Genomic DNA, 56,365 nt, shown 5'->3' on the forward strand with positions numbered 1-56,365 from the left:
TCCACCCCTCGGCCAACCGTCGGGTGAGGGCCTTGACCCGGGTCCAGTGCTGCTTCGGAACCTCGGGGTTGTGGTCGAGGCCGAGGACTCCTCGCCAGCGGGCGTGGAAGGCTTTGGCGGCCTCCATGACAGCCAAGGACAGGTTCATGCGGTTGAAGACGGGGCGGCTCGCGCCCGTCTGCGCGATGTGCTCGGGGTGGGCGAGCAGCGTCAGCAAGTCGTCGAGCTGCTTGATCGATCGCCGGCCGGACGCCTTCCCCTCGCTGAGCTGGTCCTGGATTCCGCCGACAAAGAACCGGGCCTGCTCGATGCGCCGGTGCAGCACCCGTTCCGCAGCGGGGCCGAGCTCATCACCGATCGCCTTCAGTACGTTGTCCACGGATGCGAGGACGTGCTGCTCGCGGTCGCCGAACGTCGGCAGGTTGTCACCCTTGACCTGGTCGAAGTGGGTGAAGACGATGTGCAGCTTCGCGGCGTTGCCGGAGACTGCGATGCCCTTGAGCGCTGCGACCGGCGCCGCCTGCATTGGCTGGGCGGCGTTGTCCACCAGCACGACGGCGTCAGCATCCTGCAGTTGGGTGGTTACGTGAGTCGACAGCGCCGCGACGGACTTTGGCGTGTGTCCCAACCCCTCGCCGTCGACCAGCACCAGACGGACCGGCTCCGACGTCCAGGTCGGCTGGAAGGGGCCGCTGACGCGGATACCGTTGACCAGGGGTGTGAGTAGGCGCCCGAACAGCGGGGCGAAGTTGCTGGTGAATCGGGTCACCGTCTTGACGAACGCCGCACGGTCGTCGGACTCCCACGACCATGTGGTCGGCCAGCCCTGCCTGTTGCGCCGCAGTTCGCCGACATCCAGCGTCGAGAAACGCTTCTCGATCTCGTCGATCAGGGAGTCTACGATCTCGTGGAACTCGTCGGACTGCCGCAGGTCGCTGTCGAGGCTCTCCTCGATGAGCTCATCCACGACGCGCTCGTCGTCCTCGATCTCCTTGAACTCCTCAATGGTGGCGCTCGCGTGCCGGTTAACAACTGACTTCAGCGCCTGGACCGCCGAGACGACGACGGCGTTCGTGGCCGTCATGTCAACGGCGCCGTAATCGGCGGGGTCGATGTCCCCGAAGTCCTCCTCGTCCTCGTCGGCCAAATCGAGGTCGTCGTCCGAGGCCACCCCCCGGCCAAGGATGTAGCTGAAGCGGAAGCGCTGGTTGACGTGGTCGAGCAGCCGGCGACGGATCTCCTCATCGGACCGCTTGCGGAGGGCAGCAAGGGCTGCTTCGGAGACGTTCTCCGTCAGGTAATCGATGACCTCATCCCGGGGGACGAAGGTGACGACGGCGCGGTACGGGCCGTGCTCAGTCGCGATCAGTTCGGTGTCGGCGACGGTGGTCTTCGCTGTCGAAGTGGAGGGGAAGCGCTCGGTCGTCGGGTCGGTGCCGAGGATCTGGCGAACGACAGTGGTCTTCCCCGCGCCCGTGGTGCCGAGCAGGAGGACCTTGCGGTATCCGTCGTCGCCGCTCGGCAGCGGCAGCAGCTCTTGGCGCAGCTGGGCGAAGTCGACCTGGGAGGACTCGAGGCCCTCGTAGAAGATGTCGACGACGCGGTCGTCGAACCGGCCCTGCGCGTTCGGCCGTGCGGTCACTTCCCACAGCTCCGGATTGCTGAGGATGGTGTTCAGCTGTTCGACCAGCATCGTGGCTTCCGTCTCGTCGCTAGTGCCGAGACCTCGGCGCACGCGGCGGCCGGTTCTGCCGGTCGCGAGGTCGAGGCGAGCAGGATGCCGGAAGATGACCGACCACGACTCCCGCCCCTGGTTGCGACTCTTGCTGGCGGTGTAGTACTTCACAAGACCCCCACTGTTGTTCCTCCGGTGTACCGGCATGGTGCTCCTGATCTCCAAATTTCGTCAAGGCCCACTCGGTACAACGCCGGAACAACGAACCATGAGCCGGGAGACCAGCCAGTGGTAGGCCCGCGACCGAACAGGAGAGCGAAGAGGTGGAAGTGCAGCGTTCGTGGACACCGCCGGCAGCGTGGTCAAGCACAACCGTTGGTAAGAACGGCAGGTGCCATGTACGGCCGCGGCCGCAGCTTGATGTCCGTAGTGTCGGCTCTAGCTTGATCTTTAACCTGTGGGTCCGAACGAGGCGTCGTACTTGATCACTCGGACTGGGATCTGCCGTGTGTGGGGACGACCTTCGGCTGAGCATGTGATCCGACCAAGGAACACACAAGCTCAGCACGAAGGCCGTGGGGATGAGTCTGTCGCATGATGCTGCCGGGCAGGATCCGTTCGCGGAACTGTCACGCTTCCGGGGCGAGTTCTACTCCTGCCTGACCAGGCGTGCGGATGCACTGTTCGAGCTGGCGGACGCGGTGTTGTGTGCCGATGGCCCGGTCCGCTCGCTGGTCGAGCTGTCGCTGGTGGGTGAGCATCGCCGTGGGCACGGTGGTCTCTACGTCGCTCTGGCCGCGGGCAGGGTCGACATCGCCCGGCTGCGATGGGCACTGGCGGCGGTGCCTTTGCCGCGGGCGGCCGACGGCCGGCTGGTCCTGGCCGCTGACATCACCTGCTGGCTGCGGCCGGATGCCCATACCTCGCCGCAGCGGATCTTGTGCCACACCTACGGGCGGGGCAAGGATCAGCACATTCCCGTCCCCGGGTGGCCCTACTCGGTGATCTGCGCGCTGGAGACCGGCCGCAGTTCCTGGACCGCACCTTTGGACGCACTGCGGCTGGCACCGGGCGACGACGCCGCCACCGTCACCGCCGGGCAGATGCGTGGACTCGTCGAACGGCTGATGACGGCCGGGCAGTGGAAGGACAACGACCCGCACATCTGGATCGTGGTGGACGCCGGCTACGACGTGCCGCGCCTGGCGTTCCTGCTGCAGGACCTGCCGGTGCAGGTGCTGGGGCGGATGCGCTCGGACCGTGTCCTGCGCCGGACCGCCCCGCCCCGCCAGGCCGGCATCCGGGGCCGCCCGCCCCGCCACGGAGGCGAGTTCGTCTTCGGTGATTCCTCGACCTGGGGCGCCCCGGACGAGCAGACAGTGACCCAGACCCGCCTCTACGGCACCGCTGTGGCACGGGCGTGGGACCGGCTCCATCCCAGGCTGACTCACCGCTCGGCCTGGACGGACCGGCTGGGCGCCCTGCCGGTGATCGAGGGCACCGTGATCCTGTTGCGGGTCGACCATCTGCCCAGTGGCGCGATCCCGAAGCCGGTCTGGCTGTGGTGGTCGGGCACCGACGCCACCGCGGCCCAGGTCGACTCTCTCTGGCGGGCGTTCCTGCGGCGCTTCGACATCGAGCACACCTTTCGCCTGTTCAAGCAGACGCTGGGCTGGACCTGCCCGAAGGTTCGTACCCCCGAGGCGGCCGACCGCTGGACCTGGCTGATCATCATCGCTTTCACCCAGCTCCGGCTCGCCCGCCCACTGGCGGCCGACCTCCGCCGGCCGTGGGAGAAACCGAGCCCGCCCGACAGGCTCACTCCCGCCCGTGTCCGCCGAGCTTTTCGGCACCTCCGCCCGATGGTCACCTGTCCCGCCCAAGCACCGAAACCCTCCCTCCCCGGACCGGGACGGCCACCGGGCCGCAAGAACACCCGACCAACCCCACGCCACGACGTGCACACCACCGGCAAATCAAGCACGAGACCGAAGAAGTCAACGACCCCGCGACCACGCCGCACAGGTTAAAGATCAAGCTAGAGGTTGTCCCGTAACTGCTGGCCAGCGGTGAGATGATCTTGCCGTGGCTGGTGTGATCACGGCGTCGGAGCCCTCCTGGATTGGTCCGTTCACCGGGCTGAGCCCTCGGCAGTTCAACAAGCTGATCACCGCGCTGCGGCGTGAGGGAGCCGATCCGGTCCGCAAGGGCCGGCCGTGGTCGCTGCCGCTGGAGGACCGGGTGCTGCTGGTGGCCGCGTACTGGCGCACCAACCTCACCCTGCGTCAACTCGGCCCGTTGTTCGGCGTCTCGAAGTCGACGGCCGACCGGATCGTCGCCCACCTCGGGTCGGCGCTCGCCCTCCAGCCCCGGCGGCGGTTCCGCAGGGAGGCCGTGCTCATCGTGGACGGCACGCTGCTCCCGACCCGTGACCGGACCGTGGCCGCCTCCAGCAAGAACTACCGCTACTCCACCAACCACCAGGTCGTCATCGACGCCGACACCCGCCTCGTGGCCACCATCGGCAGGCCGCTGCCCGGCAACCGCAACGACTGCCGGGCCTGGCAGGACTCCGGCGCGAAGGCCGCCGTCGGCACCACCCCCACGGTGATTGCCGACGGCGGCTATCGGGGCACCGGGCTGACCATCCCGCACTACCGCCGGCACAAGAACGAAGAACTCCCGGCCTGGAAGAAGGAGCACAACGCCTCCCACCGCACGGTCCGGACCCGCGTCGAGCACACCTTCGCCCACATGAAGAGCTGGAAGATCCTCCGCGACTGCCGACTCAAAGGCGACGGCGTCCACCACGCCATGCTCGGCTTCGCCCGCCTGCACAACCTCGCCCTCACCGGATGACCAGGAAGCAATGCTGGTCAACCAGCACGCCATAGATCATTTACGGGACAACCTCAGTGGTGAGAAGTTGCCCGCCCCACAACCAGCGGCGTGTCCTGCCAGGGTAACCACCGCTGGAGCACGATGCGTTACCTCAAACGCATGGCGAATGGTCGGCGTAAGCCGCAGAATCGAAGCCCCGCAGCTCCCGTGCCGGCAGCCCCCACCACTAGAAGGGATTCCTGAGTCTTGACTGAAGTAGACGATCGAGCGTCTGGGGTCGATGCATCTCACCGGCTTCGCAGAATGAGAACATTTTTTCGCAAAGCACAGACGTCTCTCATCACGTCTCTCGGGATCTTCGTCTCAATCGCATTATCTTTTGCAATGTGGGCGTGGCTCAAGTCCAACGAGCCGACGTACGAAGAACATCACCCAGGGAAAGCCGACCTATATGCAACGGCAGCTACTACCACATCCATACTCATCGGCGTATCGGGAATCATCTTTTCCGTACTCTGGGCGGCAAGTCGCTCATTCGCTAAAGAGGCAGAAAGCACTCGACGGCAGGTGGAAAACGGCAGCCTAATTCCCGAGATCCACATCGCCCGGGGCGACGCCAACATCACAGTCCACGCCGCCGAATTGGGGCGATCTGGCACCGAAGCGCTCCTTGATCGCGACGCCCAGGAGTCCATGCTGACACAGATCTACTCACATGGCCTGGCGCAAGCTAAAGTCAGCTTCTTCGTGAGTATCATTTTTGGCATGTTTGGGTCTGCCGTTCTGCTGGCCGGAGTCGGCCTCGCAATCATGCACGCAGAGAATGACGGAAATCGCTACGCGGCGATCGTGACACAAACCTCAGGAGCCGTCATTGACCTCCTTGCGGGAGTCTTCTTCCTACAGTCGAATCGCACGAGGCGAGACATGGGGAGGCAAGGGGTAATGCTTCGCGAAGACAGTCAGTTTGATCGCAGACTAAGAGCTGCCGGCATCCTTTCCGACAACATCTCCGACGTCCCACTCCGTGATCAAGTGCGAGCTCAAATGGCGCTGCGTCTCGTTGACGGGCAGCAGGACATATCCGAGTCGGTTGCCGATTCAAGTGGGCGCGACAGGGACACGGGCGATGCGATGTCAGACGAAGAGGAGCCGTCAAGAGAGAACTGACCTCAGGGCCCTCAGGAAGCAAGGGCGTGAGCGTGCACAACGACCCCGGCGGCAGGTGCGCCCACGGCTTAGGGCCATGACTTACGGGTGATCACCGCTCCGTCGGCACTGCGCACCACCATGCCGCCCGCATGGACCTCAATCAGCGCGCCTTGCTCGTACGCGGACTGTCCGGGTGATTCACAAGGGACGTCACTGATCAACTCAGTTGCCCGGGGGCGTCGAGGGCGATGCGTTCCAAGGTGGCCCGGTCGTAGGCGAAGTCCGAGTCGGGGATGGGCCAGTGCACGACGATCTCGGTGATGCCGGCTTCGGCATGGCGGCCGGCGAAGTCGACGAAGGCGTCCACGGACTGGAAGGGGTCAGTGCGGTCGGGGGTGAAGCCGGTCAGCAGGATGCGGGGCACGCTGCCGGGGTCGCGGGAGGCGTCGGTGAGGGCGGCGGCAAGGCGCTCGATCTGACCGCGGATGGCGGCAAGCGACTCCTCGGCGGTACCGGTCTCGTACAGGGCGGGATCGCCGGTGGTCACCCAGGCTTGGCCGTACTTCGCGGCGAGGCGCATGCCACGCGGGCCGGTGGCGGCGACGGCGAAGGGCAGACGCGGGGTCTGTACGCTCCCAGGGATGTTGCGGGCCTCGACAGCGGAGTAGGAGCGGCCGTCGAAGCTGGTCGCAGGCTGGGACAGCAGCAAGTCGAGAGCCTCCACGAACTCGGCGAAGCGGTCAGCCCGCTCCCTCGGGGTCCAGGGCTGCTGGCCAAGTACGGTGGCGTCGAACCCGGTGCCGCCAGCCCCGACGCCGAGCGTCACTCGGCCGCCGCTAATGTCGTCGAGGGTCATCAGCTCCTTGGCCAGCGGAACGGGATGCCGAAAGTTAGGCGACGTAACGAGGGTTCCCAGCCGAATGCTCTCCGTCACCCCGGCCGCAGCGGTGAGCGTCGGGAGAGCTCCGAACCATGTCCGGTCCCGGAAGGGGACTCGCCACGACAGGTGGTCGTAGGTGTAGGCCGTGTGGAAGCCCAACTCCTCCGCTCCTTTCCACACCTTCCGCCCTTCTGCCCAACGGTAGATCGGCAGGATCGCGATGCTCAGGCGCAGACTCATGCTGGGGAGCTTACGGCTGTCAGAATCCGCAGTTGCACTTTGCCTTGCGGCGTGGGCCCCAAAGTGGAAGCAGGACTCACCCTCACCGTGTTGCCCCAGCACTCGTGCGTCGAGCAACGCCTCGTCGGCCTCGGGTCGAAAGGCCGGTGCAGGGCGGGTACTCAGCGCGGTGGACCAACTGACGGTGGCGTGGTTGCCCACGCTGAAAGCGACCGGCATTCTACCTACGGTAGCTGGAGACCCTCGGACGGGCGTCACTCGTTCAGCCGCTGCGCCGATGCCTCCATCCGACACCTCAACTATGGAAGAGGCGCCAGCGTGCCGAAGGACACCACCTTCCGACGAATGCTTCGGCAGCGGCACATAACTGTCTATGAGGCGTTCGTCGCGCAGTTTCAGCGGGCTGCCAGGGAACTGGCAGACCGGGAGGGGGACCCGCGGCTGGGCTTGCTTACCGTCTCCGCGCGGCAGTTTGATCGGTGGGTGGGCGGGGAGTTGAGGGGGCTGCCGCATCCGGGGGCTTGTCGGGTGCTGGAATACATGTTCGGGTGTTCCGCCGAGGAGTTGTTCGCTGAGCTGGTCAGCGAGGACGTGGCTGTCCGGCCTGCGCCTGTCGTGGTTCCCACGGCGACGATGGCGCCGGCTGTTCACTATGACGAGGACAGCGTCGTGGAGATCATCGCGCGCGCCCGGCAGCTCACTGCGAGCAACGCCGATGACCGCACGATCGCGTTCCTCGGCTCGTCGTTGGACGGCATCGTCGCCCGGTACGACCGCGAGGGGCCGAAGCCACTCCGGGGTCAGGCTCGGTCGCTACGGCAGTTGATCCATACGTTGCTGGACGGGCACCAGCCGCCGCGGGTGCGGCACGAGCTGTTCCGGCTGGCAGCCGGGGCGGGTGGGTTACTCGGGTACATGGCCGTCAACGTGGGTGACTTCGTGCTGGCGGAGGCGTACGCCACGGAGGCCCTGGACCTCAGTCGGGCGATCGAGGACGTCGAGACGGAGCTGTGGGCGCGGGGGACGTTGTCGTTCGGCTACTACTACGCCGGCCGCTACCGGGACGCCGACGCCTGTGCCGCGGCGGCGGTGGAAACGGCGCCAGGCAGCGCGCAGGCCATCCGGCTGCTGGCCAACGGGCGGGCTCGCGCGCTCGGGAAGATGGGTGACAGGAAGGGCGTCGAGCGGGTCGTCGGCCGGGCCCTGGAGTTGTCGGCCGCGCACGACGTCGCGGCCGGCCTCACGCCGTGCATCTCCTTCGAGCCCTACGGGTACGCGCGCACCCTCGCCAACGCCGTGACAGCGTACGTATCGGCGGGGCAGGTGGGCCAGGTGCTTGGGACGGCGGAGCGCATCGACGGCCTCGTCGAGGACTCCGATCCGTGGAGCCGCTCGCTCGTCCGACTCGATGTCGCCAGCGCACTGTTGCAGCAGGCCAGGCCGGATGTCGAGCGGGCCATGCAATTGGGCCGGGAGGCGTTGGCGTTCTGCGGCGATGTACCGATCAGGTCGGTGTGGCAGCGCTCACGTGACCTGTACGCCCAGGCCCGCGGATGGCAGGGCCTCGCGGCCGTAGGGGAGTATGGCGAGGAACTCCGCTTGTGGAGCTCGCAGCCTGCCGCCCTGGCGATGTCCCGCGCCGGGGCCCTGTGACGCCGAAGGAGAACGCCGGGTGCCCCTGCTCTCGCCCGACCCCGCCGCTTTTCCGGTGGAGCCTCCCGGTGACCTGACCGACCACAAGGGCATCGCAGCGCACGACCAGAGCGCCTTCGACGCACTCGACGAGATGGTTGACCACTGGTCGCGGCCCGGCTGGTCGGACGGAGCGCGTGCCTACTACTGGATGCTCGCCTTCCGCGATGTGCCGGAGCTCAAGGAGCTCGCGCAACAGTGTCAGGAAGCGCTGTCGCCGCTACGGCTCGACCCGGTGCCTACCGAGTGGCTGCACGTGACGCTGGTGAGAGTCGGGGCTCCTGGTTCCGTCGACACGGCACAGTTGCGCGGACTGGCGGATCGGGCTCGGGCCCTGCTACCGGAGACGTTCACCGTGCGCGCCACGCCGTTGGCGGGGTCTCGGGGAGCCGTTCGGCTGACGCTCACACCGTGGGAGCCGCTCATCAGCCTGCACGCGGCCCTTGTCGCGGCGAACGCCTCAGCCGGCTTGCCGGCCAAGAAGCCGACCACCGCCTTCCGGCCGCACCTCAGCCTCGCGTACAACAACCGTCCGCGTCCGGCGGGGCCCGTCATCGAGACGGTTGCCGGGTTGCGCTCGCTGCCGTCGGTGGAGCTGAGCGTCGCCGATGTCCAGCTCGTGGAGCTGCGCAGGTGCGGGGCCGAATACCGCTGGGACGTGTTGGAGAGCCTTCCCCTCACGCTGTCCGAGTTGGCCGACCACCGCCCACGGGCATGACGGCCACGACCGCCTTCCCCGGGCGGGCGGGCCAGACGAACCACCTCGCGGTCAGGGCTTCGACGAGGTAGAGCCCACGCCCGCCCTCCAGCAGCTCGTCGGCGGACGACGGGACTTCCGCGGACAGCGGATCGGCATGCGGCTCACCGTCGTACACCCAGAGGACCGCGGTGTCCTCGTAGACATCCAGGTCCATCCGTACGGGCCCGCTCGCCGTGTGACGGAGAGCGTTGGTGACCAGCTCGGAGGCGACGACCGCCGCGTCGTCGATCTGTTCCGTCGAGGCGCGGTTCTCAAGGGCGCGGTGGACGAGGTTGCGGGCGACACGCTGCGGCTCGGCGCAGCCCAGTAGGCCCAGGCGGTGGTGCTGCACGAGCCCTCCGCCCAGGTCGTCGGTCGCCACTCCTTCAACATCTGATCGGGGCACGGGCTCGCCTCGCTTCCGAAAGCCATCAAGGGGCGTTCAAGCGTGGAAGCCCAGCTGTGGCATGCCCACGTCGCGAGTACGCCGTCTCTCCGCCGTCTCGTGACGGTGGAAACGGCGGAGAGACGGCGGCTCAACGGCGTACTGCCGCGCGGCGCCCGCCACGACTGTGTTCAGGGACCGGCTTCGCGAGGACCGGCCGAGGGCTCGCCCACCGAGGCGACCCGGGAATGGCTCAGCCCAGAACGCAGGAGGACATGGTGGCGTTACGTGACCCACGGCCGGACCGGCACATCCCGGCCGTCGTGCCTGGGACCACCCCCGAGTTGGTGCTCTTCGACCTGGACGGGGTCCTGTTCGACACCCTGCCGGTGATGCGTACCGCGTGGGAGGAGGTCCGCGTCCGGCACGGGATCGACGTTCCGTTCAGCTCGTACGCGCAGCTCTTGGGACGCCCGTTCGCCGACATCATGGCGAGGCTCGGCGTTCCGCACGGCGAGGACGTGGCGGAGACGTACGAGCGCGCTTCGGTCCGGGAGTCCCATCGCGCCCGCCCCTTCTCCGGGGTCGAAGGCGCCGTGCGCGTCCTCAAGGCCGGCGGATACCGGACCGGTGTCGTGACCTCGAAGCCGCAGACACGCGTCCTTCCCCTCCTGGAGCGCCTCGGCTGCACGTTCGACGTCGTTCGCACCCCGGGGCGCGAACGCGGCAAGCCCGCTCCCGACACTCTGCTGGCCGCCTTGGTGGAGACCGGGACGGATCCCGCCGCAGCGTTGTACGTGGGCGACATGGCAGTGGACCAGGAGGCCGCGCGGAGGGCGGGGACCGGGTACGTGCACGCCGGCTGGGGCTACGGACGACCGGCCGAGCCGGAGCCTCGGGTCGCTCGCGATGCGGCGGACCTGGTGCGGCTGCTGCCCGCCCGCGTCGAAGGGGCGGTGGCGTGAGCACGGCAGCAAAGGTCGACGCGCTGATGGCGGCCTTGGAATCGGAGTACGGCGCGGTGGTGCGGACGCCCGGGGGCGTGAGCTGGCTGCACAGCCACCACGTGCCGGTGCGCCGACTGCTGACTCGCCTGGTCAGGCGTCTGACGGACGAGGTCCCGTTCCACAGCGGCGAGGATGAGCGGGACTTGATCGTCGCGCGTCACCAGCCCTCCCTGGGCTACGTGACCTACGACGTCTCCCGAGAGGGAATGGCGTACCTCCTCGGCACCGCCGCCATCGAAATGCCGGGCGACGAGCGTCACGTCGGCGAGGACGTGGCCGATCTTGCGCTGTCGCGTACGGTGCCCACGCCTGTCTGCGCGGTGTCCTGGTCTTCTCGCCATGTTCAGACGCTGCTGCCCGTCCTGGCCGAACTCGCCCGTCGCGGTGTCGCGAGCACGGTGCTGGACATCGCAACCGAATCCCGTCACGCCGTTCCGACCCCGCCGGACGACGCGATCTCCGTTCTACGGCTGCCGAAGGAACTCCTTGCCCATGGTGGAGGGCCGCCCGTACGTGCCCTCAGCGGCACCCGCGATGGCCGTACCTTGCACGTCGGCGAGTACGCCGTCCCCATCGGCAGGCTGGCCGCGCTCGTCCTCGGCGTGCTGCGGCACAGCGCTGACGTCACGCAACCGTCGTGGGCAGCGGCGGTCGGCATCGAGAGATGGCTCGACGACGTGCTCTCGCGTCTGGCCTCTTCAGTCTTCCTGTGCAGCAACGACACCAGCCCGCCCGGTGTCCTCGCGGTACGTGCGGCCGAGCGAGCCGGTGCCGACACGGTCTATGTCCAGCACGGCGCCTGGGTGGAGGGGCAGGTCGCCTGGCGGGCTCAGCACTGCCGGCACATCGCGGTCATGGGTGCGCGCGACGTGCTCACAGCGCGTACGTGGTCCAAGCGGGCCGACGCCCACGTCCACGTGGTGGGCCAACCGCGCTTCGACGTGCTCACCGAGGTCGACCGGGCAGCCCAGCGCCGCTACTTGGAGAAGATCCTCGCGGCTCAGGCGGGTGCGGTTCCTCCGAGGATCGCGGTGTGGGCGTGCCAGCCCTTCCGCGAGGAGAAGCTGCGAAGCCACTTCGAGGTAGTGGCGGAGGGGGTGAGAAGGGCAGGCAGTACGTGGGGCCTCGTCGTCGCTCCTCACCCTGCGCAGGGTGCTGACGCGTACAGCGCGCTGCTCGAGGATGTCGGCACCATCAGCGTGGCCCTGGCAGATCCCGCAGTCGGAGCCCGGGGGTGCCTGGCCGGGGCCGATGCGCTGATCTCCGCCTCCTCCACCTGCGGCATCGAGGCCATGTTGCTGGACGTACCCGTGCTGGAGCTCGTCCTGCCCGCAACGCGCACTCTCGGCCTTGCCGACCAGCGCGCCGCGCAACGCTGTGCCGCCAGCCCGGAGATCACGGCCGCCCTGGAGCGCATCGCGGAGGCACCGCACGCATGCCGTGTATCGGCAGCGGCCAAACGGGCGATTTGCCTCGACGTCGGCGCGAGCAGCGCAGCCGTCGCCGATGTCGTCGTCACGGCGCTCGCCAACGCCACCGCCCGAGGTTCGGCCCCGCCCTTGGGACTCGCAGCAGCCGACACGAAGCACGGAGGTGCAAACCGGTGATCACGTTGACCGCGGACAGCGTCGCCGAGGTGTTCGCCGGCGCGCTCGGCGTCGCCCGCAACGGAGAGCGCGTCAGCCCCCGGGGGATGGCGACCCGCGAGGTCCTGGACGTCGGAATCCGGCTGGCCAGGCCCCGCGCCCGCCTGCTGCTCGCCCATCCGACGCGCATCCCGAACCCGGCCTTCGCAGTCGCCGAGACGGTCTGGATCCTCTCCGGCTCGGACGCGCCCTGGATCTTCGACTTCAACGGGCAGCTCGCGCAGTACGCCGACGACGGAGTCCTGCGCGGCGCGTACGGACCGCGGCTGCGCCGCTGGGGCGGGACGGTCGACCAGCTGCGGCGCGTCGTCGAGATCCTCACGGCGGACCGGGACTCCCGACGTGCGCTGATCCAGCTCTACGACCCGGCGCGGGACGCCGCCGGCCACCGGGACGTGCCGTGCACCCTCGGGTTCCAGTTCCACCTGCGGAACGGCCGGCTGGACATGGCCACCTCAATGCGCGGTCAGGACGTATGGATCGGCATGCCGTACGACCTGTTCTTCTACACCACGCTGCACGAGCTGGTGGCCGGGTGGCTCGGGGCAGAGCTGGGCACGTACCGGCACCACGTCGGCTCGCTGCACATCTACGAGCGCGACATGGAGAGCGCGGCAGCGGTCACGTCCGTCACGGCCCTCCCGGAGATGCCCGAGCTGGTAACCGGCTGGGACGGTTTCGACGACCTCCTGTCCCACGTGCAGGCCGGGAAGGCGACCGGGCACGCCGGTTGGGACGCGATGGGCACGGCCATGCAGAGCTACCGGCTCTGGAAGCAGGGTGATCGGAACGAGGCCCGGCGTACGGCCGACGGCATCACGGGGCCGCTCAACGAGTCCTTGGCGGCCTGGTACGCGAAGCTCTCTCCCGCCCCGCACGAGGCCACGTCGGCCCCTTCGACGATGGGACCGAGGTGATGGCGGCCGTGCGTAGACCACCGTCCGTGGTGCTGGGGCTGTGCGCCTTCACCCACGACTCCGCTGCCGCGCTGCTGGTGGACGGCAAGCTCGTCGGCTTCGTCGAGGAGGAGCGTCTCTCCGGGGTCAAGCACACGAAGGCGTACCCCGAACTCGCCGTCGCGTGGCTGCTGCACGAGGCGGGGCTGAGGCCCGCCGACGTCGGTGCCGTGGCGTACAACTTCCAGGCTCTGCGGTACTTCGCGGCCCTCGCCGAAACGCCCCGCTGGGCACTGTCCCCCGCCACCCGAGCGCGGGCGCTCCCGCGAGCCGCCGGGTTCGCCAAGGTCGGCCTGCGTTCGGCGCGTCGGCTGCGGTCCCTCGGCCACCGGTTTCCGCAGACGGACGTGCATCCGGTGCTGCACCACCGGGCTCACCAGCTGACCGCGTTCACCGCGTCGGGCTGGGAGGACGCTGCGGTCCTCGTCGTGGACAGCCTCGGCGAGACCCAGACCACCACCATCGGCCTCGGCCGTCTGAGCCCGGACGGCAGGCCGCATGTCGCCACGCTCCAGTCGCTGCGTGATCCCGCGTCGCTCGGATACGCCTACGGGGCTGTCACCGAACACCTGGGCTGGCGACGCGGTGACGAGGAGGGGACGGTCATGGCGCTCGCCGCTCTCGGGGATCCGTCGCGCTTCCGGGACCTCTTCGCCGGGGCGATCCGGACCACCGACGCGGGCTTCGCGCTCGACCCGACGCTCTTCCCGCTGCGCGTGCTCAGCTCGGGGTACGCGCGGACGTCTCCGCGGTTCGCCGCCCTGAGCTGCCTGCCGCGTCTCGCGGACGAGCCTGTCGAGGCCGTTCACCAAGACCTCGCCGCGGCCCTTCAAGAGCGCACCGACGAGGTGATGCTGCACCTAGCCCACCGTGCCCGAGCGCTGACGGGTTCCCGGCGGCTGTGCCTCGGCGGCGGAGTGGCCACCAACTGCGTGAGCGTCGGTCGGATCATCGACGCGGGGCTCTTCGACGAGGTCTTCGTCCCACCGGCGCCGGGCGACGCAGGGACCGCTCTGGGCGCGGCGATCGCCGCTCACGTGGACGGCGGCACCGTCGGCCCGCTGTCCGGGATCGCCGACGAGTGCTACCTCGGCCCGCGCTTTTCGGGTGCGGACCTCGACCTCAGTCCATGGCCGCAGTTGCGCGAGCACAAGCTTCCCGGCGATCCCGCCCAGTTCCTGGCGGAGCAGCTTGCGGACGGCGCGATCGTCGGCCTCTTCCGTGGTCGGGTCGAGGCAGGCCCGCGCGCGTTGGGCAACCGTTCCATCCTCGCCTCGCCCTTGCTGCCGGGTGTGGTGGAGCGGTTGAACGCCACCGTGAAGTTCCGGGAGCCGTTCCGCCCGTTCGCCCCGATGGTCACCGCGGAACGGGCCGGCGAGTTCTTCACGCTCGGCCAGCAGGCGCCGTTCATGTCGATGGCGTCCGGAGTCACCGAGGCGGCCAGGCAGCGCGTACCCGCGATCGTGCACGCCAACGGCACCGCCCGGCTCCAGACGGTCTCCTCCGCGCAGAACCCGTTCATGCACGACGTCCTGGAGGCGTTCGCACGACGGACCGGCGTGCCGGTGCTCATCAACACGTCCCTCAACGTCAAGGGCCGTCCCATGTGCGGCACACCCGCGATGGCGCTGGACTGCCTGGCCAGTTCGGGCCTGGACGCTCTCCTGCTGGAAGGGCGGTGGGTCACCGCATGAGGATCGGTTACAGCTTCTGGGGTTTCCTCGGCCCTGGCGTCACCGACACCCCCGACGGAGGTCGCAGCCACCGCCGTCCCCTGGTCGACGGGCTGCTCGGCCGTGGCCACGAGATCGTCTTCCTCCAAGCCGACCGGGATCGTACGGAGGCCGGGGACGATCTCGGCGGTGCGTACGTCTTCGACGCCGGCTTCCCGGACGTGGAAGTGCTCTTCCTCGAATGGCGCTGGGCCATCGAGGGCCGGAACACCACCCCGTGCGGCAGTCCGGGCCACACCTGCGACCTCCACCGCCAGGCCGACCTGCTCATGCACTACGCCCAGCGAGCTGTCCCCGTGGTCATCTGGGACAAGGACCGCCAGTTGAGCGGCGACGACCCGTGGCGCCGCACTCCCGGTGTCACCGTTTGCGAGGCCGCACTCGGCCCGACCGCCGGGGCTCACCGGCTGCTTTTCCCGGTCGACGACGCGTTGCTCGACGCGGCCGCCCCGGCTGCCCTGGCCGCGCAGCCTCGTCCGGTCGGGCTCGGCTATGTGGGTAACCAGTACGACCGGGACGAGGCGTTCGACGCCTTCTTCGCGCCGGCGGCCCGGACGGTCCCCCATGTGGTCGGTGGGAAGTGGCCGCGCACGTCCGCCTGGCCGCACGTCACCTTCCTCGGCCGCGTCCCGTTCGCCGAGGTGCACCACATCTACGGCCGGTCGCTCGCGACGGTCCTGCTGCTGCCCGAGCGATACGCGGCGGCCGGACAGATGACCCAGCGGATCTTCGAGGCCGTCCTGGCCGGATGCCTGCCTCTGGCGCCTGCCGACATCCGCGGAGTCGAGACGTTCGTTCCGCGATCGCTGATCGTGCGGGATGGCGACGACGTCGCCCGTCACGTCGAAACACTCCGCGCCCTCGCTGGTAGCAGGGAGCACGTCGAACTGCTCGCCGCGTGCCTCGAACGGCTGGACGTCTTCCGGCTGAGCCGTCAGGTCGAGGCGCTCGACTCGATCTTCGCCCAGGTCACGACGCACCCGGAAGGGGCCACGTCGTGAGGCCCTTCAGGAGCTGGAGGCGGCTCGCGGCTCACGCCAGACCGACCTGCGGCGAGAACTCCCGTCCGTCCACCCCCTCTACAGTGGAGCACCATGCAGAAGGTCGCCATCGTCGGCTGCGGCGGCAGCGGCAAGTCCCATGTGGCCCGTCAGCTCGGAGCCGCGCTGGCCGCCCCAGTCACGCACCTGGACGCGGTCTACTTCGACGACGAGTGGAACGCGCTGCCGATGGAGAAGTTCGCCGCCGCCCAGCGCGCCCTCGTCTCCGAGCCGCGCTGGGTGATCGACGGCAACTACAACTCCACCCTGGCCATCCGGCTCGAAGCCTGCGACACCGTGGTGTTCATGGACGTGTCCACAGCCGCGGCACTCTGGGGGATCCTCTCGCGACAGCTCCGGCACGGCGTCGGCCACAAGGGCAACGGCGTCCACAACCGGATCACCTGGAGCGTCGTCAAGTACGTCGCGACGTACCGCCGCAAGATGCGGCCCCGGGTGCTGGCCAAGATCGAGGAGTACGCCGCCGGCCACGCCGATGTGGTGCTCCTGACCAGCCGCCGACGTACCCGACGCTGGCTGCGCGAGGTCACTGCAGACCGCTCGGGCTGAGGGGTCCACTCGCTGGCGGCCTTCCATCGGGGGGGCGGTGCCGGTGAAGCCCAATCCCTTCCTGGCTTCGTCGCTGGCACCGCTGTACGGGGACGCGAGCCGCCTGGCCTCACGTACGTCGGCGCTGGGACAGGCGAAGGTCTCCGGTCGCCCGGTGCCGGTCACCATCGCGCGTCTGGCCCTGGAACACGCGCACCCGGACCTTCCGCTCCGCACGGTGGCCGACATCGGCTGCGGCCGGGGGACGAGCAGCCGCGTGCTGGCCGAACAGCTCACGCCACGGCGGCTCACGGCGATCGACGCCTCCGGTGCCATGCTCTCCGCAGCGCGTGTGCGCGTTGGTGCGCCGCCTGGGACCGAGACCGGATACGTCCAAGCTGACTTCCACCGCCTTCCGCTGGCGACCGGCACGTACGACCTGGTCGTCGCGGCCTTCTGCCTGTACCACTCGCCCCGGCCCGGACAGGTGATTGCCGAGTTCGCCCGCGTGCTGCATCCCCAAGGCGTGGCAGTGCTGGTAACGAAGAGCGCTGACAGCTACAGCGAGCTCGACGCGCTGCTGGCCTCCTCCGGGCTCGATCCGGAAGCCCCGTACCGCGAAAGCCTGTACGCGGCGGCCCACAGCGGAAACGTCGCCGCGATCGTGGCCAGCGGCCTCGAGGTGCTGCACGTGGAACACGAGGATCACGGCTTCCGGTTCACCGACCTGGCACACGTGGCCGCCTACGTGGCGACCAACCCGAAGTACCACCTTGCGCCGGGCCTGCGCGGGGACCCCACGTCGATCGCTGAAGCCCTCCGAGCGCGTCTTCCCGAAGCACCGGTCACGGCGAGCTCCACCATCACCTACGTCGTCGCCCGTCCACCTGGAGTCCGCCGATGACCACCGCCCATTACGTCAAGCACTACCTCACGGCCGAGCGCTGCCAGACCGCGGTACGCAACTACATGTGGCTGCTGCAGCACGCCGCCCCGGTCCGCCTGCCGGCGCTCCAGGCGATCAGACCCACCAGCGTCACTTTCGAATTCGTCCAGGGCCGCCACGCCCAGCCGTCGGACCTGCCGCGCCTCGCCACCCACCTCGGGGACGTGCACGGTGCCTCCTGGGTGGCCGACCTGCACCGCGCTCAACTCGGCGCCGTGCACGTGCCGAACGAGGGGTTGGAGGTGCCGGACTACCCCTCGTCGCGGCGGAAGGCCCTTGCCGCGCGGCACGCCGCCGGGTTCCTTCCGACGACCGCCGATCTGGACGCCTCGCTGGCGCTCCTGGCGCAGACGGACAGCGGCCCGGCCGCCTTCTACAAGGACACCAACCCGCGGAACGTCCTCATCACCGCGGACGCCGTCGTCACGATCGACGTCGACGACCTCACCCTCGCCCCCTTCGGCTACGACCTGGCCAAGCTGATCGTGACGCTGACCATGACCTACGGGCCGCTTCCTGCCAACGCCGTCCGTGACGCGCTCGACCGGTACAACCAGGCCGCCGCCCACCACCACGAACCGCTGGGCCACACGGACATGGGGCAGCTCACCGCATTCATGAGCCTGCACGACATCCTCACCGCTCCCTACCTCGGCAGGAACGGGTACCGGTACCGCGCTCCGGGTCCGAGCGCCTACACCGGCCGCGGCGACGCCACCACGGACATCGCATGATCACCACGGAAATCGTCCTCGTCCGGCACGGCCAGGCCCGCTGCAACGCCGCGGGCATCGTGGGCGGCCCTCGTACGTGCACGGGCCTGACCGACCTGGGCCGCGTCCAAGTCCTCGCCACAGCAGAACACCTCGCGCCCGAGCACGCGACGAAGCCCTTCACCGCGCTCTACACCGGACCACGCCTGCGGCTCCGGGAGACCGCCGACATCCTGGGGCCCGCCCTCGGGCTGCGGGCCAAGGTCACCGCCGGTCTGGACGGCCCCGCACACGGCGACGCCGACGGCAGGCCCTGGTACGACGTGAAGACGTCGGCCGACGGCGGTCCGCACGCCCATCCCGACAGGCCGTGGGCCACGGGCTCGGACACGTGGAACGGCTACCTGGAGCGCGCCGGCGCCTTCCTTCGGGACCTCATCGAACAACATGAGGGGCAGCGGCTGCTCTTCGCCGCGCACGGCGAGACGATCCTGGCGTTGCACACCCTCCTGCTGGAGCTGCGGCCGGGTCTCCAGACCGGATTCACCGTCGACCACGGCTCGATCACCCGGTGGCAACACCACGTCAACCGCCTCGGCCAGCACCGCTGGCTCCTCGACCGCCACAACGACAGAGCTCATCTGGACCCCGTGCGGGAACAGCGGGGTCGGGGATGAGCGGGATCGAGGACCCTCGGCTTCGTCTCGTGGCGGAGACGGTCGGCGAGGTCCGGATAATCAGCGAGCCGGGCCTTCCCCGTCGACTGCTACTCGTCGCCGACTCGTCCGGCCGGCGCTACGTCGTCAAGCAGCACCGCAGCGCTGAGCGCTTCGCCCAGGAGGTCCGCGCCTACGCCACGTACCTCACGTCGTTACGTGATCTGACGGCGGAGCTTGTCGCTCACGATCCGTCCAACCGGACGCTGCTGCTCTCGTACGTCCCAGGCGACGACTGCGACAGCCCAGCTCTCACGTCCTCCGAGCGCTCCTTGAGCCACCACCGCGCTGGAGTCGCGCTGCGGAGGCTCCACGACGCCACACCCGAAGAGCAGGCCGAACTCTCCGGTTGCGGTCTGGCCGACCGAATGCACCAGTGGACCCGGCGTGCCGACGACGCCGGGATCGTCTCCCGCGACGAACGGCGTCTGCTGCACGCTTACGCGCTCCGGCTGTCCTCCACAACGTTAGAAGGCAGTGTCTGCCACCTCGACTATCAGCCCCGCAACTGGCGGCTCCACCGCGACGCGCTCTTCGTCGTCGACTTCGAGCACTGCCGTCCGGACGCCCGCGTCCGCGACGTCGGACGCCTCGAACACCGGCACTGGGTGGGTCAGCCGCACCTACGCGACGCCTTCTTCTCCGGCTACGGCCGGCTTCTTTCCGATGCCGAGCAGCAGCTCCTGCATCTCTTCGGCGCGATCGAGGCCGTCACCGCGCTGGTGCGCGGCCACGAGACCGGCGACGCCGAGCTGTCCGCCCACGGGCGCGCCCTTCTGGCCCGCCTTCCCTGACCACCCCGCTACCGGAGGACACCGTGTCCACCTCAGCTCTCCCCCCATCACGACCGCATATCCGCCGTGCCGTGATCACCGGATCGGCCGGCTTCATCGGCTCCCATCTCGCCCAGGCGCTGCTCCAGGACGGCACCACCGTCATCGGCCTCGACCGCCGCGACGCCGCCACCGACCGGTCGGCCGCCGCCAACCTCGCGCCGCTAATCGGGCAGCCCGGCTACGTGCCGGTGACGGCGGACCTGCTGACGTGCGCCGTCGAGCCGGTGCTGCTCGACGCCGAAGTGGTCTTCCACCTCGCCGGCGTGCCCGGTGTCCGGCCCTCGTGGGGGCCGCGGTTCAGCTCCTACGTGCAGTGCAACATCCTCGCCACCCAGCGCGTTATGGACGCCGCCGCGAGGCTCGGCGTCCCCCGCGTCGTGGTGGCCTCGTCCTCCAGCGTCTACGGGCCGACGGACGGCCGACCGAGCCGAGAGACCGACCACCCGCACCCCGCCTCGCCCTACGCGGTGACGAAGCTTGCCGAGGAACAGCTCTGCCTGGCACACGCCGCCCGGTCCGACTGCCGCACCAGCGTGGTCGCCCTCCGCTACTTCACCGTCTACGGCCCCCGGCAGCGCGCGGACATGTTCACCCACCGGGCACTGCTCGCCGCCATCGCGGGCACCTCGCTCCGCATCTACGGCGACGGACACCAACGGCGCGACTTCACGTACATCGACGACACCGTGACCGCCACCCTGGCCGCTGCCTCCGCCCCGGAGGACACCGGAGTGGTGAACGTCGGCGGCGGTGGCAGCGCCTCTCTCGCCGAGGTGATGCAGCTCGTGGAGCAGCTGACCGGCCGCCAGTTGGCCGTCGAGTACCTCACCAGCCGCAGCGGAGACGTGCCGGTGACCAAGGCGGACTGCTCGCGCGCCCGTACCCACCTCGGCTGGGAGCCCACCGTCGACCTCGCCGCCGGCATCCGCGCGCAGCTGCGGCACCTCACCGACCACGCGGCGCGGCAGGCTGCCTGAGCGAAGGGCTGAAGCACCCCCATGACCACAACCGACAGGGCCCGTCTGGACGGCTATTTCCGCCGCGTCGTCGAGCGCTTCCCGTCCCGTGTGCCCGCGGCCTCGCTGGTGATCACGCACCTGCTGCCTGAGCGTCCCGCATTCCTGGACGCTCTGACGCAGCTGGCCCGCGTGGCGGCCGTCCTGCCCAAGCCCAAGTCGCAGGTGCCGGAGGTCGTCGACGAAGTACGGCGGCAGTACCGGGTCGACCAGCTCGACCGGGACCAGTTCGCCGACCCGGGCCAAGCCCTCGACTATCTGGAGGGCACCGTCCCCGGCGAGGACCTGGTGCTCCTGGACATCGGCGGCTACTTCGCGCCCAGCCTCGACGTCCTCGCCGGGAAGTTCTCCGGCCGCATCCTCGGTGTCGTGGAGGACACCGAGAACGGACACCGGCGGTACCAGTCGCTGGCGACGCTGCCGTGCCCGGTCTACTCCGTGGCCCGGTCCCCGCTCAAGGAGTGCGAGGACCACCTCGTCGGCCACTCCGTCGTCTTCTCCACCGAGGCGCTGCTGCGCGCCCACGGCTCCGTCCTGACCAACCGGGACGCCTGCGTCATCGGCTACGGCAAGATCGGCCGATCCATCGCCCGTGCACTCCACCACCGCGACGTCCGAGTCACCGTCTACGACAACGACCCCGTGAAGCAGGTGCAGGCTCACGCCCACGGGTTCCGCGTCTCGGCCCGCTGCAGCGATGCCCTCCGAGGCGCCGACCTCGTGATGTGCGCGACCGGCAATCTCGCGTTACGCCGGGCCGTCTTCGGGGCGCTCCACAACGGTGCCTACGTCGCATCGGTGACCTCGTCCGACGACGAGCTGGAGCTTGCCTCCCTCGAAGGTGCGTACCGCCGAACGCCCCTGCCCCACGGCACCACCCGGTTCGCCACGGCGGACCACCACTTCGACGTGCTCAACGACGGCAACGCCGTGAACTTCCTCCACGGTGCCGAAGTCGGCAGCTACATCCACCTCGTCCAGGCGGAAATCCTGGCCGCGGTCTCCTTGATCGCCGCCGAGCAGCCTCCCGGGCTCCACGAAGTCTCCGCCGAAGCCCGCCACACCATCGCCAGCATCTGGCTCGACCGCTTCTCGAGGTGACCCATGTCCATCGCCCGCGGCCCTATTGAAGCCGCCGTCGCCACGTACCTCGCCCGCCACCCCGACGAGCACGCCCGCCTTCAGCCACTCCGGAACGCCCTGGCCGCTGAGGCTGATCCGACCAGCCACAGGACGCTCACCGGCCACGTCACCTGCGGAGCAGTGGTCCTTGACCGCGACGGGCGGGTACTTCACGTCCACCATCGAGTGCTGAACCGCTATCTGCTCCCCGGCGGCCACATCGAGGAGTCCGACACGAATCTGGTCGGCGCCGCTCTCCGCGAACTCCACGAAGAGGCCGGTCTGCCGGCAACGGCCGTCGAGCCGCTGCCGCACCTCGCCGGGGTCCCTCTCGACATCGACGTGCACCCGATCCCCGCAAACGCCGCCAAGGGCGAACCGGCCCACCAGCACTTCGACTTCCGGTTCGCGTTCGTCGCCTCGGCGAAGCACGAGGTCCGAGTCCAAGACGCGGAGGTCACCGGGTATCGCTGGATCAGCCGACAGCAGATGCCCCAGCTCGGTGTGGCAGCGAAGTTGAACGCCCTTATGCCATCCGCCCCGTCAGCCCAGCAGTAGGAGCCGCGCCCCATGGCCAAGGAACAACGAGCTCCTTCGCGACCGCGCCACATCGCCGTGATCCCCTGCCGCTGGGGCGCTTCCAGATTCCCCGGGAAGCCTCTCGCGCTCCTGGGCGAGAAGCCTCTGTTCTGGCACGTGTACCAACGCTGCCTCGAAGCCAGCACCCTCGCCGAGGTCGTCGTGGCAACGGACGACGATCGCATTCGCGCGGCCTGTGACGACCTCGGCATCCGCAGCGTGATGACCGGCGAACACCCAACTGGGACAGACCGGGTGGCAGAGTGCGCCCGGCACCTCGACGCGGACGCCTTCATCAACGTCCAGGGCGACGAGCCCTTCATCAGCCCCGCCGCCATCGACGCGGTGTCCTCGGCCCTGACCGAATCCCCCTCGGACGTGGTCGCCGTCAACGCCTGCACCGAGCTGCGTAATCCGGCAGCCGTCCTCGACCACAACGTCGTCAAGGCAGTCACCGCCGCATCTGGCAACGCCCTGATGCCCTCCCGCCAGCCGATCCCGTACCCGCGCGGCGCCTACCCGACGTACCTCCGCCAGCTCGGCCTTTACGGCTTCACGCCAGCCGCCCTGCGCGCCTTCCGGACGCTCAAACAGGGTCCGTTGGAGCAGGCTGAGGGTGTGGAGATGATGCGCTTCATCGAGCATGGCTACGCGGTCCGAGCGGTGCTCGTCGACGACCACGGCGTGGCGGTGGACACCCCCGAGGACCTGCGCAGGGCCGCAGCTCGTATGAAAGGGGCGCGACGATCAGCCGCGCCCCTTCCGTAGGTCTCCCTCCTTCCGGTTAGACCTCGATCTCCGCCAGCCCGGTCGCATCACAGCGGTCGTCGTAGGCGTCGAGCAGGTTGGCCTGGACTGCCGACGGATACCCCTCGAAAGCGGCGACGTACCGGAGGAAGTCCTCGCCGAGCGGGTCGACGGTCTCGCCGTACTCCGCCTGCCACTGGGCCGCGAAGGCGGCTGCTCGTGCCTGGATCAGTGGGGCGAAGACGCGGTCCAGCTTGAGGCCGTCGCAGGTCGAGTCGGCGAGGGAGTCGAGGGCCTCAAGGAGGGTCACCTCGTCCTGGACTGCCCAGTAGGTCACGGCGACGAGCTCCCCCACTGCGGCGTGTATGCGGGCGCGCGTCTCGGGGTCGGTGAGCCAGAACGGCGAGCGTGCCTTGGTCGCGGAGCTCGCTTCGTGCGCGGCAGCGGTCTCAACGGAGTTGTTCATGCTGATCTTTTCCTTTGCTGGGTGGTGAACGGGGGACTCTCGAATCAGAGACGGCGGGGGCCGCCCCTGGTCTGTGGGGTGGTTGTGCTGGGCGGTGGCGTGAGCAGCGCGGGGCTGGCGGCGGTCTGGTGGCCGACGCTGCGCATGCGGGCGGCATCCGCGCGGCGGTTGGGGACGGGCTGGTAGCCCAGACGCTGCACGCGTAGCGCAAGGACAGTGGCGGGGCTGCGGGCGCTGTCGAGTTCGCGCTGCCGGGCCGCTTGGCGTAGGAGCTGGTGCGGGTCGTGCCCGCGCTGGGCGGCCTCCGTCAGAGCGCCGGCCAGCGCGGGCCACCGCGGGTCCGCGACGATCCGCCTGGCGTGATCGGGCACCGCGGTGGCCAGGTCGCGGGCGAAGCCCACTTCTGCTCCGGATGCCGGTGCGTGCTGTGCCATGGCGGCGAGGGGGCGAAGTGCGGCTTGGTCGGCTGCTTGCTGGAGCTGGGCGACGGTCTGACGGGCGGCTTCTGCCTGCTGCTGGTGTTGGTGGCGGGCGTGCCACCGTTCGATGAGCTGCACGGCGAAGACCGTTGCGGCCAAGGCGACGGCGATGACGCCCTCGCCGGGTGCGGTTCCGCTGGTGGCCAGGTAGATCAGCTCGCGGGTCGCACCGCGGAACTGCCGGGTGGCCTGGTGCTCTGCCTTGGCCTGGGAGACGGTGGCTCGCGCGAGAGCTTGCTCGGCCTGCCGGAGCTGCTGGCGGAGCTCGGGAGGGACTTGCTGGGTGAGGACGGTGATGCTCTCGTGGAAGGCGACGATGTGTGCCTGTGCAGCACCGTCGTCTCCCCCGTCGTCGGTGAGTGCGGCAACCAGGTGGGTGTCGATGGCCTCCGCGTAGGCGAACAGCGGGTGCTCGGGGCGGGTGCGGCGTGCGGTCGGGTGGTCCTCCCGGGGCGGGTTCGCGGCCAGGCGCTCGCTCACCTGGGGCCAGGAGAGGTCCTTGCCCAGGTCCGAGGCGGCGAACCACACGGGCTTGCCGTCCTTGTTCACGTCGCCGGGCCGGTTGACTTTGTAACCCGCGATGTCGCCCGACGCGGCGAACCGGCGGATCTGGACGTTGACGCCGAGGCCGGTCTGCAGCAGGTCCAGGAACTCGTCGGCCGCGGTGGCGTGCGCGAGGGCGGAGCGGATCTGCTGCCGGAGCCATTCGCGTGAGGACTGCTCCCAGCCCTGCCTCTCCGCCTTGTGCTGCTCCGCACTCGAAGGCCGGCGGGGGGCTGTCCGGTCGCCGGACTTGAGCCGCCGCAGGCCCAGTTCGCGCTCCAGCTTGCGGCACTCGTCCTGCGCGCGCCGGGCGGCGCTGTGGTCCCGCGGGGCCCGGCCGTCCTCACGTACGTACGTCGCCACGATGTGGATGTGGTCGGCGGCGTGCCGTACGGCGATCCACCGGCACGCCGTCTCGTCGCCGTCGGGGGCAATGCCCGTGGCGTGCACGACCCGCCGCGCGACCTCGCCCCACTCCGCGTCCGACAGCTCGCGGTCCTCGGGCGCGGTCCGTACCGGGCAGTGCCATACGTGGCCGCCCTTGCGGGGGCGGCCTTCCGCGCGCAGCCGGTTCACCGGTACGTCGAGCAGGTCCGCCAGCCTGGTCAGCGTCACGCGTTCGTCGCGGCCGGGATCTGGCACTCCGCGGTCGAGCCACGCGCCCACTACATGCGGGTCGAAGTGCTCGTCGTGCCTGCCGGGGCCGTAGAGGTAGCCGAGCAGGCCGCGGGTGTCCAAGCCGAGTTTCCGTTGGATGTCGGGCACCATCAGGCCGCCTCGTTGAGGCGCAGCGTCACGTCGTGGATGTCCGCCAGGACGTCGTCCAAGCGGGAGAGCGTGGACTCGACCCGTGACGGCTCCACGGGGACACTTATGTGGAGTTGCCGGACGAGCTGGTTGAGGTTGTTGCCCACCTTCCCGAGGGCGTAAAGGCCCCTGCCGAGTTCTTCGCCGAGGGCGCGCAGGGCACGCTCATGAGGGAGGACGGCCGTAATGCGGTTGGTAGCGACGGCCACGGCGGCGTCGGCCACGAAGCCGGAGAACGACGGGCCGCGTTCGGCGACCGCCTGTTCGATCAAGGCGATTTCGGACGGTGCGAAGCGCATCGTGCGGTGCTGGTCGCGGGGTTCGGCTCCGCGCGGGCGCAGGCGCTTCGGCTTCATCGGCCGACTGTCGGGGTGATCGGCCGCGAGCCGTGGCCGGTCCATGGCGGCGATGCCGTCGTGGATGAAGGCGGCGAGGTCCTTGCGGCCAGCGCGTTCGTCCGGCTCTGCGGGGCCTTGGCCGTACGCGGCGGTCTGCTGCACGCGCGAGGGCTTCTCCAGGTCGCTGCCGCCCTCGGCCGCGGCTTCCAGGTCCGGCGCCCCCGCCGGGCCCGCCTCCGCCACCCCTGGGGCGGAGGCATCCGCGTCCGGGCCGCCAACGGTGGCACGGATGCCCAAGCTTGCTCCCCCGCAAGGCTGGGGGTCTGCGTCTCCGTTGCTGGTCGGCGCCCTGCGTGTCCTCTTCCCGTCGCCGGGGTAATCGTCGGCAGTGTGGTGGCGGAACATGCGATTCTCCGGCGTCTATGGGCTGCTGCGAGGGCGGAGGGACGGGTCAGCTGGGGCTGACGACTGCGGCGGCCCGTCTCGGGAGGCTGCGTCGAACGTGTGGGGTGGCCGGGCGGGCCACCCCACACGGCTTGTTCAGTCGGTGCTGGGGTGGGGCCTGGCTGCCTCCGCGTCCTGGAGGGACTTGAGCGCTTCGGCTATGCGGTCGTTGCCTGCGGAGACCCCGTGCGCCTCGATGGCCTCGCGGGCCATCGCGCGGGTGACCTGGCCGGAATCGGAGTGGGCGCGGCGGATGATGTCGGCGAGCTGGTCGATCGACGCCTCGGCCTTGCGTCCGCCCTTCCCGGCCTTCGGATTCCGGCCGGACGTGCCGTTCGCTTTCCGGCGGCGTCGTTCACCAGCCGCCGGAACGGGCGCGCCTTCCGGAGCCGCCGGTCCGGTTCCGGCCGCGACACGGGCCTCGGCTCGGGGCTTCGTCGCCGGAATTTCGGCCGGAGCCCCGGTGGCTATGACAGGAGTTCCGGCGGCCGAGCCGTGTCCTCCGCTGTGGCGGCCGACGATGATGTACATGTGGGTCGCTCCGGCCAACGCCAGCGGTGCGATCGCGGAGAGCACGGCGACGGTGTTGTCGCCGAGGGTTAGCGTGTGGATGCCGGGCTGGTTGAGGCGGATGGCGTGCACGGCGTTGGCCCACAGGCTCGCGGTGGAGGCCGTTCCGAAGAGCGCCCAGGCGTACGCGCGGGCGGCCCACGGCGCGTCGCGCAGGACGAGCAGCGCGCGGACGCCGTACGCGATGAAGCCGTCGACGACCAGCGGGAACAGGTACGCGAGGTGCGGGCGGATGTGGACGGCGACAGCCATCTGCCGCAGCGCGTCGTACGACAGCGCGCCGCCGGCCAAGCCGAGCAGGATCAGCGCGAAGGGATCCCACCACGACGTGCGTCGGTGGCTCTCGGGCTCCGCCGGGGTGCGGCGGGCAGGGCGGGGTTGAGCGGTGGCGGACATGGAGGCTCCAGTCAGGACGTGCAGGTGGTGGTGTTCCGGGCATGCCGGAGGAAGGCGGGGGCGCCAGGGGAGGGCGTACGAGGGCGCGTCCGGGCACGTGTCAGGCCAGGACGGCTACGGGCGCGGGCAACCCTTGCCTGGGCCCGAGGCTGCCGTGTCGGCCGAGGTGAGCGAGGTCAGGCTCTGGAAACGGCCGGGGCGGAACCCGCGTTGAGGGCGGCGCGGACCTTGGCGCGGCCTCGGGCGGCGATGCTTGCGCGCGCGGCGGTGTCGTCGGGCTCGTTCGCCAGGCCCGCGCAGGCGCGGCAGATCCCCTCGTGCGGGATCGGGCGAGCGCACTGCCCGCACTCGTGCGGGCGCGGCCTCGCGGGAGGAGCGGCTGCTTCCCGCGCGGGCGGGAGCTTGCGGGTGAGGCGGTCGCGGAGGAGCGCCGTGGCGCTGTGCACGGGCTCGGGCAGGCCGTCGAGCAGGGCCGTGGTGAGGTCGCGCTCGCTGTACCCGCGCTCCAGCCACGCGCTGACCAGCGGCGCGAGCGCCAGGGCCTCCGCCGTGCCGAGGCGCAGGCACGGCTCGGTGCGGATGACCTGGAAGAGCGTCTCCACCGCCTCGCCCATCGGGCCGGTCGGAGCGGGCTGCGTCGATGGGGGCTTCTCCCGCCCCTCCTCCCCCGTGGCGGCGCTCGGCCGCCGGTCGGGGAGGGTGGGTTCTTTCCTGCGGTCCTTTACGGGGTTGGCGCCACGGTCTTCGGACTCCGCCGCACCGGGTCCCGGACGGGTGGCGTCCGGAGCGGCCTGCGGCGTATCGAAGACGTGGACCTCGCTGATGAAGGTGCCGTCCGCGCGGCGGACCCGCTCGACGCGGTAGTAACCGAAGGCGGTCAGCTCCCGGAGCGCCTTGGCGACCGTGTGACGGCCCTGCGGACTGGTAGCCGCCATCCTGCGGCCGTCCTCCGACCAGCCGTCCGGGCGGGAGAGGAGGTCGACGAGCACGCCGCGAGCGGTGTACGAAAGCCGCCGGTCCTGGAGCAACGTGTTGGGCAGGACCGTAAAGCCGCGCGTATGGCGGCTACGATGAATCTGCATGAGGAGCGCTATCTCCTTGTGCCGGACCCCGGAGCGTTGGCGCGCTGCCGGGGTCACCTTATTGACTTGGTCTGCGACCGAACGTACCACGCAAAGCAGAACCAATCGACCTGTTCGCGACGGCAATTGATCGCACATCAGGCGTTGCTCGTCGGCCGACGCAGACGTCCTCACGCGCCCGGACAACGCCGACGGACGAAGCGTCCGCCGTGCGGGCGCGCCACGTGTCGGTCGGGACGTAGGCTGAAACACAGTGCTTCCTCACTCGGGCGCCGCACCGGCTGGCAGGCCAGCGGCGCCCGATAGATCGTTTGGGCGGTCGTCCGGGAGTTCTCACGGCCCTTGGCGCTCCAACGCCAAGGGCCGCTCCCGTGCCCAGGCGCGGTCAGGCGGCCTGGACGTACGTCGTACTGGAGAGCAGGTCCGCGAGCCGGGCGGCGCTGCGCGGACTGATCGTCGTGACGAAGCCGGCGCAGACGCGTTGCAGCGCGGCCTCCCGATCCTCGTCCGCAGGCGGGCGGCGGTCGGGGGCAGGCGGCAGTAGCGCGGCAGGCCGCTGCTGGGGTTCGGGCATAGGTGCGTCCTCGGAACGGCACGAGGCTGGCAGGCCATGTGCCGCGGGGTAGAGCGAGCGGGCGGTCGTCATGCACCCCAGCGGGTGGTGCTCCAACACCACTGCGCCGGGCAGCCGTCGGCCGGAGGTCTGGCGCCCTCCGTGCGGCGGGTGACAACAACGATCCGCAGGAAACGCGTTTTGCCTGACGGCACTTTCCGGGCTATAGAGCGGGCCGGGACACCGCGCCCGCGCTCCGCGCTCTCCATGGCTCCACCGTCTCCCGCATCGATTTCACGCTCCCTCGCTCACCACCGGACAGGGCTCTGCTCAGCGCACGAACCCCAGGACCGGGCTCTTGCACCGGAGCCGACAGTGCCACGCGACGGTGGGCTGGGTCAGGCCGGAAAACCGTGATAGAAGCCGACTGCCGCCCTACAGCTTGTTCTGCTCGATGCTGATCCGGTCTCAGTCGAAGACGCCACTGGGCTTGGTCGACGCGTCGATCACGATCCCGGCGAAGAGGAAGCGCATCACCGCGTTGCGGCGCTCGTCCGTCATGTCGTCGGCCTCCCATGCCTTCCTGGCACCGGGACCAGTGAGTCCTTCCAGCAGCTTCATCGGTCGGACGACCAGGCGTCGCTGGGCCTTGGCAATGCGGTCGGTGATCTCCTTCCGCATACCGCGGTATTCGGCGGTGGTGATCTCCTTCGCCGTCCACATCTGGTTCAGCTCGTCGAGCTGCTGCTGGTCGGCTTCCACTGATCGAGAGGCGGCGTCAGGCAAGGATGTGGAGGCGAGCTGCCCGGTGACGGTGAGCCTGCGTAGGAGGTCGATGGCGGCATCCGTGACAAAGCCTTCCAGCTTCACAGCGGCGATCCGTCGGACGCACTTCTTGTCGCCGTTCCGGCTCTTGCGGGTGCACAGGTACGACGGCACGGCGCCCACCTTCGTGCCGGACATGAGGGTGCCGCAGCGGGCGCACATCACCAGGCCGCGGAGCAGGTAGAAGCGGCGCAGCTCCAGGTTGGTCTGGTGGATGGCGGACCGGTACTCGCGGCGGGTTCGGGTCTCCTGCCAGATGCCGGGCTCGATGATCGCGGGCCATTTGCCTGGACCGAGCTCTTCTCCCTGATGCATGCGTATGCCAGCCACGTGCCGCGAGTCGAGGAGGGCGCGGACGGTGCCCTGAGACCACTCCTTGCCGTACACCGTCTTGATGCCGCGCTTGTGGAGGAGGAGCGCGATGGCGCTCGGGCTCTGGCCCTTGAGGTAGCGGTCGAAGACCTCGCGGACGATCTCGGCCTCGTCGTCGCGGATGGTCATGCCGTCGGGCTCGTATCCGAAGCGGCGCTTGCCGGAGTGCGGGAAGCCGGTCTCGGCCCGCTCCTTCAGCGCCGACTTCAAGCGGCGGGAGGTGTCGTCCGAGGAACGGCAGGCGTGGGCGACCTCGATGCGCAGGATGAAGCGGTCGTCGGGGTCGGAGAGGTTCCGACGGTTCGCCTCTCCGTGCAGCAGGATCTGGTGGTCGTCCGAAACCTGGAGCAGTTCTTCGAGGTCGCGCGGCTGCCGCATCAGGCGGTCCGGGTGATAGGCGATGATGTGCCGGAACTCCCGTCGCTGTGCGCCCTCGAGAAGCTGGTCCCAGCCCGGCCGCTTGCGGTTGCGGCGCCACGCCGAGCGGCTGTTGTCCACGAAGACGTGGCTGGGGTCGATGACCAGCCCCCGGCGCTCAGCGATCTCCCGGCAGATGCGCTCCTGGCGGTCGACGCCGGTCTGGTCGTCGTCGTCCGCCTGGGATATCCGGCAGTACAGGGCCGCTGGCTCACCTGGGGTTATTGTCGTCTCCTGCGCCTCGCGTCGTCGCATGGACCGATTGTATGAACGAGGTTTGACCTCGCCGAACTTCCGGCATCCGGTCACGCTCGCCAAGGACCTGATGTCGCTGGACGACGTCTCCGGCGGGCGGGTGGTGCTGGGGATCGGTTCCGGCGGCACCGGCTTCGATGCGACGGTGCTCGGGCAGGAGGCGTGGACGCCGCGGGAGCGGGCCGGGCGGTTCGGGGAGTTCGTCGCGCTGCTCGACAAGCTGCTGACGCAGGGCGCGGTCACCGAGCGGGGCACGTACTACGCGGCCGAGGAGGCGCGCAACATCCCCGGGTGCGTGCAGCAGCCGCGGTTGCCCTTCGCGGTGGCGGCGACCGGGCCGCGCGGGCTGGCGCTGGCGGCGCGTTACGGGCAGGCCTGGGTGACCACCGGGGACCCGGCGCTGTTCGAGACGGGGACGCCCGAGCAGTCGCGGGCGGCGATCCGCGGGCAGATCGAGCGGCTGGGCGAGGCGTGCGCGGCGGCCGGGCGGGACCCGGGCGAGCTGGAGCGGATCATGCTCACCGGTTTCACGCCCGACAGGAACACCCCGCTGGACTCCGTCGACGCCTTCGTGGACTTCGCCGGGCGGCACGCCGAGCTGGGCATCACCGAGATCGTGCTCCACCACCCGATCCCGGACTCGGACTTCGCCGCCGACCCGGCGGTCTTCGAGCGCATCGCGACGGAGGGCCTGGCGCAGCTCGCCGGCTGAGCGCCGCCGACCAAGCCAATACTATCCTCTAGGTACCTACTATCCCCACGATGTTAGCTTCATCGAGTCAGCGGAAAGCGGACAGCTGACAGCGGACTCGGGAGTGATCATGATCGTGGTGACCGGAGCAACCGGAAACGTCGGGCGGCAGGTCGTGGCGGCCCTCGCCGCGCCGACTGTGGCGGAGAGCGGCGGGGCAGCAGCCCCGCAGGTGGTCGCGGTGTCCCGCCGGCCGGTCGAACCGGCGGGACCGGGACAAGGGCAGGAACCAGCGCAGGGGCAGGGGCAAAGCCCGGCGCAGGGCCAGGAGCAGAACCCGGAGTTGAGGCGCCCCCACGTCATCCACCGGCAGGCCGACCTCGCCTCGCCCGACACCCTGAGGCCCGCCTTCGAAGGAGCCGACACCCTCTTCCTGCTGGTCGCGGGCGACGACCCGCACGCCGTACTGGACGCGGCGAAAACCGCGGGGATACGCCGGGTGGTGCTGCTCTCCTCGCAGGGCGCGGGCACCCGCCCGCAGGCCTACGCGCACGCCGCCGCCTTCGAGGCCGCGGTACGGGGCTCGGGCCTGGAGTGGACGGTGCTGCGCCCCGGCGGTTTCGCTTCCAACGCCTTCGCCTGGGCCGAGGCCGTACGCACCCGGCGCACGGTCTTCGCACCCTTCGGGGATGTCGCGCTGCCGGTGGTCGACCCGGCCGACGTCGCCCAGGTCGCGGCCGCCGTCCTGCGCGAGCAGGGCCACGCGGGGCGTACGTACGAGCTGACGGGGCCGGCCGCGATGTCCCCGCGCGAGCGCGCCGGCGCGATCGGTGCCGCGATCGGCGAGCCGGTGGACTTCGTGGAGCAGAGCAGAGCCGAGGCCAGGGAGCAGATGCTGGGCTTCATGCCGGAGCCGGTCGCCGACGCGACCCTGGGCATCCTGGGTGAGCCGCTGCCCGCGGAGCAGTCGGTGACTCCGGACGTCGAGCGGGTGCTGGGGCGGCCTGCCGGGAGCTTCGCGGCCTGGGCGGCCGGCCACCGCGCCGCCTTCGCGTAGTTCGCCCGGCGGGCGGGCGGCCTCCTCGGGTAGCGGGAGTGCCGGGCGGCGGGGAGGGTGGTCTTTCGGGGGCGAGGCCACCCGGCCGTCCGGCCGGGGTGGCGGCACATTCCGCACCCGGGACGGCCCCCGCGGCACCCCGGACCACTCATGGAGGCGCCAGATGTCCGAAGTCACCGGCCCCTACGAGCCCGGCACACCGTGCTGGATCGACCTCATGGTCCCCGACCAGCAAGCCGGGCTGGACTTCTACAAGGACCTGTTCGGCTGGCAGGGCGAGGTCGGACCTGACGAGTACGGCGGGTACTCCGTCTGTACGCAGAAGGGCAAGCCGGTCGCCGGTCTGATGAAAGCCATGGCGATGGGCGACCAGCCGGCCCCGCCGACCGCCTGGACCACGTACTTCTCGGTGCAGGACGCGGACGCGACCGAGGCTGCGGTCAAGGCCAACGGCGGCACGGTGATCATGCCGACCTCCGACGTCATGACGCTGGGGCGGATGTTCGTCGCCGCCGACCCCTACGGTGCGGTCTTCGGCGTGTGGCAGCCGCGGGACTTCAAGGGCGCCGAGATCGTCAACGAGCACGGGGCGCTGGTCTGGAACCAGCTGCACAGCCCGGACGTCGCCGGCGCCGGCGCCTTCTACTCCGCCGTGCTCGGTGTGACGGCGGGACCGATGCCGGAGATGCCGGAGTTCACCGGCTTCCAGGTCAAGGGCCGCACCGTCGGTGGCGTCATGGGCATGGATAACCTGCCCGAGGGCACCCCGCCGCACTGGCTGGTCAACTTCGCCGTGGACGACGCCGACAGCGTCGTCGACGCCCTCGTACGGCGGAACGGTTCCGTGCTGGTGCCGCCGTTCGACATGGACAAGATCGGCAGGATGGCCGTGGTCCAGGACCCGCAGGGCGCGGTCTTCGCCATCGTCGCCAGCACCGACCAGAGCTGACCCGCACCGACACGAGCTGACCTGCACAGACCAGGCTGACCCGGGACCGACCAGCACCGGTCAGCTCAGTTGCGGCGGGCCGCGACGATCCGCTCGATCACCCGCGCCACCCCGTCGTCCTCGTTCGCCGCCGTCCTGCGGGTGGTGGCCGCCAGGACGGCGGGGTGCGCGTTGGCGACGGCGTAGGACGTACCGGCCCAGCCGAGCATCGCCAGGTCGTTGGGCATGTCGCCGAACGCGACGACCTCGTCCGCCATCACCCCGCGCTCCGCGCAGCAGCGCGCCAGCGTGCTGGCCTTGCTGACGCCCCGGCCGCTGACCTCCAGCAGCGCGGTCTCGCTCGACCGGGTGATCTCGCCGTGTCCGCCCGCGACGGCGAGCGCGGTCGCCAGGAATTCGTCGGGGTCCATCGAGGGGTGCTTGGCCAGCAGTTTCAGCAGCGGTTGCGCGCGGTCCTCGGCGAGCAGCGCCTCGACGGGCGCAAGCGGCCCGACGTCGGGCTCGATGGCCTCGTACGCGGGCTCGCGCCGGAAGCTCGCGGCGCGCTCGACCGCGAAGGCGGCACCGGGCAGCGCGGCACGCAGCGCGTGTGCGACCGCGAGGGCGTCGTCCTCGGGCAGTGGAAAGGCCTCGATCAGCCGGTGCGCCCGCAGGTCGTAGACCGCGGCACCGTTGGCGAGGATCGCCAATCCGTGTCCTGCGAGGTGTTCGGCGACGACGCCCATCCACCGGGCGGGGCGCCCGGTGACGAAGAAGACCTCGATACCGGCTGCCTCTGCGGCGGCCAGCGCGGCGATCGTACGCGGTGACACGGACCGGTCGTTGCGCAGCAACGTTCCGTCCAGGTCGGTGGCGATCAGCCGGGGGGAGGTGACGGCGAAGTCGTCGTGTGCGTGGTGCTGCGGGTGCGCGTCGGGCGAACGGAAGGGGCCGCCTGGGGCACCGATGGCTGAGGTCACACACCCATACTCCCGTATCCGGCGCGCTTGTCCCGCACACAAGTGCGGATACGTGCTCAGCCGAGCCGGGTGGTGCGGGGTCGTGCGGGTCCTGCTGTGCCGGTGATCAGGTCTGGGGAGTCAGGTCTCCTGCGGGTCGTCGCCGCCACGGAAAGGCGCCGATGTGGCGCGGTGGCGTACGCCGGCCTGCGGGTGCGCAGTTGCGGAGGTCAGCCGCACAGCGCGCGGTCGCGGCGGCGGGCGACGCGGTCGGCGGCGGCGCCCTCGTCGGTGGCGCCCGCGGCGGCGGCAGCTGCGGCCACGGCCTCGCCGAGGCCGTCGACGGGTACGGCGATGCTGCGCGAACTGGGCGAGGTGCCGTGGGCTTCTGCCCTGATGCGCTGCTTCATCGTCGGCGGCAGCGAGCGCCCGCGTTCTGACGACCGCGGTGCGGGCAGCAGGATCCGGCCGGCCAGCAGCGGTGGCGCGGAATACGCCTCCACCGGCGCGGCGGCTCCGATCGCCGCGGGGGCGTACGCCTGCGCCGGTACGGTGGCGGAGCCGGCGGCGGGCAGGGACGCGGGCCGGGACGCGGCGGCCTTCATACTGGCCGGGGTCGCGAATCCCAGCGCGGCGATGCACCTGATGAGCACGTTCAGGAACGCGCCCCAGAACGCGGTGATGCGGGGAGTGGTAGCAGCCATGACCTCTCTCGTTTCCTTATCGGTCGAAGTGACTAATCCGATGATGAGGAAACGAGCACCGAAAATCCGGAACCGCACCCCGAGTCCGGGGATTTTCAGACCAACGCCACCCGTCCGGCGCAATGCGGGCGGTCCAACCTGTCGGGCGCTCCCGGCTGGCGGACTCCGCAGGCCAATGGTAGGACCGGTCAGGGGTCGACGAAAGACCAGGTCAGCCGCCCAGGCTGGCCAGTCCGGTCTGGAGGTCGTCCACGGTCATGACCGGCCGCAGCGACAGTTTCGCGCCCGCGTGGAAGAAGGGCTCGCAGGCCGGCGGAATCTGCGAACTTTCCTTCATGTCGAAAACCATGTAGCAGCAGCGGTCGCCTTCTTCCGCGGTGAAGTAGGCGGATTCCGGGCGCAGTTGCTCCACCATTTCCTGCACCATCTTGGACATGGTGCCGTCCGTCACGGCCTGGTTGGACATCGTCGTGTCCAGTCGTGCGGTGAGCAGCATCCGCATGGGTCTCATCCTCTCGGCGGCGCGTGGCCGGCGCTCTGCGCCCTGCACACGCAACAAAAACCCGGTCGCGCTCCGATTCCAGCGTCCCGCCGCCCCGCACGGGCCGCAACCGGGTGCGGCAGTCCGCGCCGGGACCGCCGCACCGGGCTCAGGCCGCGACGCGCACCGCCGCGCCGGCGGGCGGCGTCATGAGGGCGTCGGCGAGCTGCTCGCGCTCCAGCGTGCGGCGGAAGGGACCCTCTGCCGCAGCCAGTTCGCGGTAGTTGCCGCGCTGGACGACCCGGCCGGCGTCGAGTACGACGATCTCGTCCACCGCGTCGCCCGCGAGCCCGGCCAGCCGGTGCGTGATCAGCAGCGTCGTACGGTCGCGGCCGCGGGTGGCGGCCAGCAGGTCGGCGGTCAGGGCGTCGGCGGTGGCGAGGTCCAGGTGCTCTGCGGGCTCGTCGAGGACGAGGACGGGGAAGCCGGCCAGCAGCGCGCGGGCCAGTGCGAGCCGCTGCCGCATGCCGCCGGAGAGCCGGGCGCCGTGCTCGCCGACCGCCGTGTCGAGGTCCAGGTCGAGCCGGGCGGCGGCAAGGGCGTCCCGCAGCTCCTCGTCGGTGGCGCCGGGGCGGGCGAGCCGCAGGTTCTCCCGGACGCTGCTGTCGAAGACATGCGCGTCCTGTGCGCACAGGCCGACCAGCCGGCGTACGTCGTCGCCGTCGCACTCGTCCGCGGGCCGGCCGCCCAGCGTGTACGTACCGGACTCGGCGTCAAGGAAGCGCAGCAGGACGTGCGCCAGCGTCGTCTTGCCCGCACCCGACGGGCCGACCACCGCGACCCGGCGACCCTGGGTGAGGGTGAGGCCAACGCCGTCGAGCGCGGGGGAGGTGCGGCCCGGGTGGCGTGCGGTCAGGTCCCGCACCACCAGGGGGAAGGGCGAGGCGGGCGGCGCCGCGGGGTGGGCGGGCTCGCGCACCGGCAGCGGCGAGTCGAGCACGTCGTTCACCCGTTCGGCGGCCCGGCGGCTGCGCTGCCGCTGCTGGGCGGCGAGCGGCAGGCCGTTGACCGCCTCGAAGGCGGCCAGCGGCGCGAGCAGCAGCACCGCGAGCGCAACGCCCGGCAGGTCGTGCGAGGCCACCGCCCGCACTCCCGCGTAGCCGCACGCCGTCACCGTCAGCCCGCTGACCAGCGTCGTCAGCCCGGTGCCCAGCGCGGTGACCGCGGCGGACCTGGCGGCGACCGCCGTCAGGGCACGGTCGGCGTCCGCGGCCTCGGCCCGCCTGCGCTCCAGCGCACCGGCCACCGTCAGCTCCGCGGTTCCGGTGAAGAGGGCCAGCACCCTGGCCGACAGCTCACCGCGGGCCGGGGCGAGCCGCGCTTCGGTACGGCGTGCGACGCGCGCGGCCAGCAGCGGTACGGCGACCCCGGCGACCAGCAGCCCGGCCCCGAGGGCGATGCCCGCGGAAGGCAGCAGCCAGCCCGCGAAGGCCGCGGAGGTGAGCACGACGAGCCCCGCGGTCAGCGCGGGCTGCAGCCAGCGCAGGTAGTGGTCCTGGACCGCGTCCACGTCGGCGACCAGCCGGGAGAGCAGGTCGCCGCGCTGCCGTTCGCGCAGGCCCGCGGGGGCCAGGCGTTCGAGGCGGCGGTAGACGGCGACCCGGACACCGGCCAGCGCACGGAAGACGGCGTCGTGCGCGACCAGCCGCTCGCCGTAGCGGAAGACGGCCCGCCCGATGCCGAAGGCGCGGGTCGCGGTGACCGCCACCATCAGGTACAGCACGGGCGGCTGCTGCGAGGCCCGGCTGATCAGCCACCCCGAGGTCCCCATCAGGCCGACCGCGGACAGCAGCGCCAGAGCGCCCAGCCCGCAGGCCGCGGCGAACCGCCCACGGAAGCCCGGCACCCGCCCCATGGCGAGCAGCCCCCGCACCCCGCCGGTGTCACCGGGCCTGGCCGGCTCGGTGGCACCGCCCTCGGGTGCGCCCTGGCCGGGGTCCCGCGCACCGGCGGGTTCACGTACCACGGGCGGCACGGGCGTCAGTTCGGCGTCGTCCTCCACCGGCGCCAGCGCGAGCACCCGGTCCGCCAGGGGGAGCAGCGCGGGGCGGTGGGCGACCAGGACGGTGGTGCGGCCCCGGGTCAGCTCGCGCAGGGTCGCGATGAGGGCGCCCTCGGTGTCGCCGTCGAGGTTGGCGGTCGGCTCGTCGAGCAGCAGCAGCGGGCGGTCGGCGAGGAAGGCGCGGGCCAGGGCGATGCGCTGCCGCTGGCCGGCGGACAGTCCGGCGCCGTCCTCGCCGATGACGTCACCGGGGGCGGCGAAGCCCAGCGCCCCGGCCGCGGCCAGAGCGGCCTGCAGGTCGGCGTCGTCGGCGTTGGGCCTGGCCAGCCGGACGTTGTCGGCGATCGTGCCGGCGAACAGGTGCGGGTGCTGCGGCACCCAGGCGATCTGCCGGTGCCAGGACGCCGGGTCGAGGGAGGTGATGTCGGCGCCGTCGACCAGGATGCGGCCCTGCGCGGCGGGCGCGAAGCCGAGCAGCGCGCTGAGCAGGGTGCTCTTGCCGACCCCGCTCGGGCCGGTCACCGCCAGCGTCTCGCCGGGCGCCAGGGTGAAGGAGGTCGGCGCCAGGGCGCCTTCACGGCGCACCGCGAGGTCCTGGACCTGGACGGTGGCGGTCCGCAGGTCGGGCGCGGTGGTGCTGCCGGGCACTGCGGCGGGCTCGGTCTCCAGCACCTCGAAGACCTGCTCGGCCGCGGCCAGCCCTTCCGCCGCCGCGTGGTACTGCGCCCCGACCTGCCGCAGCGGCAGATACGCCTCGGGCGCCAGGACCAGCACCAGCAGCCCGGTACGCAGCGACAGTTCGCCGTGCACCAGCCGCATGCCGATGTCGACGGCGACCAGCGCGACCGAGATGGTGGCCAGCAGCTCCAGCACGAAGGACGACAGGAACGCGATCCGCAGTGTCTTGAGGGTGGCCTTGCGGTAGTCCCCGGTGATGGCCCGTATGTTGTCGGCCTGCGCCTTGGCCCGGCCGAAGACCTTGAGCGTGGGAAGACCGGCGACCACGTCGAGGAAGTGCCCGGACAGCCGGCCGAGCAGCCGCCACTGGCGGTCCATCCGGTCCCGGGTCGCCCAGCCGACCAGCACCATGAACAGCGGTATCAGCGGCAGGGTGAGCACGATGGTGAGGGCCGATATCCAGTCGGCGACGAGGATGCGGACCAGCACGACCGCGGGCACGACCGCGGCGAGCCCCAACTGCGGCAGGTAGCGGGCGAAGTAGTCGTCCAGCGCGTCGATGCCGCGGGTGGCCAGGGTGGTGAGTTCACCGCTGCGGCGGCCGGTCAGCCAGCCGGGGCCGAGTGCGGTCGCCCGTATCAGCAGCCGGTTGCGCAGCTGCGAGGTGACCGCGGCCCCCGCCCGGTGCGCGCACAGCTCGGTGAGCCACGCCACCAGGGCGCGGCCCACGGAGACGGCTGCCAGCCACATCAGGTCGCCGCCCAGGGTGCCGGTGCCCTCGCCGTGCTGGAAGCCGCCGACGACCAGGTCGGCGATCAGCGTGGCCTGGGCCACGATCAGTCCGGCGCCCACCAGACCGAGCGCCACCGTGCCGGCCAGGAACACCCGGGTGGTGCGTGCGTACCGCAGCAGCCGCGGATCGACGGGTTTCACGTGAAACATCCCCCTTCGCGACGAAGGCACCGAGGACAACCGAGCGGACCGACATGTTCCACGTGGAACATCAGTGCGCGCCTTCCACAGGGCGCCCAGCCGACGGACCCGCTGAAGGCCCCGCCGACGGACCCGCGGCAGGATCCGCCGCAGCGATGTGCTGCGTCCCGATCCGCTTGCGGAACACCCAGTAGGTCCACCCCTGGTACAGCAGCACCAGCGGTGTCGCGATCGCCGCGCACCAGGTCATGATCCGCAGCGTGTACGGCGTCGCCGAGGCGTTGCCGACCGTCAGGCTCCACGCGCTGTCCAGCGACGACGGCATGACGTCGGGGAAAAGGCTCAGGAAGAACATCGCCACGGTCGCCGCGATGGTCACCCCGGAGAAGGCGAAGGACCAGCCCTCCCGCCCCGCGATGTTCGCCCCGATCGCCAGCGCGAGCGCGACGGCGGCCACGAGCAGCGCCACCAGGCTGCGGGCGTTGCCGCTGTCTCCCTGCGTCCAGGCCAGGAAGGCCACCGCCAGCACCGCGGCGACCACGCCCAGCCGGGTGGCGAAGGCCCGCGCCCGCTCCCGGATCGGGCCGACCGTCTTGAGCGAGGCGAAGACGGCGCCGTGGAAGGTGAAGAGCGCCAGCGTCACCGCACCGCCGAGCAGGGCGTAGCCGTTGAGCAGGTCCCAGAAGCCACCGACGTACTCCTTGTGCGCGTCGATCTTCACGCCGTGCACGATGTTGGCGAAGGCGACGCCCCACAGGAAGGCCGGCAGCAGCGAGGTCCAGAAGATCGCGTGCTCCCAGTTGCGCTGCCAGCGCTCGTCGTCCCGCTTGGCGCGGTATTCGAAGGCGACCCCGCGCACGATCAGGCAGACCAGGATGACCAGCAGCGGCAGGTAGAAGCCGGAGAAGAGGGTGGCGTACCAGTCGGGGAAGGCGGCGAAGGTCGCACCGCCCGCGGTGAGCAGCCAGACCTCGTTGCCGTCCCAGACCGGGCCGATGGTGTTGATCAGGACCCGGCGCTCGGCGCGGTCGCGGGCCAGCGGCCTGGTCAGGATGCCGATCCCGAAGTCGAAGCCCTCCAGGAAGAAGTACCCGGTCCACAGAACGGCGATCAGGACGAACCAGACGTCGTGCAGATGCATGATCTCTCCTCCTGCCGCTCAGTACGAGAAGGCCATCGGGCGGTCGTCGGCGGTGTCCGCACCGCCGCTGCCGCCGCCGATTCGGGTGGGGGGCTGCCGGTCGGCGTCGGTCAGTTCCGGCGGTCCGGCCTTGGCGTACTTCAGCATCAGCCGGATCTCGACGACGGCGAGGACGGCGTAGAGGCTGGTGAAGACGATCAGCGAGGTCAGCACCTCGCCGGTGGACACCCCGGGGGAGACCGCGTCCTTGGTGCGCAGCACCCCGTAGACGACCCACGGCTGGCGGCCGGTCTCGGTGAAGATCCAGCCCCAGGAGTTGGCGAGCAGCGGGAAGACCATGGTCAGCAGCGCCAGCCGCCAGTACCAGCGGGACAGCCCCTCACCCAGGCCGATGCCTCTGGTCAGCATCAGCCGCGGGACCTCGTCCTCGCCGGTGCGGTGCTCGGGTGCCACCCACAGCCGGCGCCGGGTGAGCCACAGCCCTGCCGCGCCGACCCCGATGGAGACCACGCCGAAGCCGATCATCCAGCGGAAGCCCCAGTAGGCGACCGGGATGTTCGGCCGGTAGTCGCCGGGGCCGAACTTCTGCTGCTCGGCCTTGTTCACGTCGTTGATGCCGCCGACGTAGGCGGTGAAGTTGTCGGTGGCCAGGAAGGACAGCAGGTTGGGGACGTCGATCGCGACCTCGTTGTGGCCCTTGTTGACGTCGCCGACGGCGAATATCGAGAAGGGAGCGCTGTGCTGGCCGTCCCACAGCGCCTCGGCAGCGGCCATCTTCATCGGCTGCTGCTTGAACATCACCTTGCCGAGGGTGTCGCCGCTGATCGCGGTGAGTGCGCCGGCCACCACCGCGACGACCAGGGCCAGCCGCAGCGAGGAGCGCATCACCGCGATGTGCTGCTTGCGCGCCAGGTGGTAGGCGGCGATGCCGATCATGAAGGCGGCGCCGGTGAGGAAGGCCGCGGACATGGTGTGGAAGAACTGCGCGAGCGCGGTGTTCTGGGTCAGCACCGCGAGGAAGTCGGTCAGCTCGGCCCGCTTGGTCTTCGGGTTGTAGTGGTAGCCGACCGGGTGCTGCATCCAGGAGTTGGCGGCCAGGATGAAGTACGCCGACAGGATCGTCCCGATCGAGACCATCCATATGCAGGCCAGGTGGATCTTCTTGGGCAGCTTGTCCCAGCCGAATATCCACAGGCCGACGAAGGTCGACTCGAAGAAGAAGGCGATGAGCGCCTCGAAGGCGAGCGGGGCGCCGAAGACGTCGCCCACGAAGCGCGAGTAGTCCGACCAGTTCATCCCGAACTGGAACTCCTGGACGATGCCCGTGACCACGCCCATGGCGATGTTGATCAGGAAGAGCTTGCCCCAGAACTTGGTAGCTCTGAGGTACTTGTCCTTGGAGGTACGCACCCAGGCGGTCTGCATGCCCGCGGTGAGCGCGGACAGCGAGATCGTCAGGGGGACGAAGAGGAAGTGGTAGACGGTCGTCACGCCGAACTGCCACCTGGCGACGTTCAGTGGCTCCAGTGCGAGCTGCACGATACGTCTCCTTTTGCGTCGCGCTTGTGAACGTGAACTCATTCACAAGCAGTATCGCGCACATGCGTTCGCCCCCTGCCACCGGGGGGTGGTCAGGGGGCGAACCAGCAGGTCAGAGCCGCATTCCAAGCGCCTGTGAGGGCGGGGGAGGCGGTCAGAGCTCCTTGCGGAAGGCCTCGGCGGTCCGCAGCAGCAGGTCGTTCGCCGCCGTCTCCGCCACCGTGATCCGCACACCCTCGCCCGCGAAGGGCCGGACCGTGGTGCCGGCCCGCTCGCACGCCTCGGCGAATGCCTCCGTGCGCTCCCCCAGCCGCAGCCAGACGAAGTTGGCCTGGGTCTCCGGCACCGTCCAGCCCTGCCCGGTCAGCGCGTCGACCACCCGTGCCCGCTCGGCGACCAGGCCCGCGACCCGCTCCAGCAGCGCCGGCTCGGCCCGCAGGCTCGCCACCGCGGCGTCCTGCGCGAGCTGGCTCACCCCGAAGGGCACCGCGGTCTTGCGCAGCGCCTCCGCCACCGGCTCGTGCGCGATGGCGAAGCCGACTCGCAGGCCCGCAAGGCCGTACGCCTTGGAGAAGGTGCGCAGCACCGCCACGTTGGGCCGGTCCCGGTAGACCTCGGTGCCGTCGGGCACGTCGGGGTCGGTGATGAACTCCCGGTAGGCCTCGTCCAGCACCACCAGGACGTCGCCGGGGACCCGGTCGAGGAAGCGCTCCAGCTCGGCCCTGCGCACCACGGTGCCGGTGGGGTTGTTGGGGTTGCAGACGAAGATCAGCCGGGTCCGTTCGGTGACCGCGTCGGCCATCGCGTCCAGGTCGTGCCGCTCGGCGGCGTCCAGCGGCACCTGCACCGGCTGCGCCCCGCTGATCCTGGTGATGATCGGATAGGCCTCGAAGGACCGCCAGGCGTAGATCACTTCGTCGCCGGGACCCGAGGTCGCCTGCAGCAGCTGCTGCGCCACACCCACCGAGCCCGTGCCGGTCGCCACATGCCCGGCCGGCACCCCGAAACGCGCCGCCAGCTCGCCGGTGAGGCGCGAGCAGGACAAGTCCGGATAACGATTGAAGGACGCCGCGGCGGCGGTGGCCGCCTCCAGAACACCGGGCAGCGGCGGGTACGGGTTCTCGTTCGAGGACAGCTTGAAGGCCGGCGCACCCTCCGCGGCGGCCGGCGGCCGGCCCGGTTTGTAGGTGGGGATACCGTCCAGTTCCGCGCGCAGTTTCGGGGTCTCGGGGCTCATGGCCACACCCTACGAGGACCGCGCCGACCTGGGGAGTGCTCTGCGCCACAGTGCCCGGCGACCCCCGCGACCCGCTCCCGCGCACCCCTTCCTGCGGCCCTCGCGGGGGTGGCGCGAGGGGCGCCGCGCGCCACCCCCGAGGGGCGTGGGCACCCTTGCGCCGGAGGCGTGCGCCGCACCATGCTCCGGTGGCGCGCGGGGTGGCGCGCGTCCCCCGTAGGAGTGAGTTGCCGCCGCGGACCCCGTTGGGCCAATGGCCGACGGATCGCCGCGCTCGCGCCCGTATCGGCACGGACCCGCGGGCTGCCGCCTGCATATTCCACTTTGCATAACGGCTTGGATCATGCAGAAACCTTCCTTCCGGCCGCTCGACGACATGGCGGCCGACCGGACCAAGCCCGCCCTACTATCGGCACGCCATGACAGCAGCAGGGAATCACCAGGCGAGCCGGCCCGTCGGACGCCGGCTGGAACGGGCGGGGATCAGGGATGTCGCCGCTGCCGCCGGCGTCTCGATCACGACTGTCTCCGACGCGCTCAACGGCAAGGGCCGACTGCCCGACGCCACCCGACGCCATGTCCGTGAGGTCGCCGACCGGCTGGGCTACCGCCCCTCCGCCGCCGCCCGCACGCTGCGCACCGGCAGGTCAGGGCTGATCGGCCTGACGGTGACGACATACGGCGAAGAACCGTTCACCTTCACCGAGTTCGCGTACTTCGCGGAGATGGCGCGGGCCGCCACCTCCGCCGCGCTCGCCCGCGGCTACGCGCTGGTCATCCTGCCCGCGTCCTCGCGGCACGACGTGTGGGGCAACGTCGCACTGGACGGCACGGTCGTCGTCGACCCCTCCGACCACGACCCGGTGGTCACCGAACTCGTCCGGCAGGGCGTGCCGGTGGTCAGCGACGGCCGCCCGGCCGGCAGCCTGCCCGTGCACGCATGGGTCGACAACGACCACGAGGAAGCCGTCCTCGGCATCCTCGACCACCTCGCGGCGGCCGGCGCCCGCCGGATCGGCCTGCTCACCGGCACCAGCACCGACACGTACACCCGACTGTCAACCACCGCCTACCTGGAGTGGTGCGAACGCATCGGCCAGGAACCGGTCTACGAGGCCTACCCGGCGCACGACCCGTGTGCCGGCGCCGTCGCCGCCGACCGCTTACTCGCCCGACCCGACCGGCCCGACGCCGTCTACGGGCTCTTCGACCCCAACGGCACCGACCTGCTCGCCGCCGCCCGCCGCTACGGCCTGCGGGTCCCGGACGACCTGCTGCTGGTCTGCTGCAGCGAGAGCACCGGCTACGCCGCAACCGAACCGCCCATCACCACCCTGTCCCTCAAACCGCGCCGGATCGGCACCGCCGTGGTGCAGTTGCTCATCGACGCGATCGAGGGCGTCGGACCGGCACACCCGGTGCAGCAGGTGATGCCGACCGAGCTGATCATCAGGACGTCCTCGCAACGCCGCCCGCACCGCACGACCGTCAGCGCGCCGCGCACCCCGGCCAGGGGCGGGGGCTAGGCCGTGTTGTGGAAGTCCCGCCTGCCCCGCGACGCCTGGCACGCACGCTCGCTGCGTTGTCGGAGTCGTCCGAGCAGGCCCACTACGAGGACGACCCTCCGCCTTGCAATCGCACGCACCAGACGCCGCGCGGCCCGCCCTGTGGGCGGACGGCGCTACTTCCAAAACACGGCCTAGAGCCAAGCCTTCGTATTGCCGAGGTGGCTACGGGGTGTTTTGTCTGTACCCTGCGAAATCCAGCTGCCCGGGTATGTCACAACGCGACAGCGTCATTCCTATGATGGGCGGATGGCGGCGCGATCGTGGAGGGGTCGATGACTCAGGGGGCAGGTCAGGGGGCCGAGCCCGGGACCGCGGAGAGCTGGCGTCCCGAGGCGGCTTTTGAGCGCGCGGCAGGCTACGAGCACGCGCTGGGGCAGGGGTACGAGCACGAGCCCGCAGGCCCCGGCTTCGAGCACGGCACCACCGCGCCCGAGTTCCGACACGCCGCGCCCGAGTACGAACGCGCCGCGCCCGGCTACGAACACGCCCAGGAGGCGGCCGCCGGCTACGGCTACCCCGCCCCGCAGCCCGGCTCCGCCGCCTACGACAGCGCCCCGCCCGCGCCCGCACACGCCCCCACCGTGCCCGCGCCGCCCCGCCCGTACGAACCCACCGAGCGCGACACGCCGCTGGTCCCCGCCGGCTACACCCCCACCGCCCGCGACCTGCCGGTCCTCGGCGACCCCGCGGAGACCCCCGGCGAGCGGCCCGAGCGCCCGGGACCGCTCTACGTCGTCGGCGATGTGCACGGCTACCTCGACGAGTTGCTCGCCGCACTCGGCGAGCGCGGGCTCGTGGACAGCGAGGGCCACTGGTCGGCCGGCAGCGCCCGGCTGTGGTTCCTCGGCGACTTCACCGACCGCGGCCCCGACGGCATCGGCGTGATCGAGCTGGTCATGCAGCTGTCCGCGGAGGCCGCGGCCGCCGGCGGCTACTGCCGCGCCCTGATGGGCAATCACGAGCTGCTGCTGCTCGGCGCCCACCGCTTCGGCGACACGCCCGTCAACTCCGCGGGCGGCACCGCCTCCTTCCTCGCCGCCTGGCGGCTCAACGGCGGCCAGCCCTCCGACATGGAGCGCCTGGAGGACCGGCATCTGACCTGGATCTCCCGGCTGGACGCGGCCCACCTCACCGACGGCCACCTGCTGATGCACTCCGACACGACCGCGTACCTGGACTACGGCAGCAGCATCGAGGAGATGAACGACGCGATCACCGGCGTCCTGCAGCGCAACGACGCCGACGAGTGCTGGGACCTCTTCCGCAAGCTCACCAAGCGCTTCGCCTTCCGCGGCGACGACGGCCCGCAGGCCGCCCGGGAGATCCTCGGGGTCTACGGCGGCCAGCGGGTGGTGCACGGGCACAGCCCGATCCCCTACCTGCTCGGCGAGGCGGGCGGCGAGTCGGCGCAGGACGGCGAGGAGCGCGGCTACGCGGTCAGCGGTCCGATGGTCTACGCGGACAGCCTCGCGGTCGCGATGGACGGCGGCGTCACCATGGAAGGGCGCCTCCTGGTTGCCCAACTCCCGCTGATTGGCTAGCCTCCACATTTCCTGGTTGCACCCTGTCACGGTCTGACCTCCCCGCTCTACCATCGCTGTATCCGTAGGCACACCGCTCTCCGCGCATCCGGCCGGCCGAGCCCGTTCCGTCGTCGGAACACCGGCCTCGCTCGGGGAGTCGGAGCATCGGGGGATGCACATGACCACCGCTCCACACCTGCTCAACGAAGACCGCCCCGATTTCGAGCACGTACTCGACGAGGCCCTGCGTATCGTTCTGGACGAGGACGGCGCGCGCGGCCCGGGAGGGCAGGACGGCACCGCCCTGCCGCTGAACGCCGAGCAGTTGCGCACCCTTGCGCTGGCCGCCGCCGAGCAGATCAGCGCGCAGGCCGCGGAGGAGTACGACGCCTACCGCGCCATCCGCGCCGAGACGCGGGAGGCCGCGCGTGAGGCGGCGCGCTCCCGGGACAGCCGGGCCTTCGGCTACGCCGCCATGGGCGTCGCGGAGGGCGCGGGGTCAGGGGCGGGGCTCGCCGCCGTCGCCGCCGTGCTGACGCCGCTGCTCGCCGGAGCCGCGGCGGTGATCTTTCTGCTGATCGGCTACTCGATGTCCGCGGTGCACCCGCAGCCGGCCATCGCCTCGCCGCTGCGCACCGCCGGCTGGTTCTTCGCCGCGGTCGCCGCCGCCGCGATCCTGCTCGGCGGGATCGGGCTGCTGCTGACCGCGCTGCGGGACGGGTCGAGCGCCATCCACGACTCGCCCGACCGCATGCCGCCCGAGGTGCTGCAGGCCCGCGACACCTGGCACCAGGCGCTGCTCGACCGCGGCCTGCTGCCCTTCCTCGACGACGCGCTCAGCGACACCGCGGCACCTGCCGCGCCCGCCCAGGCGCCGTCGGCCCCGCGGATGCCGCGGCTCGGCTACACGCGCCCCGACTTCTCCTCGCCGCAGGACCCGCGGCCGACCACGCCGCGCTTCAGCAGCCCGGACTTCAGCAGCCCCGACTTCGGGAGCCCGGAGTTCGGCGGCCCGGACCACGCGCCGGACTGACCGGCGCCGCCGGTCCTCCTGCCGGTCGGCGACCCCGTCGTCCGCGCCGATACGGCCCGCCCGCCGCGATGCGTCCTGCCGGGTGACCTCGGCGCCCCGGTTGGCCGACCCCGGTCGCGCCGGGTGCGGGACGTTGTTTGACTCATCCCGTACCTGGTCAGACGGGAGAAGTCCATGCGCGTCCGCCGTACGCTCGCCGTCCTGTGCACGATCGTCCCGCTGGTGTGGGCGGCCACCGGATGCTCGGACTCCTCGGGAGGCCGGATCACCGCCACACGCGGCCTGACCTTCGAGCAGAGCATCAGCAACCCGGTGCACGGCAAGTGCCAGGCCTTCGCCCCGCTCGGGGTGGACCGGGTCAGCAACCACACCGGGATCGACATCGTCCTGCACAAGGGCTTCCGCTGCACCGACCCGGCCGGCCGCCCCAGCTCCTACCTGGCCTCGACCTACTCGGCGAGCGCCGTGATCTCCCTGGGCCTGTGGCACAGCTTCTCCACGGTCGGCTGGCCCCCGCCGGTCAACCCCAACTGACCCCGGCCGCCCCCCGAACACATGACGCCCCGGAAGCCGGTACGGCTCCCGGGGCGGTCGCGCGTACCGCCGGTGTCAGTCGGCGGCCAGCGGGAGGTAGACGCGGTTGCCGGCTGCGGCGAACTCGCGGGACTTCTCCGCCATGCCGGCCTCGATCTCGGCCTCCGTGCCGCCGTGGGTGCGGCGGATGTCCTGGGAGATCTTCATCGAGCAGAACTTGGGACCGCACATCGAGCAGAAGTGGGCGGTCTTGGCGGGTTCCGCCGGGAGGGTCTCGTCGTGGAAGGCCCGGGCGGTGTCGGGGTCGAGGGCCAGGTTGAACTGGTCCTCCCAGCGGAATTCGAAGCGGGCGTCGGACAGCGCGTCGTCCCAGGCCTGGGCGTCGGGGTGGCCCTTGGCCAGGTCGGCGGCGTGGGCGGCGATCTTGTACGTGATCACGCCGGTCTTGACGTCGTCGCGGTCGGGCAGGCCGAGGTGCTCCTTGGGGGTGACGTAGCAGAGCATCGCGGTGCCCCACCAGGCGATCATCGCGGCGCCGATGCCCGAGGTGATGTGGTCGTAGGCCGGGGCGACGTCGGTGGTCAGCGGGCCGAGGGTGTAGAAGGGGGCCTCCTCGCAGATCTCCTGCTGGAGGTCGATGTTCTCCTTGATCTTGTGCATCGGGACGTGACCGGGTCCCTCGATCATCGTCTGCACCTGGTGGCTCTTGGCGATGGTGTTCAGCTCGCCGAGGGTGCGCAGCTCGGCGAACTGCGCCTCGTCGTTGGCGTCCGCGATGGAGCCGGGGCGCAGGCCGTCGCCGAGGGAGTAGGTGACGTCGTAGGCGGCGAGGATCTCGCACAGCTCGGCGAAGTTCTCGTAGAGGAAGTTCTCCTTGTGGTGCGCCAGGCACCACGCGGCCATGATCGAGCCGCCGCGGGAGACGATGCCGGTCTTGCGGCGGGCGGTGAGCGGCACGTAGCGCAGCAGGACGCCGGCGTGCACGGTCATGTAGTCGACGCCCTGCTCGGCCTGCTCGATGACGGTGTCCTTGTAGACCTCCCAGGTCAGCTCCTCGGCGCGGCCGTCGACCTTCTCCAGGGCCTGGTAGAGGGGGACGGTGCCGATGGGGACGGGGGAGTTGCGCAGCACCCACTCGCGGGTGGTGTGGATGTTGCGTCCGGTGGACAGGTCCATGACCGTGTCGGCGCCCCAGCGGGTGGCCCAGGTCATCTTCTCGACCTCCTCCTCGATGGAGGAGGTGACCGCGGAGTTGCCGATGTTCGCATTGACCTTCACCAGGAACCGCTTGCCGATGACCATCGGCTCGATCTCCGGGTGGTTGACGTTGGCCGGCAGTACGGCACGTCCGGCGGCGATCTCGTCCCGTACGACCTGCGGCGGTACGTTCTCGCGCAGCGCCGCGAACTCCATCTCGGGGGTGATCTCGCCGCGCCTGGCGTAGGCGAGCTGGGTGACCGGCTGCCCGTCGTGCGCGGCGCGCCGGGGGAGCCGCGGGCGGCCGGGGAAGACCGCGTCCAGGTTGCGCAGTCCGCCGCGGGGGGCGGTGTGCTTGATGCCGTCGTCCTCGGGGCGCACCGGGCGGCCCGGATACTCCTGGGTGTCGCCGCGGCCGATGATCCAGTTCTCCCGGAGCGGGGCGAGGCCCCGCCGGACGTCGGTCTCCACCGACGGGTCGGTGTAGGGGCCCGATGTGTCGTACAGCGTCACATCGCGCCCGTTGGTGAGGTGCACCTGGCGCACCGGGACGGCCACATCCGGCCGTGATCCGGTGATGTACGCCTTGTGCCAGCCGATTTCGCGCGTGCGTGCGTCCTGCGTGGTCATGAGACCTACTCCCTACGCCGGCATTACCCGGTAACAGGTTCGGCGGTCGGCGCAGCTGTCGGGTCGGCATGATGCCGCTTCCGCTTTCAGCGCCCTCTCAGCCCGGTGCTCCGAGCTCCCGCGTTTGCAAAGGTGGCACCAACGGTAGCGGTCGGGTGCATACAGGCACCAGGGGGCCTTGCAATGATCGGCCCGTGGACTCCCCCCGTGAGTTTGAAAGTCCGGGCTCCGCAGATGGCAGCGGCTCGGCACATGGTGACGGCTCGGCACACGGCAGCGGCTCGGTGCACAGCCACGGCCACGCGCACGGCCCCGTGCCGCCGGTCTCGCGGCGGCTGCGCCGGGTCATCACCGCGGTCCTGGTGCCCTTCGCCGCGGCCGTGGTCGTCGGCCTGGTCATGCTGTGGCCGGGCGGGGCGCCGCACCACGCACGTACCGGCGTCGGCTTCGACCAGCAGACGCGGCAAGGCAGAGTCGTGGAGTTGGCGGCGGTGTCCTGCAAGGCGGCCCAGGCCGCGCCCGACACCACCGCGGCCGGGACGCCGGACAGCGACGCGTGCCAGAAGGCGACGATCGAGGTGTCCTCGGGTCCTGACAAGGGCACGACCTTCACCGAGATCGTGCAGCCCGACCAGACCCGCCGCTACACCGCGGGCGAGGGTGTCGTCCTGGCCTACGCCCCCACCGCGCCGCCGGGCCTGCGCTATTCGGTCACCGACGTGCAGCGCGGCTTCCCGCTGGCGCTGCTCGCGGGGATCTTCGCGCTGGCGGTGATCGTGGTGGGCCGGCTGCGCGGCCTGATGGCGCTGGTCGCGCTCGCGGTGTCCTTCGGGGTGCTGACGCTGTTCATCCTGCCGGCGATCCTGCACGGCGACGACCCGCTGCTGGTGGCGGTGGTCGGCGGCAGCGCGATCATGCTGATCGCGCTGTACATGTGCCACGGCGTCAACGCCCGCACCTCGGTCGCGGTGATCGGCACCCTGTGCTCGCTGTTCCTGATCGGCGTGCTGGGTTCGGTGTTCATCTCGTGGGCTCATCTGACCGGCAACACCTCGGACGAGACCGGCCTGATCCACAGCCTCTACCCGGGCATCCAGATCAAGGGCGTCCTGCTCGCCGGGGTGATCATCGGCTCGCTCGGTGTGCTGGACGACGTGACGGTCACACAGGTCGCCGCGGTGTGGGAACTCAAGGACGCCGACCCCGGCGCCGGCCCGCGCAAGCTGTACCGGGCGGGCATGCGGATCGGCCGCGACCACATCGCCTCGGTCGTCAACACCCTGGTGATGGCCTACGCGGGCGCCGCGCTGCCGCTGCTGCTGCTCTTCTCGATCGCCCGCAGCGGGGTGCTGCAGGTGGCGGGGAGCGAACTGGTGGCCGAGGAGATCGTCAGGACGCTGGTCGGCAGCATCGGCCTGGTCGCCTCCGTACCGCTGACGACCGCGCTCGCGGCGCTCGTGGTCAGCGCGGACCGGCCGCGTACCGCCGCACGGACCCCTGCGTCCGCACCGGGCGCGGGCCGCACCGCGGCGCGCGGGGCAGCCGGACGTGCAGTCGCCGCCGGTGGCGGAGGCCACCGGCGGCGGGGGAAATGAACGGGCGGGGGGTCGCGGGGTCGGTCACCAATCGCGCTTGGACGACTTCGAGGACGACCCGCCGGACGTGACGCGCTTCACGACCAGGACGAGCGCCCCGACCAGGACCACGAACACGATCACCTTGAACAGCAGCCCGATCACGAAGCTCACCAGGGCCGCAACCAGCGAACCGAAGATCACCAGCGCGATCACCGGGACGGCGACCCACTTGACCCACCAGGGCAGGCCCTTCAGCAGCTTGTCCATGACGCCTTGACTCTCCTTCGTCCCCGCACCGGGGTCGGTCCGGCGGTTCCTCCGCCGATACTTCGACTGTAGGGCCACTCATGCCCCCTGCGGGGGCCTGGGACGCCGGATACGACCCTGAAGACACCCCTAGGGCTCGGGCGGGGAGAAGACCACCATCACCCTGAGATCCTCGGTGATGTGGTGGAAGCGGTGCGGGGTGCCGGCCGGCACATAGACCACGCTGCCGCGCGCGACGGTCGTCGTCTCCTCACCCACGGTGATCGCGCCCCGGCCGCTGACGACCAGGTACACCTCGTCCTGCGGGTGCGGCTGCTGCGGGTCGCTCTCGCCCGCCGACAGCGCGTACAGCCCGGCCGACATGCTGCGCTCCTTGAGAAAGCGCAGGTACGCGCCCTGGTTCGCGGCCCGTTCCGCATCCAGGTCGTCCAGCCGGAACACCTTCATCGCCACTCCTCCGCTGCGGTCGGGCTACGGTTCTGTTCACTCTCTTGCCCTGCCGATCAGGTCTGCGACGATCACACCATGAAGAATTTCATCGTCAAAACGCTGGCGAACGCCGGAGCTCTCGGCGTCGCCACCTGGGTGATCAAGGACATCACCCTGACCGGCGACTCCACGTCGCGCAAGGCGCTGAGCCTGATATTGGTCGCGCTGGTCTTCGGCGTCGTGAACTGGCTGGTCAAGCCGATCGTGAAGGTCCTGTCCTTCCCGCTGTTCATCCTCACCCTGGGCCTGATCACCCTGGTGGTGAACGCCCTGATGCTGCTCCTGACGTCGTGGGTGGCCGGCAAGCTCAGCCTGGACTTCCACGTGGACGGCTTCTGGACCGCGGTGGTCGGCGGCCTGATCGTCAGCATCGTGTCCTGGGCGCTGCACGTCGTCCTGCCGGACGACGAGTGACTGGCGGTCCGGGGGGCACGGATTTCCCCGGGGGACCGGGGGGCGGGGCCGCGGACGCGGGTCCCGGCGACAGTACGCGCAGCGTGCACGCGGGCCGGCCGCCGGCGACGGCGTACGAACCGTCGCTGCCGGGGCCGGTCTTCGTCTCGCACTACCACCTGCCCGGTGAGGCGGCCGGTCCCTACCTCTACGGCCGGGACGACAACCCGACCTGGGAGCGCCTTGAGCAGGCGATCTCCGAACTGGAGGCGCCCGGCGACCCCGAGGTCGGCACCGCGGTCTTCGCCTCGGGCATGGCGGCCGTCGCGGCCGTGCTGCTGTCGCAGGTGAAGGCCGGGCAGACGGTGCTGCTGCCGTCGGACAGCTACCAGACGACGCGGGCGCTGCGCGAGCGCCTGGAGTCCTACGGGGTGTCCGTGCGGCTCGCGCCGACCGCGGGCGACGCGCAACTGGCGGCGGTCGAGGGGGCGTCGCTGGTGTGGCTGGAGACGCCGTCGAACCCGGGCCTCGACGTGTGCGACATCCGGCGGCTCGCGGACGCGGCCCATGCGGCCGGCGCGCTCGTCGCCGTCGACAACACCCTTGCCACGCCGCTGGGTCAGCGGCCCCTGTCGCTGGGCGCGGACTTCTCGGTGGCCAGCGGTACGAAGGCGCTCAGCGGCCACGGCGACCTGCTGCTCGGCTACGTCAGCACCAGGGACCCTGAGCTGGCGGCGAGCGTGCGGTACTGGCGCAAGACCGTCGGCGCGATCCCGGGGCCGATGGAGGCCTGGCTCGCGCACCGGTCGATCGCGACCTTCGCGCTGCGCGTGGAGCGGCAGTCGGCCAACGCCCTGGCTCTTGCCACGGCTTTGCTCAAACGTCCCGAGGTCAGTGATCTGCGTCACCCGGGCCTGCCGACCGACGCCTCGCACGAGGTGGCGTCCCGGCAGATGCGCCGCTTCGGCAGCGTGGTGTCCTTCACCCTGCCCGACCAGGCGCATGCAGAACGCTTCCTGGCCGCCCTGCGGATGACGTCGGAGGCCACCAGCTTCGGCAGCATCCAGAGCACGGCCGAGCGCCGCGCCCGCTGGGGCGGCGACGCGGTGCCGCCGGGCTTCGTCCGCTTCTCCGTGGGCATCGAGGACCCGCAGGACATCGTGGCCGACGTGCTGCGGGCGCTGGACGCGGCGGCCGGGGCATGACGGGCGCCGGCTCGGATTCCGGGGCAGGCGCGGGCGCTTTACGTACGCGGGCCGGGCGTGCGTGTCTCGCGGGCGCGCACGGCCCGGCCGAACGCTTCGATTGACGGCCCTGGGCACGTTTGCCCCCGGTCCGGCCGCGGCAGATGTCTGGCATGCCCCCGGACTCGCACCCCAGCCCCGCCACCCGCCCGGTGGTCAAGCGCACCGCACGCGGCCTGGTCTTCGACGGTGACCAGCTCGTCCTGATCAAACGCAGCAAGCCCGGCATCGCACCGTACTGGATCACTCCGGGCGGCGGTGTCGAGGACGACGACGCCAGTGTCGTGGCCGCCCTGCACCGCGAGATCGACGAGGAGTTGGGCGCCAAGGTCACCGATGTGGTGCCGGCCTTCGTGGACACCGTCGAGCACATCGCGGACGACGGTTCGCACGGCGTGAAGGTGCAGTTCTTCTTCGCCTGCCGGCTGGAGTCGATGGACCTCGCGCTGCGGCACGGCCCCGAGGTCGACGATCCGTGCGGGGAGTACGAGGTGGTGCGGGTGCCCTTCAGCAGGCTCGGCATCGCCTCGGTCGGCATCGTGCCGCTGACCCTGCGGCACTACCTGGACGCGAACATCGAGGGTGTGCTCGGCCTGCTGGGGCCCGAGCTGGGCTGAGCCGGGCCGGTGGGCATGCCCGGCAAGGCCGGTACGCCGCTGCCGCCCCTGCGATAGGTCTGCTACGGGATCGTCCCGTAGCGGACCTATTTTGTTACCCTCGACCCATGACCACGGACACCGCCCCTGCCCCCGAGGCCGCTTCCACCGCGTCCACCGCTGCCGCCGCCCCGCCGCAGGACGCCCTCGGCGCCGCACCCGACGTGTCGTTCCTGCTCCAGCACACCGCCCACGTGCTGACCACGCAGATGACGGCGGCCCTCGCCGAGATCGGCATGTCGCCGCGGGCGCACTGCGTGCTGGCGCATGCCGCGCAGAGCGAGCGGACGCAGGCGCAGCTCGCCGAGCTGTCCGACCTGGACAAGACCACGATGGTGGTGACCGTCGACCAGCTGGAGCGGGCGGGCCTGGCTGAGCGGGTGCCGTCGGCGACCGACCGCAGGGCGCGGATCATCCGGGTCACGGCGGCGGGCGCCGACGTGGTGGCCGCCGGGCAGCAGATCGTCGACCGGGTGCACGGCGACGTGCTCGGCGCACTGCCCGAGCGGGAGCGCGCGGTCTTCGTCGCGGCGCTGAACCGGCTGGCCGGCGGGCATCTGGCGACGCCGGCCGACTCCCCCGAGGGCGCCCAGGGTGTGCGCAGGCCGCGGCAGGCCCGCAAGTGAGCAGGGTCCCACGGGGCCGCCCGACGCACCGCCGCACCTAAGCCCGTAATAGATAGTCTCCAACAAAACTTTCTGCTACGGTCGATCCTGGCTATCCATCCGCCAGGAGGCGACCCCATGCCACTGTCTTCCCGTTCCCGCGGCGCCGCCCTCGCCGTGCTCAGCGCGGGCACCCTGATGATCATCCTGGACGGCACGATCGTGACCGTCGCACTGCCGTCCATCCAGCGCGACCTGGGCTTCTCCCAGTCCGCGCTGGCGTGGGTGGTGAACGCCTACCTCATCGCCTTCGGCGGTCTGCTGCTGCTGTCCGGCCGGCTCGGCGACATCCTCGGCCGCCGCCGCATCCTGGTCGGCGGGCTCACCGCCTTCACCGCCGCTTCGCTCGCCTGCGGCCTCGCCGACTCCGCCGGGCTGCTGATCACCGCCCGCTTCGTCCAGGGCGCCGCGGGCGCGATGGTCTCCGCGGTCAGCCTGGGCATGGTGATCGCCCTCTACCCCGACCCCGCGGGACGCGGACGGGCCATGGGCGTCTACAGCTTCGTGCAGTCGGCAGGCGGTGTGCTCGGTCTTGTGGCCGGCGGCGTCCTCACACAGGCGGTCAACTGGCACTGGATCTTCTTCGTCAACCTGCCGATCGGCGCGGCCGCCGCGCTCCTCAGCCTGCGCCTGCTGCCCGACGACCGGCCCGCCGCCGGCTCCGGCAACCCGGTACGCGACGTGGACGCACCTGGTGCGCTGCTGGTCACAGCCGCCCTGATGCTCGGCGTCTACACCATCGTCGGCACCGCCGACCACGGCTGGGCCTCCGCTCGCACGGGCGCCTTCGGCGCGGTCTCCCTGGTGCTGCTCGCGGGCTTCCTGGTACGGCAGTCCCGCGCGGCCCAGCCCCTCATGCCGCTGCGGCTCTTCCGCTCCCGGCTGGTGACCGGCGCCAACGTGGTGCAGGCGCTGATGGTGGCCGGCGGCTTCGGCTTCCAGTTCCTGGTCACCCTCTACCTGCAGCGGGTGCTGGGCTACGACCCGCTGCGGATCGGCCTGGCCATCGCGCCCACCGGGCTGGTGATCGGCGTGATGTCGCTGGCGCTGTCGGCCCGGCTGGGCGCGCGCTTCGGTGAGCGGGCGGTGCTGCTGCCCAGCCTCGTACTCTTCGCCTGCGGCTTCCTTCTGCTGGCCCGGGTCCCCGCGGGACATGCCTCCTACGTCACCGACGTGCTGCCGGCGACGCTGGTCTTCGGGGTGGCCTTCGGTCTGGCGATGCCCGCGCTGATGACGCTCGGCATGTCCGACGCCACGCCCGCCGACTCCGGTCTGATCTCCGGCGTCTTCAACACCGCCCAGCAGATCGGCGCCGCGCTGGGCCTGGCGGTGCTCGCCGCGCTCGCCTCCGCCCGCACCGACCACCTCGCCGCCGCGGGCCACTCGCCCGCCGCGTCCCTGACCGGCGGCTACCACCTCGCC

At 70.8% G+C, this 56,365-nt stretch carries 52 protein-coding genes (2 of these 52 only partly in view); 32 read left to right on the forward strand and 20 right to left on the reverse strand.

What is annotated here, in order from left to right; translation table 11 throughout:
- Positions 1-1,846 carry the 5' portion of an ATP-binding protein gene (locus tag JT723_RS15450; protein WP_205045198.1) on the reverse strand. It extends 404 nt beyond the left edge of the window, so only the first 1,846 of its 2,250 coding nucleotides appear in the window; its start codon is at positions 1,844-1,846; its stop codon lies off the left edge, out of view.
- A gap of 410 nt (positions 1,847-2,256) precedes the next feature.
- Between JT723_RS15450 and JT723_RS15455 the strand changes: the two genes are divergently transcribed.
- From JT723_RS15455 to JT723_RS15465, 3 genes are all read left to right on the forward strand, one after another.
- Positions 2,257-3,705, forward strand: a complete 1,449-nt coding sequence (locus JT723_RS15455) for an NF041680 family putative transposase (RefSeq protein WP_205045199.1) — start codon at positions 2,257-2,259, stop codon at positions 3,703-3,705.
- Between the two features lie 55 nt (positions 3,706-3,760).
- Positions 3,761-4,534, forward strand: a complete 774-nt coding sequence (locus JT723_RS15460; protein ID WP_205045200.1) for a transposase — start codon at positions 3,761-3,763, stop codon at positions 4,532-4,534.
- A 228-nt stretch (positions 4,535-4,762) separates the two neighbouring features.
- Positions 4,763-5,686 (forward strand): TRADD-N-associated membrane domain-containing protein, encoded by a 924-nt coding sequence (locus tag JT723_RS15465; RefSeq protein ID WP_205045201.1) that lies wholly within the window; start codon positions 4,763-4,765, stop codon positions 5,684-5,686.
- 199 nt (positions 5,687-5,885) lie between these two features.
- Here JT723_RS15465 and JT723_RS15470 read toward each other — a convergent pair whose 3' ends face one another.
- On the reverse strand, positions 5,886-6,788 hold the full coding sequence (locus tag JT723_RS15470; RefSeq protein WP_205045202.1) for an LLM class flavin-dependent oxidoreductase: 903 nt from the start codon (positions 6,786-6,788) through the stop codon (positions 5,886-5,888).
- A gap of 318 nt (positions 6,789-7,106) precedes the next feature.
- Between JT723_RS15470 and JT723_RS15475 the strand changes: the two genes are divergently transcribed.
- Positions 7,107-8,441: an NsdA family TPR-like regulatory protein gene (locus JT723_RS15475; protein WP_205045203.1), complete on the forward strand. Its 1,335-nt coding sequence runs from the start codon at positions 7,107-7,109 to the stop codon at positions 8,439-8,441.
- A 19-nt stretch (positions 8,442-8,460) separates the two neighbouring features.
- The gene (locus JT723_RS15480; protein ID WP_251513301.1) at positions 8,461-9,198 is read left to right on the forward strand and encodes a 2'-5' RNA ligase family protein; all 738 of its coding nucleotides are present in this window, start codon (positions 8,461-8,463) and stop codon (positions 9,196-9,198) included.
- Here JT723_RS15480 and JT723_RS15485 read toward each other — a convergent pair.
- Positions 9,158-9,601, reverse strand: a complete 444-nt coding sequence (locus tag JT723_RS15485; RefSeq protein ID WP_205045205.1) for an ATP-binding protein — start codon at positions 9,599-9,601, stop codon at positions 9,158-9,160. The genes JT723_RS15480 and JT723_RS15485 overlap by 41 nt on opposite strands.
- 251 nt (positions 9,602-9,852) lie before the next feature.
- Here JT723_RS15485 and JT723_RS15490 point away from each other — a divergent pair, with 251 nt between their 5' ends.
- The 14 genes from JT723_RS15490 to JT723_RS15555 all read left to right on the forward strand — a co-directional run bounded on the left by JT723_RS15490 (position 9,853) and on the right by JT723_RS15555 (position 23,231).
- Entirely contained in the window at positions 9,853-10,569 is a 717-nt protein-coding gene (locus JT723_RS15490) for an HAD family hydrolase (RefSeq protein ID WP_205045206.1), read from the forward strand.
- Positions 10,566-12,218 (forward strand): glycosyltransferase family protein, encoded by a 1,653-nt coding sequence (locus JT723_RS15495; protein WP_205045207.1) that lies wholly within the window; start codon positions 10,566-10,568, stop codon positions 12,216-12,218. The genes JT723_RS15490 and JT723_RS15495 overlap by 4 nt, the downstream gene beginning before the upstream one ends.
- The gene (locus tag JT723_RS15500; protein ID WP_205045208.1) at positions 12,215-13,174 is read left to right on the forward strand and encodes a thymidylate synthase; all 960 of its coding nucleotides are present in this window, start codon (positions 12,215-12,217) and stop codon (positions 13,172-13,174) included. The genes JT723_RS15495 and JT723_RS15500 overlap by 4 nt, the downstream gene beginning before the upstream one ends.
- Positions 13,174-14,907: a carbamoyltransferase family protein gene (locus tag JT723_RS15505; RefSeq protein WP_205045209.1), complete on the forward strand. Its 1,734-nt coding sequence runs from the start codon at positions 13,174-13,176 to the stop codon at positions 14,905-14,907. The genes JT723_RS15500 and JT723_RS15505 overlap by 1 nt, the downstream gene beginning before the upstream one ends.
- On the forward strand, positions 14,904-15,947 hold the full coding sequence (locus JT723_RS15510) for a glycosyltransferase family protein (protein ID WP_205045210.1): 1,044 nt from the start codon (positions 14,904-14,906) through the stop codon (positions 15,945-15,947). Before JT723_RS15505 ends, JT723_RS15510 begins: the two co-directional genes overlap by 4 nt.
- Before the next feature lie 93 nt (positions 15,948-16,040).
- Positions 16,041-16,556, forward strand: coding sequence for a P-loop NTPase family protein (locus JT723_RS15515; RefSeq protein ID WP_205045211.1), 516 nt, complete (start codon positions 16,041-16,043; stop codon positions 16,554-16,556).
- Between the two features lie 43 nt (positions 16,557-16,599).
- Positions 16,600-17,439, forward strand: coding sequence for a class I SAM-dependent methyltransferase (locus JT723_RS15520; RefSeq protein WP_205045212.1), 840 nt, complete (start codon positions 16,600-16,602; stop codon positions 17,437-17,439).
- Positions 17,436-18,215 carry a phosphotransferase gene (locus tag JT723_RS15525; protein ID WP_205045213.1) on the forward strand — a complete coding sequence of 260 codons (780 nt, stop codon included), beginning with the start codon at positions 17,436-17,438 and terminating at the stop codon, positions 18,213-18,215. Before JT723_RS15520 ends, JT723_RS15525 begins: the two co-directional genes overlap by 4 nt.
- Entirely contained in the window at positions 18,212-18,871 is a 660-nt protein-coding gene (locus JT723_RS15530; protein ID WP_205045214.1) for a histidine phosphatase family protein, read from the forward strand. The genes JT723_RS15525 and JT723_RS15530 overlap by 4 nt, the downstream gene beginning before the upstream one ends.
- Entirely contained in the window at positions 18,868-19,704 is an 837-nt protein-coding gene (locus JT723_RS15535) for a phosphotransferase (RefSeq protein WP_205045215.1), read from the forward strand. Before JT723_RS15530 ends, JT723_RS15535 begins: the two co-directional genes overlap by 4 nt.
- Before the next feature lie 71 nt (positions 19,705-19,775).
- Entirely contained in the window at positions 19,776-20,723 is a 948-nt protein-coding gene (locus JT723_RS15540) for an NAD-dependent epimerase/dehydratase family protein (protein ID WP_205045216.1), read from the forward strand.
- Positions 20,724-20,744: 21 nt separating this feature from the next.
- Positions 20,745-21,863: an adenosylhomocysteinase gene (locus JT723_RS15545; protein WP_205045217.1), complete on the forward strand. Its 1,119-nt coding sequence runs from the start codon at positions 20,745-20,747 to the stop codon at positions 21,861-21,863.
- A gap of 3 nt (positions 21,864-21,866) precedes the next feature.
- Positions 21,867-22,442, forward strand: a complete 576-nt coding sequence (locus JT723_RS15550) for an NUDIX hydrolase (protein WP_205045218.1) — start codon at positions 21,867-21,869, stop codon at positions 22,440-22,442.
- Positions 22,443-22,454: 12 nt separating this feature from the next.
- Positions 22,455-23,231 (forward strand): 3-deoxy-manno-octulosonate cytidylyltransferase, encoded by a 777-nt coding sequence (locus tag JT723_RS15555; RefSeq protein WP_205045219.1) that lies wholly within the window; start codon positions 22,455-22,457, stop codon positions 23,229-23,231.
- 16 nt (positions 23,232-23,247) lie between these two features.
- On the opposite strand, the gene JT723_RS15560 is transcribed toward JT723_RS15555, so the two are convergent.
- From JT723_RS15560 to JT723_RS15590, 7 genes are all read right to left on the reverse strand, one after another.
- On the reverse strand, positions 23,248-23,676 hold the full coding sequence (locus JT723_RS15560) for a hypothetical protein (protein ID WP_205045220.1): 429 nt from the start codon (positions 23,674-23,676) through the stop codon (positions 23,248-23,250).
- A 44-nt stretch (positions 23,677-23,720) separates the two neighbouring features.
- Entirely contained in the window at positions 23,721-25,466 is a 1,746-nt protein-coding gene (locus JT723_RS15565) for a relaxase/mobilization nuclease domain-containing protein (RefSeq protein WP_205045221.1), read from the reverse strand.
- Entirely contained in the window at positions 25,466-26,140 is a 675-nt protein-coding gene (locus JT723_RS15570) for a hypothetical protein (RefSeq protein WP_205045222.1), read from the reverse strand. Before JT723_RS15570 ends, JT723_RS15565 begins: the two co-directional genes overlap by 1 nt.
- Positions 26,141-26,383: 243 nt before the next feature.
- Positions 26,384-27,253 (reverse strand): DUF2637 domain-containing protein, encoded by an 870-nt coding sequence (locus tag JT723_RS15575; RefSeq protein ID WP_205045223.1) that lies wholly within the window; start codon positions 27,251-27,253, stop codon positions 26,384-26,386.
- Positions 27,254-27,429: 176 nt separating this feature from the next.
- Complete coding sequence (locus JT723_RS15580) at positions 27,430-28,335, reverse strand: helix-turn-helix domain-containing protein (protein WP_205045224.1); 906 nt, start codon at positions 28,333-28,335, stop codon at positions 27,430-27,432.
- A gap of 385 nt (positions 28,336-28,720) precedes the next feature.
- Positions 28,721-28,909, reverse strand: a complete 189-nt coding sequence (locus tag JT723_RS15585) for a hypothetical protein (RefSeq protein ID WP_205045225.1) — start codon at positions 28,907-28,909, stop codon at positions 28,721-28,723.
- 447 nt (positions 28,910-29,356) lie between these two features.
- A complete protein-coding gene (locus JT723_RS15590; RefSeq protein WP_205045226.1) occupies positions 29,357-30,757 on the reverse strand; it encodes a recombinase family protein in 1,401 nt (466 codons plus the stop codon).
- Here JT723_RS15590 and JT723_RS15595 point away from each other — a divergent pair.
- The 3 genes from JT723_RS15595 (at position 30,639) to JT723_RS15605 (ending at position 33,454) form a co-directional block, all read left to right on the forward strand.
- Positions 30,639-31,469 (forward strand): LLM class flavin-dependent oxidoreductase, encoded by an 831-nt coding sequence (locus JT723_RS15595; RefSeq protein ID WP_372441315.1) that lies wholly within the window; start codon positions 30,639-30,641, stop codon positions 31,467-31,469. The genes JT723_RS15590 and JT723_RS15595 overlap by 119 nt on opposite strands.
- Before the next feature lie 109 nt (positions 31,470-31,578).
- A complete protein-coding gene (locus JT723_RS15600) occupies positions 31,579-32,505 on the forward strand; it encodes an NAD(P)H-binding protein (protein ID WP_205045227.1) in 927 nt (308 codons plus the stop codon).
- Positions 32,506-32,668: 163 nt separating this feature from the next.
- Complete coding sequence (locus tag JT723_RS15605) at positions 32,669-33,454, forward strand: VOC family protein (protein WP_205045228.1); 786 nt, start codon at positions 32,669-32,671, stop codon at positions 33,452-33,454.
- Positions 33,455-33,519: 65 nt separating this feature from the next.
- Here the strand turns inward: JT723_RS15605 and JT723_RS15610 are convergent, their stop codons facing one another.
- From JT723_RS15610 to hisC, 7 genes are all read right to left on the reverse strand, one after another.
- Positions 33,520-34,413 (reverse strand): HAD-IIB family hydrolase, encoded by an 894-nt coding sequence (locus JT723_RS15610; protein ID WP_372441316.1) that lies wholly within the window; start codon positions 34,411-34,413, stop codon positions 33,520-33,522.
- Between the two features lie 209 nt (positions 34,414-34,622).
- Positions 34,623-35,096 carry a DUF6344 domain-containing protein gene (locus tag JT723_RS15615; RefSeq protein WP_240165672.1) on the reverse strand — a complete coding sequence of 158 codons (474 nt, stop codon included), beginning with the start codon at positions 35,094-35,096 and terminating at the stop codon, positions 34,623-34,625.
- A 211-nt stretch (positions 35,097-35,307) separates the two neighbouring features.
- Positions 35,308-35,598: a hypothetical protein gene (locus JT723_RS15620; RefSeq protein ID WP_205045229.1), complete on the reverse strand. Its 291-nt coding sequence runs from the start codon at positions 35,596-35,598 to the stop codon at positions 35,308-35,310.
- A gap of 148 nt (positions 35,599-35,746) precedes the next feature.
- Positions 35,747-39,250 (reverse strand): thiol reductant ABC exporter subunit CydD, encoded by a 3,504-nt coding sequence (cydD, locus tag JT723_RS15625; protein WP_205045230.1) that lies wholly within the window; start codon positions 39,248-39,250, stop codon positions 35,747-35,749.
- Between the two features lie 70 nt (positions 39,251-39,320).
- Positions 39,321-40,391 (reverse strand): cytochrome d ubiquinol oxidase subunit II, encoded by a 1,071-nt coding sequence (gene cydB, locus JT723_RS15630; RefSeq protein WP_205045231.1) that lies wholly within the window; start codon positions 40,389-40,391, stop codon positions 39,321-39,323.
- An 18-nt stretch (positions 40,392-40,409) separates the two neighbouring features.
- Complete coding sequence (locus tag JT723_RS15635) at positions 40,410-41,930, reverse strand: cytochrome ubiquinol oxidase subunit I (RefSeq protein ID WP_205045232.1); 1,521 nt, start codon at positions 41,928-41,930, stop codon at positions 40,410-40,412.
- 154 nt (positions 41,931-42,084) lie between these two features.
- Positions 42,085-43,167 (reverse strand): histidinol-phosphate transaminase, encoded by a 1,083-nt coding sequence (gene hisC, locus JT723_RS15640; protein ID WP_205045233.1) that lies wholly within the window; start codon positions 43,165-43,167, stop codon positions 42,085-42,087.
- A gap of 419 nt (positions 43,168-43,586) precedes the next feature.
- Between hisC and JT723_RS15645 the strand changes: the two genes are divergently transcribed.
- From JT723_RS15645 to JT723_RS15660, 4 genes are all read left to right on the forward strand, one after another.
- A complete protein-coding gene (locus JT723_RS15645) occupies positions 43,587-44,693 on the forward strand; it encodes a LacI family DNA-binding transcriptional regulator (protein WP_205045234.1) in 1,107 nt (368 codons plus the stop codon).
- Between the two features lie 314 nt (positions 44,694-45,007).
- Complete coding sequence (locus JT723_RS15650) at positions 45,008-46,276, forward strand: metallophosphoesterase (protein WP_205045235.1); 1,269 nt, start codon at positions 45,008-45,010, stop codon at positions 46,274-46,276.
- A gap of 154 nt (positions 46,277-46,430) precedes the next feature.
- Positions 46,431-47,291 carry a hypothetical protein gene (locus JT723_RS15655; RefSeq protein WP_205045236.1) on the forward strand — a complete coding sequence of 287 codons (861 nt, stop codon included), beginning with the start codon at positions 46,431-46,433 and terminating at the stop codon, positions 47,289-47,291.
- 174 nt (positions 47,292-47,465) lie between these two features.
- A complete protein-coding gene (locus JT723_RS15660; protein ID WP_205045237.1) occupies positions 47,466-47,825 on the forward strand; it encodes a hypothetical protein in 360 nt (119 codons plus the stop codon).
- A gap of 75 nt (positions 47,826-47,900) precedes the next feature.
- Here JT723_RS15660 and thiC read toward each other — a convergent pair whose 3' ends face one another.
- Positions 47,901-49,652 (reverse strand): phosphomethylpyrimidine synthase ThiC, encoded by a 1,752-nt coding sequence (gene thiC / locus JT723_RS15665; protein WP_205045238.1) that lies wholly within the window; start codon positions 49,650-49,652, stop codon positions 47,901-47,903.
- Positions 49,653-49,723: 71 nt separating this feature from the next.
- Here thiC and JT723_RS15670 point away from each other — a divergent pair, with 71 nt between their 5' ends.
- On the forward strand, positions 49,724-51,247 hold the full coding sequence (locus JT723_RS15670) for a YibE/F family protein (RefSeq protein WP_443608059.1): 1,524 nt from the start codon (positions 49,724-49,726) through the stop codon (positions 51,245-51,247).
- Positions 51,248-51,271: 24 nt separating this feature from the next.
- On the opposite strand, the gene JT723_RS15675 is transcribed toward JT723_RS15670, so the two are convergent.
- Both JT723_RS15675 and JT723_RS15680 read right to left on the reverse strand, forming a co-directional pair.
- Positions 51,272-51,496 carry a DUF5326 family protein gene (locus JT723_RS15675; RefSeq protein WP_205045239.1) on the reverse strand — a complete coding sequence of 75 codons (225 nt, stop codon included), beginning with the start codon at positions 51,494-51,496 and terminating at the stop codon, positions 51,272-51,274.
- A 129-nt stretch (positions 51,497-51,625) separates the two neighbouring features.
- Positions 51,626-51,943 (reverse strand): cupin domain-containing protein, encoded by a 318-nt coding sequence (locus JT723_RS15680; protein WP_205045240.1) that lies wholly within the window; start codon positions 51,941-51,943, stop codon positions 51,626-51,628.
- A gap of 78 nt (positions 51,944-52,021) precedes the next feature.
- On the opposite strand from JT723_RS15680, the gene JT723_RS15685 reads away from it, so the two are divergent.
- From JT723_RS15685 to JT723_RS15705, 5 genes are all read left to right on the forward strand, one after another.
- A complete protein-coding gene (locus JT723_RS15685; RefSeq protein ID WP_205045241.1) occupies positions 52,022-52,399 on the forward strand; it encodes a phage holin family protein in 378 nt (125 codons plus the stop codon).
- Positions 52,396-53,583, forward strand: a complete 1,188-nt coding sequence (locus JT723_RS15690; protein ID WP_205045242.1) for a cystathionine gamma-lyase — start codon at positions 52,396-52,398, stop codon at positions 53,581-53,583. The genes JT723_RS15685 and JT723_RS15690 overlap by 4 nt, the downstream gene beginning before the upstream one ends.
- Positions 53,584-53,735: 152 nt before the next feature.
- On the forward strand, positions 53,736-54,239 hold the full coding sequence (locus JT723_RS15695) for an NUDIX domain-containing protein (protein WP_205045243.1): 504 nt from the start codon (positions 53,736-53,738) through the stop codon (positions 54,237-54,239).
- Positions 54,240-54,346: 107 nt separating this feature from the next.
- The gene (locus JT723_RS15700) at positions 54,347-54,904 is read left to right on the forward strand and encodes a MarR family winged helix-turn-helix transcriptional regulator (RefSeq protein ID WP_205045244.1); all 558 of its coding nucleotides are present in this window, start codon (positions 54,347-54,349) and stop codon (positions 54,902-54,904) included.
- Between the two features lie 117 nt (positions 54,905-55,021).
- Positions 55,022-56,365 carry the 5' portion of a DHA2 family efflux MFS transporter permease subunit gene (locus JT723_RS15705; RefSeq protein WP_265749679.1) on the forward strand. The gene runs 237 nt beyond the window's last position, so 1,344 of the gene's 1,581 nt are visible here — the first part of the coding sequence; it begins with the start codon at positions 55,022-55,024; its stop codon lies beyond the right edge, outside the window.

Source organism: Actinacidiphila bryophytorum (genome assembly GCF_016916835.1).
Taxonomy (GTDB): Bacteria; Actinomycetota; Actinomycetes; order Streptomycetales; family Streptomycetaceae; genus Actinacidiphila; species Actinacidiphila bryophytorum.

What these genes read in the sequence shown, in the direction of transcription:
- JT723_RS15455 (WP_205045199.1), top strand. Translation starts at nt 2,257, where the DNA reads ATGAGTCTGTCGCATGATGCTGCCGGGCAGGATCCGTTCGCGGAACTG.
- JT723_RS15470 (WP_205045202.1), bottom strand. Translation starts at nt 6,788, where the DNA reads ATGAGTCTGCGCCTGAGCATCGCGATCCTGCCGATCTACCGTTGGGCA.
- JT723_RS15490 (WP_205045206.1), top strand. Translation starts at nt 9,853, where the DNA reads ATGGCTCAGCCCAGAACGCAGGAGGACATGGTGGCGTTACGTGACCCA.
- JT723_RS15505 (WP_205045209.1), top strand. Translation starts at nt 13,174, where the DNA reads ATGGCGGCCGTGCGTAGACCACCGTCCGTGGTGCTGGGGCTGTGCGCC.
- JT723_RS15510 (WP_205045210.1), top strand. Translation starts at nt 14,904, where the DNA reads ATGAGGATCGGTTACAGCTTCTGGGGTTTCCTCGGCCCTGGCGTCACC.
- JT723_RS15515 (WP_205045211.1), top strand. Translation starts at nt 16,041, where the DNA reads ATGCAGAAGGTCGCCATCGTCGGCTGCGGCGGCAGCGGCAAGTCCCAT.
- JT723_RS15525 (WP_205045213.1), top strand. Translation starts at nt 17,436, where the DNA reads ATGACCACCGCCCATTACGTCAAGCACTACCTCACGGCCGAGCGCTGC.
- JT723_RS15530 (WP_205045214.1), top strand. Translation starts at nt 18,212, where the DNA reads ATGATCACCACGGAAATCGTCCTCGTCCGGCACGGCCAGGCCCGCTGC.
- JT723_RS15535 (WP_205045215.1), top strand. Translation starts at nt 18,868, where the DNA reads ATGAGCGGGATCGAGGACCCTCGGCTTCGTCTCGTGGCGGAGACGGTC.
- JT723_RS15545 (WP_205045217.1), top strand. Translation starts at nt 20,745, where the DNA reads ATGACCACAACCGACAGGGCCCGTCTGGACGGCTATTTCCGCCGCGTC.
- JT723_RS15550 (WP_205045218.1), top strand. Translation starts at nt 21,867, where the DNA reads ATGTCCATCGCCCGCGGCCCTATTGAAGCCGCCGTCGCCACGTACCTC.
- JT723_RS15555 (WP_205045219.1), top strand. Translation starts at nt 22,455, where the DNA reads ATGGCCAAGGAACAACGAGCTCCTTCGCGACCGCGCCACATCGCCGTG.
- JT723_RS15560 (WP_205045220.1), bottom strand. Translation starts at nt 23,676, where the DNA reads ATGAACAACTCCGTTGAGACCGCTGCCGCGCACGAAGCGAGCTCCGCG.
- JT723_RS15565 (WP_205045221.1), bottom strand. Translation starts at nt 25,466, where the DNA reads ATGGTGCCCGACATCCAACGGAAACTCGGCTTGGACACCCGCGGCCTG.
- JT723_RS15575 (WP_205045223.1), bottom strand. Translation starts at nt 27,253, where the DNA reads ATGTCCGCCACCGCTCAACCCCGCCCTGCCCGCCGCACCCCGGCGGAG.
- JT723_RS15580 (WP_205045224.1), bottom strand. Translation starts at nt 28,335, where the DNA reads ATGCAGATTCATCGTAGCCGCCATACGCGCGGCTTTACGGTCCTGCCC.
- JT723_RS15585 (WP_205045225.1), bottom strand. Translation starts at nt 28,909, where the DNA reads ATGCCCGAACCCCAGCAGCGGCCTGCCGCGCTACTGCCGCCTGCCCCC.
- JT723_RS15595 (WP_372441315.1), top strand. Translation starts at nt 30,639, where the DNA reads ATGCGCTCCTGGCGGTCGACGCCGGTCTGGTCGTCGTCGTCCGCCTGG.
- JT723_RS15590 (WP_205045226.1), bottom strand. Translation starts at nt 30,757, where the DNA reads ATGCGACGACGCGAGGCGCAGGAGACGACAATAACCCCAGGTGAGCCA.
- JT723_RS15600 (WP_205045227.1), top strand. Translation starts at nt 31,579, where the DNA reads ATGATCGTGGTGACCGGAGCAACCGGAAACGTCGGGCGGCAGGTCGTG.
- JT723_RS15605 (WP_205045228.1), top strand. Translation starts at nt 32,669, where the DNA reads ATGTCCGAAGTCACCGGCCCCTACGAGCCCGGCACACCGTGCTGGATC.
- JT723_RS15615 (WP_240165672.1), bottom strand. Translation starts at nt 35,096, where the DNA reads ATGGCTGCTACCACTCCCCGCATCACCGCGTTCTGGGGCGCGTTCCTG.
- JT723_RS15620 (WP_205045229.1), bottom strand. Translation starts at nt 35,598, where the DNA reads ATGCGGATGCTGCTCACCGCACGACTGGACACGACGATGTCCAACCAG.
- cydB (WP_205045231.1), bottom strand. Translation starts at nt 40,391, where the DNA reads ATGCATCTGCACGACGTCTGGTTCGTCCTGATCGCCGTTCTGTGGACC.
- hisC (WP_205045233.1), bottom strand. Translation starts at nt 43,167, where the DNA reads ATGAGCCCCGAGACCCCGAAACTGCGCGCGGAACTGGACGGTATCCCC.
- JT723_RS15645 (WP_205045234.1), top strand. Translation starts at nt 43,587, where the DNA reads ATGACAGCAGCAGGGAATCACCAGGCGAGCCGGCCCGTCGGACGCCGG.
- JT723_RS15650 (WP_205045235.1), top strand. Translation starts at nt 45,008, where the DNA reads ATGACTCAGGGGGCAGGTCAGGGGGCCGAGCCCGGGACCGCGGAGAGC.
- JT723_RS15655 (WP_205045236.1), top strand. Translation starts at nt 46,431, where the DNA reads ATGCACATGACCACCGCTCCACACCTGCTCAACGAAGACCGCCCCGAT.
- JT723_RS15660 (WP_205045237.1), top strand. Translation starts at nt 47,466, where the DNA reads ATGCGCGTCCGCCGTACGCTCGCCGTCCTGTGCACGATCGTCCCGCTG.
- thiC (WP_205045238.1), bottom strand. Translation starts at nt 49,652, where the DNA reads ATGACCACGCAGGACGCACGCACGCGCGAAATCGGCTGGCACAAGGCG.
- JT723_RS15670 (WP_443608059.1), top strand. Translation starts at nt 49,724, where the DNA reads ATGCCGCTTCCGCTTTCAGCGCCCTCTCAGCCCGGTGCTCCGAGCTCC.
- JT723_RS15675 (WP_205045239.1), bottom strand. Translation starts at nt 51,496, where the DNA reads ATGGACAAGCTGCTGAAGGGCCTGCCCTGGTGGGTCAAGTGGGTCGCC.
- JT723_RS15680 (WP_205045240.1), bottom strand. Translation starts at nt 51,943, where the DNA reads ATGAAGGTGTTCCGGCTGGACGACCTGGATGCGGAACGGGCCGCGAAC.
- JT723_RS15685 (WP_205045241.1), top strand. Translation starts at nt 52,022, where the DNA reads ATGAAGAATTTCATCGTCAAAACGCTGGCGAACGCCGGAGCTCTCGGC.
- JT723_RS15695 (WP_205045243.1), top strand. Translation starts at nt 53,736, where the DNA reads ATGCCCCCGGACTCGCACCCCAGCCCCGCCACCCGCCCGGTGGTCAAG.
- JT723_RS15700 (WP_205045244.1), top strand. Translation starts at nt 54,347, where the DNA reads ATGACCACGGACACCGCCCCTGCCCCCGAGGCCGCTTCCACCGCGTCC.